This is a genomic window from Ornithinibacillus gellani (assembly GCF_003730295.1).
Taxonomy (GTDB): domain Bacteria; phylum Bacillota; class Bacilli; order Bacillales; family Amphibacillaceae; genus Ornithinibacillus_A; species Ornithinibacillus_A gellani.
The window spans coordinates 57,672-115,342 of record NZ_QTSZ01000049.1 but is presented as its reverse complement, the minus strand read 5'-3'; the positions used below and the strand labels follow the sequence as shown (position 1 = coordinate 115,342).

Below are 57,671 nucleotides of genomic sequence, written 5' to 3'. Positions count from 1 at the left end.
TCACTTTGCTACCTATCATAGCGCTTATCGGCTTATTTGAAAAGCGAATAAAGCGAAAGGGCTGCTGTGCGTGACAGCAGCCCTAGCCATTTATCGTTTGTCCAATTCTTGTGCAAGTAATTTATTAACGAGTGGTGGGTTTGCCTGTCCTTTTGTTGCTTTCATCACTTGTCCTACAAGGAAGCCAAGTGCGCGACCTTTTCCATTTTTAAAATCGATAATGGATTGTTCGTTTTCATCAAGAATCTTCGTTACAATTTCCAATAACTGACCTTCATCCGAAATTTGAACCAATCCTTTTTCCTTAACGATAACTTCTGGATTGCCGCCCTTATCGACTAGTTCCGCAAATACCTTTTTGGCAATTTTGGAGGAAATGGTTCCATCCGCAATCATTTGAATCATTTTAGCAAGTGCTTCCGGCGTGATTGCTAAATCATGCAGCTCTTTCAAATGCTTGTTCATATAGGCAGATAGATCACCCATCATCCAGTTTGATACTTGCTTCTTATCTGCACCTGTTTCAATCGCTGCTTCAAAGAAATCTGCCATTTCTTTCGAGCTTGTCAAAATTTCTGCATCATAAGCAGGCATACCGAGTGCTTCGATGTAGCGTTTTTTGCGGGCATCCGGTAATTCAGGAATCTCCTGACGAATCCGCTCCTTCCACGCATCATCAATGTACAATGGCAAAATATCAGGATCAGAGAAGAAACGATAATCGTCTGCATTTCCTTTGATCCGCATCAGGATGGTTTCCTTCGTTTTTTCATCATAGCGACGGGTTTCCTGTTGGATTTCTCCACCAGAAAGCAATACTTTCTGCTGGCGCTTCTCTTCATAAGCAATCCCTGCCCTTACAAAGGCAAAGGAGTTTAAGTTCTTCAATTCTGTTTTCGTTCCAAATTCCTTCTGGCCATATGGTCGCAAGGAAATGTTTGCATCACAACGTAGGGAGCCTTCCTCCATACGCACATCAGAAACTCCAGTATATTGAATAATACTTTTTAGCTTTTCCAAATAAGCATATGCTTCATCCGGTGAACGCATGTCTGCTTCGGAAACGATTTCGATTAATGGTGCACCTTGACGGTTAAAGTCGACAAGGGAATGGCCGTCAACACCATGGGTCAGCTTACCCGCATCTTCTTCCAGATGCAATCTATGGACGCCAATACGTTTGGAAACACCATTTACTTCAATATCAATCCAGCCATTACGACCGATTGGTTTTTCGTCCTGAGAAATTTGATATGCTTTCGGGTTATCTGGATAAAAATAATGCTTACGGTCAAATAAACTATCTGTAGCTATTTCACAATTCAATGCCATAGCTGCTTTCATGGCGAAGTTTACAGCTTCTTCATTCAATGTCGGCATAACTCCCGGGTATGCCAAATCGATTGGATTAACGTTCGCGTTTGGCTCTGAACCGAATGCATTTAAACTTGGACTAAATACCTTTGTATTTGTTTTTAGCTCAACGTGGACCTCAAGCCCAATAATTGTTTCGAAGTTCATTCGCCAACACCTCCTAATTGAGGATGCTTCTTATGATGATCAGTCGCTTGTTCATAGGCATATGCCGTCTGATACACGGTTTCTTCATCAAAATGCTTACCAATCACCTGCAAACCAATTGGTAATCCTTGCTCAGAGAATCCACATGGAATCGAAATAGCTGGATTTCCTGCTAGGTTTACGGGAATGGTTAACATATCAGCAGCATACATCGTTAATGGATCATTTACCTTTTCACCTAATTTAAATGCAGCTGTTGGTGTTGTAGGGCCAATAATCACATCATATTTTTCTAACAGCTGATCAAAATCCTGTTTAATAAGTGTGCGTACCTTTTGTGCTTTTACAAAATACTCTTCATGGTTTTTACCACTTAGCACATAAGTTCCGAGCATAATTCTTCGTTTTGCTTCCTCACCGAAGCCTTCACTTCTAGACATAAAATACATATCAATCATATTTTTCGCTTGCTTTGAACGCTCGCCATAGCGAACACCATCAAAGCGCCCTAGATTCGCTGATGCCTCTCCAGAGGAAATGATGTAATATGCTGGAATTGCATAGCCTGCATGCGGCATGGAAACTTCTTCCCATGTCGCTCCAAGACTTTCATATACTTCAAGCGCTTTTTGAACGGATGCTTTCACTTCCGGATGAACACCTTCACCAAGGAATTCCTTTGGTACTGCGATTTTCAAGCCTTTAACATCGCCCTGTAGTGCTGCGGTATATGCTGGAACCTCAACAGGTGCACTGGATGCATCATGATGATCCTGACCAGCAATGACTTCCAATACACGCGCGTTATCTTCAACTGTTCGCGTAATCGGTCCAATCTGATCCATGGAGGATGCGAATGCAACTAAACCGAACCGAGATACACGGCCATAGGTTGGCTTCATTCCTACAACACCGCAAAATGCTGCAGGTTGACGAATGGAACCACCCGTATCAGATCCTAAAGAAAATGCTACCTCGCCAGCCGCTACTGCTGCTGCAGATCCACCACTGGAACCTCCTGGTACATGATCTGTATTCCATGGATTACGCACCGGGCTAAAGCTGGAATTTTCGTTGGAAGATCCCATCGCAAATTCATCCATATTCAGTTTACCAATAGAAACTGCCTGTGCTTCAGACAATTTTTGGATAACAGTGGCATCATATAAAGGGTTGTTAAAGTTTTTGAGGAACTGGCTGCCACATGTCGTCCGCACGTCTTTTGTGACAATATTATCTTTTATACCGTAAGGAACGCCAAATAATTTACCGTTTTTATCGGCAGCTTGGTCCAGCTCCCTCGCCTTGTTTTTTGCTTGTTCTTCGTCTATCGTTAAAAAGGCTTGCAGTTGCTCATCCACTTCCCGAATGCGTTCATAGGATGCTTGAACGGTCTGCTCCACGGTTGAAGCGCCTGTATGTACTTGCTCCTGCAAATCTTTGATGGATTTATTCAAAAATGACATGCTTTTCCCTCCTTATTCCAATATAGATGGTACACGAAAATGCCCATCTTGCTGATCCGGTGCATTTTCCAAAACTTCCTGCTGTGTCGTCCATTGCGCTGGCTCGTCCTTACGTAAAACATTCTTCATATCAAGTACATATGATGTCGGTTCTACTTCTGTCGTATCGAGCTCGTCCAATTGGTTTGCAAAGTCGGAAAAAGCTTGTAAATGTTGTTGGAACATATCTGTTTCTTCATCTGTTATACCAATTCTTGCTAAATCAGCAATTCTTTTTACTTCTTCTTTCGTAATCTCTGCCAAGGCGAACACCTCCATTTTATTCAGCAGTCCTATTCCAATAATCATGGTCTATTTTACAAATAATAAACGGTTCTACAACTATTGATAATAGCAGAAAAAGGGCTGTACAGGCAACTATTCAGAGTTTACCCAGGTATTGTTCTGATTGAAATCACTCTAAGAAAACAAAAAAATGCCTGAAATAGTTTCCACACCATTTCAGGCCAATCTATCATATAGTAATAGGGTAAAAAAGTTTTGTTCAGATCCTTATGTAATTACACAAGGTCTGAGTTGCTAACTGAAAGAATGCTTGGCTCCAACTCTCCAAATACAAGTTCAGTCGATTGATTATCCTGAGCAAACAAAAAACCAGCCATTAATACACCACCTAAAGCAAGACTTGCGATAATCTTTTTCATTTATATCCCCCCTTTATAGACTTACTAAATTTTCGTATGTTAAATTTGCGAGTTTATAATATTTAACTGAATCCTTATACCTGCCAAGCTCTTCAAAATGTGCACCTAGCATATTTGCAAATACAACAAGAAATGCATGTTCTTTATTACTTTGCAAATACGGTATGAATTCATCAATCACAATGGATTCAAACTTCTCATGCTCTTTGTTAATTGCATGCCCATACGTTTTTAAAATATAGTGATGCATCTTAAAGGCTTCCTTATTTTCAAAGTCCTTTAACAACTCATAACACTTATCAATGACTTCCCTAGTCTTTTCAAAATCACCTATTGAAAAGTATTCTCTAATTAAAGACGTAAGTGCAGTAATTCTTGCATTCAAATCTACTTCTTCATCATTCGCTACTTCAACGTAATAATGAATAGCGCCTCGAGAATCTCCTTTAGCAGAATGCAAATAGCCTAAGTTAACATTCGCCAATTGAATAATTTGCTTGTTATGATCCAGCTTCCCAAGATGCTTCGCTAGATTATAATTTTTGATCGCCTTTTCAAACATATTCAAACGGCGATAGGATATACCGTGTACAATATGACATTGGGCACATCTAAAAAAATTATACTCTTTACGGAAAATATCAATTGCCATATCTGCGTAATCTATGGATTCTAATGTGTTGCGCACCTTACTATGTGTGACGGCAATTGTATAATATAAATCCGCTTCTTGCTCCTCTGTTAAATCCAATTGATTCAATTTTTCCAGGGCTAATTCGTACATTTTTAAAGCTTGGTTATAATCTCCATTTAGTGAACTGTAATTTCCTTTAAATTTATACCAGTAAAACTGATGCAAATTATCAAAGGAATTGGAGATCTCATTCAAATTATTAATTTGTTCCAATGCACGATCATAATCGCCTAAAATTAAGAAGTATCGAATTCTATGGATTTCAAAAAGAACAAGGCTATTTGAACTGACACTACCAAGTAATTCATTTATTTCATTATAGCTATTAATAACCTCTTGCTTGTCATTTGCTTCAAATAGTAGTCCATACCATCTTTCGCATTTTTCCTTAATGGTAAGATCCATCTCGTTATCGACTTCTACCCCTAGCCTCGTGCATAAGAGACTAATGACCTCAGGGCTTGCTTCTGTACGTTGATTCTCTATCTTTGACAAATAAGACATAGAAACAATACCAGATGCTAATTCTTCTTGGGTCATTCCCTGCTTCACACGTTGGAGTTTAATAAACGATCCAATTTCCATCGATATACCCACCAATCATTGTAGTATGAAAATTGCTTCTATTTTTATTTGTTAATTATAAGATAACACATATTCTGATAAATTCATATTGGGAAAGTTGAGGGGGTAAACTACCATTTAAACACTGAAAAACTTTCCTACTTTCCTAAAATATCATGATGGATAACCATTTAATGGTTTTATTTTATATTTTATTACTTTTATGATAATGATTGGTTTCTAGTTCCTTTTTCTCATACGTCGAAGGACAATCACCTCCAAAATATGCTATTAGGCATTCCGTACTATTATGATAGAGATAGTATCGGTTGCTTATTAACTACTATATGCACAAAATTGAAAAATAGATGTAATTCTTAACTTTCCCAACCTCTCGACATAAAGTGAAACTTCAATCTGTGGGGGTTTTCGCACTTCCCCCACAGATTGTTAGTTGAACCAATCAGGCCTTTACTGGCTGTTGATCCCCCTCTTACCATTCTTGATATCAACATAAACTCTTGTAGTGGGGGGCTTACAGCCAGTTAATCTGTGATAAAGTGAAACTTCAATCTGTGGGGGTTTTTGCACTTTCCCCACTGATTGTTAGTTGAACCAATCAGGCCTTTACTGGCTGTTGATCCCCCTCTTACCATTCTTGATATCAACATAAACTCTTGTAGTGGGGGGCTTACAGCCAGTTAATCTGTGATAAAGTGAAACTTCAATCTGTGGGGGTTTTCGCACTTCCCCCACAGATTGTTAGTTGAACCAATCAGGCCTTTACTGGCTGTTGATCCGTGAAAAAAAATAAACCCCTCTTTGAATAAGAAGGGTTTATTATATGATTAAAACATTTCTGAAGTTGTTTTTCCTTGCATATGCTGGATTAGATAATCTGGTCCGCCTGCTTTGGAATCTGTTCCGGACATGTTGAAGCCGCCAAATGGCTGATATCCAACAATGGCACCCGTGCAACCGCGGTTAAAGTAAAGGTTTCCTACATGGAAGTCCTCACGTGCTTGTTCCAGGTGACTGCGGTTATTTGTAATGACCGCTCCAGTCAATCCATATTCTGTGTTGTTCGCAATCTCAATCGCTTCATCAAAATCTTTCGCTTTGCTTAGTGCAACAACAGGGCCAAAGATTTCTTCCTGCATAATGCGAGCATCTGGCGCAACATTACCAAATACAGTTGGGTTAACGAACCATCCTTTGCTGTCATCGCTATCGCCACCAACGAGAAGTTCGCCTTCATTTTTACCAATTTCAACATAGCTCATGATTTTATCATATGCTGCTTGGTCAATCACTGGACCTGTAAAATGTTCATTTGTTGCAGGATTACCAGCGGAAACTTCTTTTGTTAATTCTATTACACGTTTTTCTACTTGATCATACACATCTGCATGAATTACAGCACGGGAGCAAGCAGAACATTTTTGACCGGAGAAGCCAAATGCTGATTTTACAATGGATTGTGCAGCAAGCTCTAAATCTGCTTCCTTATCTACGACAATCGTATCCTTACCACCCATTTCAATGATGGTGCGCTTCAACCATTTTTGACCTTCGTGCACGACACCTGCACGTTCGAAAATTCGTGTACCAACCTCACGGGAACCTGTGAAGCTGACAAAACGAGTACGTGGATGATCAACCAAGTAATCTCCTACTTCGCTTCCAGGTCCAGGAATGTAGTTAACTACACCAGCAGGCATACCAGCTTCTTCTAGTACTTCCATAAATTTATAAGCAATGACAGGTGTTGCACTTGCCGGTTTCAATAGTACGGTGTTTCCAGTTACCATTGCTGCAACTGTTGTACCTGCCATAATAGCAAATAGGAAGTTCCATGGTGAAATAACAAGACCAACACCGAGTGGAATGTAATGGAATTGGTTAAACTCAATCGGACGGCTTTCAACTTCTACACCATTTTTCAATTTGAGCATTTGACGACCATAATACTCCATAAAGTCAATTGCTTCAGCAGTATCCGCATCTGCCTCATTCCATGGCTTACCGCCTTCTTTGATTAATAGTGCAGAGAATTCATGCTTGCGCTTACGTACAATCGCTGCAGAACGGAATAAAATATCTGCGCGGACAGCAGGATCAGACTTTCTCCAGAAAGATTCAAAGGCTTCCTCTGCTGTTTTCATTGCTTTTTCAGCAAGTTCTTTATTCGCTTTGGATACATATCCAATAATTTCATCTTTATTTGCTGGATTAACAGATACGATTTTATCTTCTGTTGTAATCCGTTCACCGCCAATAATTAGCGGGTATTCCTTGCCAAGATCCGCTTCCACTTTCTTAAGCGCATCCAGCATAGCTTGTTTGTTTTCTTCTACTGTAAAATCCGTAAAAGGTTCATGTTTGTATGCTACTACCATAAAAAAACAACCTCCCAATTTGAATAATACTACCCATTTTCCCTATCAAAAGGAAAAGAGGTGGAATATCTCCACCCCTCATTTTACCGCATCTATACAGAACGTTCAATTAAACGGACCCATTTATTATCCAAGCTCCATTAATGGAAAATATGCACAGTTGGCTCCTTTTGTCCCGCCTCCCGAAAGATAAAGCTTTCCATTTTATCACTGGATACAATATTGATTTCTAAATCATAGTAATCAGGAAACATTTCCTTGACCAGCCCGAAGGCATATTGGGTAAAACCGATAATTTCACCTTTTCCATAAAATTCTATTGGTATTTCCAAGGTGAGTTTTTTAAGCTCTTTATTATAATAAAAGCCTTCCCCAATAACGCCGACATAATTCGGGAAGTATTCAGCGATTTCGTCCCCAAAGCTATTAACGAGCTGGGCATCTTCAAAATATTTATCCTTTGCGTGATCAGATGGGAAAAGAACATATTCTTCGTTGATGCTGTCCCATTTTCCTATTTTTGAGCTACCTTTTTCAACCATGGTCTCCGCAACAAAGTTTCCTGGAACTGGGGAGCCTTGTTCCTCTTCACGATATAATGCAATCATAATTGGAACATTTTCCAACCCTTCTACCTTACGAATTCGTTTTAATATTTCCGCAGCCATTTTTTCGCCTTCTGCCAGCATTTCTTTCTTACTAATTTTTTCATAGTAATACGGGCCACCTGTCTCGGTCTGGAAGCGATAAACAGATTTCATTGCTAGCGCGATAGATACACCAACGAGTTCAACTGAATTATTCTCTTTTTTCCGTAGAAAGTTCTGCTCCAGCACATGTGATAGGTAGCGTGGGTTTTTACGATATACCTTCTCATCCTGGTCTTTTTTGATTTTGGGGTTCAGCTCATCAATGATTTCAAATATCGTGTCCTGTGATAAGTACTGTCCCTCTTCAAAATAGTATTTCTCTGGATCAAAATGTGCACTGGAGAGTCTTCTTAATCCTTCTTCTACCTCATCAATATCCAGCCGATTGGCTATTTGATTAGTGATGGCTCCCCTTGCTTTACTCGGACGGTATGGTAATATCATCCGATAATTATCCTTTGCTAATTTATAGCTTGGTACAATCGATTTATCCTGCTCAGCTTGTTCATCCTGCTTCACCACTTCTTCATCCTTCGAGCTTGGTGCGCAGCTTGTTAGTAAGAGGAGTGTACCGAGCAGTAATATTCCTATTTTTTTCATTGTATTCCACTCCTTTATATGCGGAGATTTCTTCGTCTTCACTGATTTAAAGCTTCCTCCAGCTGTGATTCATTCCATATCTCAATCCCAAGTTCTACTGCTTTATCATATTTCGAACCAGCTGCTTCCCCGGCAATGACCAGGTCTGTTTTTTTACTTACACTGCCTGTCACTATACCACCAAGCGCTTCAATCGCTTCTTTGGCTTGTTTTCGAGAGTAGGTTTCCATTTTACCAGTTAGTACAACCGTCTTCCCAGAAAATATCGATTCTGTGTGCTGTTCGCTCGGTCGAATACCTTTATATTCCATATTAACGCCTAATTCACGTAGCTCATCCATTAAATCAACTACTTTTTCCTGGGCGAAATACTGTACAATGGCATCCGCCATCTTATCACCAATTTCATCCACTGCAAGGAGTTCTTCTTCTGTTGCATGCTGAATGGCTTCCATTGTTCCAAATGTTTGTGCCAAAGTTTTTGCAGCTTTTTCACCAATAAATCGGATCCCTAGTCCAAACAGCAAACGCTCCAAGGAATTCGCTTTGGATGCTTCGATTGCTGTTAACAGATTGGAAACAGATTTCTCTCCCATCCGTTCCAAATTCAATAATTCTTCCCGGTCCAACCGGTACACATCTGCAATGGTATGAATGAGTTTTTCCCGAAAGAGTTGGGCGATGACTTTTTCCCCCAGTCCATCAATATTCATAGCATTACGAGAAACAAAATGAATGAGTCCTTCCTGCAGTTGGGCAGGACAGTCAGGGTTTAAGCATCTTAAAGCGACTTCCCCGTCTAATCGCACCAATTCCTTACCACATGCAGGACATGTCTCAGGCATGAAAAATTCTTCTTCATCACCAGTCCGTTTTTCAACAATTACTTTTACAACTTCCGGAATGATATCGCCTGCTTTGCGGATAACGACTGTATCCCCTATACGGATATCCTTTTCACGAATCAAGTCCTCATTATGCAATGTTGCACGCTGTACAGTAGAGCCTGCTACTTTGACAGGTGTCAGAACAGCGGTTGGGGTTATTACTCCTGTTCTGCCGATGCTTAGCTCAATATCTACCAGTTTTGTTAAGACTTCCTCTGCAGGAAACTTATATGCAATTGCCCAGCGCGGACTCCGGGCGGTGAATCCTAGTTCATCCTGCTGGTCCAAATCATCCACCTTAATCACGATACCATCAATATCATAGGTAAGCTCCTGGCGATGTGCTGTCCAGTATTGAACATATTCCAATACTGCTTCAATGGAATCACATTTCTTCCATTCGCCATTCACCTTTAAACCGAGTTGTTTCATATAATTCAAACGTCCACTATGGGTAGGAATATCTTCAATTTCCCATTCCCCCACACCATAGAGAAAGATGTCCAAATTACGAGAGGCAGCTGTTTTGGGATCAAGCTGGCGCAACGACCCTGCAGCCGCATTTCTAGGATTGGCAAATAACTCCTGCTCGTTTTCTGCACGTGCTTCATTTAGCTTAAGAAAAGAGCGCTGCGGCATGAAGGCCTCTCCGCGAACCTCTATTGTACGCTGATCTGAAATAGATAATGGGATACTGCGGATTGTACGTAAATTACTCGTGATATCCTCTCCTGTACTTCCTTATAGGTAAAACGTTTTTTGTACAACTACCATTGAACCCTTACACCATCTCTGTTTTTGGTGATTTTTTATAATTTATTTAGTTTATACAACCTTATACAATTTATTATGCACTATTTTAATTAAAAAAACGAGGTTTTTGCAAAAAGAAACCAATTAATGAGTTTATCAGTAAAATGAAAATTGTATATTTTAATAGATTAATATGTTATCATTTTCCCAAGAATAGGAATAATTCTGAAAGAGGGAATAACGTGTATCTAATTGTTGAGAGAAATTCCAATGAAGGTATCTATTTTAACAAAACATTTCTGTCTAATGATGGAACTGTACTTTCAAATGAAAACGTACACATTAGAAATGCTAAGGTGAAATATGATGGGGTTGAATATGTATATCTTTATGACATGGATATGAAACCTATTTCCGATGTATTTGACTATATAAACATGGAGATTGGCGATAGTTCTCCAAATTATCGTTACGTTGCTTCTACTGCTCTGAAACTTCTTTATAGCTATTTAAAATTATATAACTTAAAACTTGAATTCCTTTCAAAAAATGACGTAAAAAACCTAATTGCGTTTCTACAAGGTATCTCAAAAAAAGGTACTTTATATGAGTTTGAGTTGTTTACATTGCGTTCTTATTCGACTATCAATACTTATCTCGCAATCTTTAGAAGTTTTGTTTCATACTTGGGTTATAAGGAGTCAGTATTTCTAAAAAAAAGCAATAAATATAAACTTGTTACCAATCATGAAACCGATGTTCCCATCAAAATCACGCAATATGAAATAAGTGCCAAAGATTATAAACCAGAATTAAGCACTCCAAGATATATCAGTATAGAGGATTTCAAAAAAATACTTACTGTAATAAGAAATGATTATACGTTAAGAGAAGAATGTATAGTTAGATTAATGTTTGAAAACGGATTAAGACTGGGCGAGGTTCTCGGACTGACAAATGAAGATATTGTTGAGAACGAAAAAGGAGCTTATTTATATCTTCGTAACCGCTGTACAGACTCATTTGATCAATTGGCTAAGGCCTGTATAAAAGTTAATACAAAAAGACAATACAAAACTAAGGCGTATGCCACAAAAGACTTAGGATATCAGGTTGTTTTTCTTAATGAAACATTATTAGAGAAGATTAATGATTATGTAAATGAGTACCATCTAAGTGAAGGGATTAAATTTCAAGAGAACTACAATCAATTTACAATCGCTGATTCTGCTATAGATTCACAGGATGAGTCTGAAAACTTTTATTTATTTATAAACAGCTTAGGAAAGCCTTTAAGTGCTAATCTATGGGGCAAAACTTTACGAGAAATATTTAAAAAGGCTGGATTAAACGTAGATAAGGGACGCCGAGAAATTAATCTTAGTCATCGTTTTAGACATGGATTCGCTATGTTTATGATTCGTCATAAAAAAGTTGATGCACATGATCTAAAAGTGCTGTTGAGACATCGAAGTATTAATTCTGTTCAACATTATTATCGCCCGACCGATGAAGATGTCGTAGAAATGAGAACTGAATTTGTCAAATCCATATACGATTTAATACCCGAACTAACAATATAAAGGTGATAAAATATGACAGGACATAGTAACCCTATTAATTTCAATGATAAAAAGATAAAGCGAATAGTAAATATCTTTATTGACAAATCAACTCGACAAAATTATCACAATTTTGATTTATCGGATGCCTATAATGTAATAGAACTTTTAGAAGAGAATTTAGACCGTTTTTCTGTTACTTGGGAATTTTTCCAAAAGCTATTTAATAAAAGTCAAGACAAAAAAATCAGAGAAGGTATTTGCAGACTTGTTTTGCTATTCATAAACAATGACTGCTACTATGGGGAATTCAGAGAAATAGTTAAATCCTTTAATTGGTCGAATCATTTAGCCAAAGAGTTATATTGGCTATTCTCTAATTCTATGCTTCCATATAATTTAATTGTAATAAAAAAGGATACTAAGAGTAAAAATCCGAAAATCCAAGAGAACAATTTAACTTGTAAAAATGATTCTTCCACACTCTTTCTTTCAAATTTACTAAGGGACTTTGTAATGAATAATCATACAGGTAGTCGTAACCATCGTTTTTACGCTAATTTTCAGGCAAGCCTTAACGGAAAACCTATTAATAGGGTTACTGATTTTAATGCTGAAACATTTAAACAGCAATACTATTTCTATAAGACTAAAGAAAAGGGTTCGAATTCAATAACGTTATTAAAGAAATTCTACCTGATGTTACTATCCTATTCCGACGGGCGTAACATTTTAAATTGGAAAGACGGATTAGATGGTAATATGCTTCAATTGGTTAGCTTTAATAAGAACTACGAAAAAGGGTTCTTGCCCATTCCATTAAATCCTTTCGATCCTATACCCGAATATGATAAATGGTTAATCATGCCTAACGGTCTGGAAAATACCACTACAAAGATCAATAGTTTTTCATATAGGCCTGTGAATTTTCAGCCCACCAAAGATGAAAAACTTAAATTTGGTCTCAAACATTGGTTTTGGAATTCAAATACATCCCTACCCGCAAGAATTGATTATACACAAATCTGTATAAAATTCATAAACTTTATTTTTGATTTGCGGAACGACTATAGCATCAGAAAGGTAACATCATCTGATGAACGAATAGATAGTTTTATCGTTGAGGAAGTTTTTTCTTATGTTCAATTCATAAAAGGCAATAAAATGAACAATAGTTACATTTCAGTTGTAAGAGGTTTTCTCACTTACCTCCAAGAAAATAACCTTTATAAAATTGAACCAAGTGTCTTTAAATATTTAGTTACTAAAACTGCTCAGGTTAACAACACATCAAAAGATATCTCGGATGAACTTCTAATAAACATCGAAAACAAATTAAAAGAGAACTCGGCGGATAATTATCTAAACACTCTTTACTATATTGTTTTTCATATTGCTATTGCTACAGAATTTAGAATCTCACAAATTCTAAATTTGAAAATCAGTTGTTTAGTAAAGGATGTTAAGAGAGACTATTATTTAGAGTCTCATTCAAAGGTTTCAAATGGGAAAAAGGTAAAAGTTCCAATTACTCCCTACACTAAGCGATACATTGAAACTGCAATAAAGTTTACACAAGATGTAAGAGATGAATGCAAGAATCCCTCTATTAAGGAACAAATCTTTATTCATAATAATTCAGCTTATAACTATAAAGTAATAAGTGTTCGATCATTTTCTGACTACCTAAAACGAATCTGTAATCAATTAGGGATTGAAAGTTTTACTGCACATAATTTAAGAGATACTTATATGACAAAATCAATTGAATATGCCATGAAACAAAACATGTCAGAAATGGAATTAAGAGCTTTAACTAATCACAAACAACTTAACACTACCACCAACCACTACGTTGCTGAAAAAATCAAAGATTATCTTGAAGCAACTCATATGGTTGTTATTGGGAATCCAACAATAAAAGGAAATATCGTTACTGAAACAGACCACTCTAACAAAGACCTTGTGAATGAAAACTGTGGATATTGCCCATATGAATCATGTATTCAAACAAAAGGAAACTTAGATTGTTTAATGTGTTCAGGTTTTATTGCTACTGTCGATAGAATCCCATTTTACGAAGAAAAAATCGCTAAGATTGATAAAGATATTAAATCATCAAAATCCCAAGCAACAAGAGATAAACATGTAGTTGTTAAACGTCTATACCTTGCCTATTTAGAAAAACTGTTAGTGTTGAAGGAGGAAAAAGCATGAATGGCTCTATAAAAGAATTACATAATATTCAATGGCTTTTTCCAGAAGAATTTGATGATGCTATTTTAAACAGCGTAAAGACAAATAGGATTTTTGAGCATATAAAAAGAATTGATAAACTCCCTATCGTATCTGGTGACATATTCTTTTCAAACGATATTTGGGATTTTAACTCTGTAACACTCAAACGTGTTCCTAAGAGAAAGTCTGAATTTAATTTCAAGAACATAAACCTTGCATTTAAAGACCATGTTAAATTTTTTACACTCACTCAGATTTGGGAAGATGTTGATAAAATACAAACAATTTATATAACTGTCAATAACATAAAAGATTTCTTAAAATACCTTACATCTAATGATATCTATTCCCTTGATTATGTGAGTCTTCAAACAGTAAGTAAGTATATTAAATCTAAAGAAGACTTATCAGCAGGAACAATACAAAGATATAAGATGAATTTAATAAAACTTTTCCAATTCTACTCTACTAATTACAAATCTATTGAGTGGGTTGATATACACAGATTCCTTTCCCATACAGATAGTCATGCTCTTAAAGCTCAAAGAAATGCTGGTAAATGGGATACAATTTCTGATGAATACTTTAATAGCTTAATAGCTTGCTTAACTAAGGTAATGGAAGACAAAAATACACCTATTGATGATAGAGGAGCATCGGCTATGCTCATATTGTTATCTCAAACTGGATTAAGAAATGGGGAAATATGCGATTGCACAATAGGCAGTTTAGAAAGTTTAAAAATATTAAATGGCACAAAAACGGCTTATTATTTAAGGTATGAGACTTCTAAGGGTGTAAAAGGTAATGGCAATTTTAAAGAAGTAAATACTATTATGACGGACTTAGCTTGCAAGGCTTACTATACCTTGGAAGAAATATATAACACAAGTCGTATCAAGGCTAATAGTAATTTGCTTTTTGTCCCGTTAAAAGTAAGGACATTACCAGTTACCGAAAATACATTGACCAGAATGGCAACAGCCATAGCTCTTAAATACGGTAAAGAAATTGGGTGTATTAATGTCAAAGAAAAATACCCTACTTTATATCACCAAAATATCGGAGTTTTAATGGAACGGAAAGTTATAGGCAGCGAATATTTCAGCCATTACAAGCCTACTGATATTGTAAGTATTCCCCGACCACATCAATATAGGGTAAAGTTGTGTAATGAACTTATTAATCAGGGTGTGTCTCTATTATATGTTCAAAGGCACATGAATCATTTAGAAAAGGAAATAACTTTGGGTTATCAAAGAATTGAAAAAGATTTAGAAGAAGACAAAGATTTTGCAGAATCTGTAATGAAAATGCTTATTACAGGAGAAACGGAGATTATGGGCCAAGGAAAAGATACCCTTATGCTTCGTATAAATGAGCATATAAAAAATTCAAATTTGAATGTTGCCACTGATTTAGATGAAATTATAAATGATCTAACTAAAAAGGTTCCGATTAGGGCTAAAGAAGGCGGTATATGTATAAAAAGTGGTCCTATAAGAGAATGTGGAAAAAGTGATGCAACCGATGAATTATATTGTGCTTATGGCATGTGCAACAACCTATTTCACTCCTTTTTCTTGATCGATATTAACTACAAAAAATATACAACATTATTAAAGACAATAAAATACAATCAAGAAAAAGGATTTAAGAAAGCCTCCGAGAAAGAAACAAACAAGTTACGTTGGATTGTAGAAAAATACCTAATTCCAGAACTTGAAGAGTTAGAAAAAGAAGTTCAACGTAAAGGTGAAAGTGAAGTTAAGGAAAAATTCCCACAGGTTTCATTCTTCATAGACAACTATGATTCTATCAAGAAGGAGGTAAAGGCATGGTTAAATTAGATGAAAACATAATTCTTACTTTAGAAAAAATGAAGGTCAGTATTGAATTAATTGAGCCGAAAGTAAAAGAATATCTAAATAAAGTGGAAAAAACAATAAGTGAAAAGTTTTCCTTACAAGAAGAAATTATGACTCAAATGAAAAAGAATAGACCATCAATAAATAATATTGCAACCGAATCAAAAATTGCTCGGCAAACAATTTACAACAATGAAGTATTAAAAAACTATATCGAAATTAGAATAGATCAATACAATCAAGACGATCCAGTGAAAAGAAACGAGAAACTTTCAGAAAAAATTTCAGAACTCGAATCAATAATTAAGAAAATGATGGAACGGGATGTTAGTGTAGAACTCATGAGAAGAAAAGTTTCCTTAGTTGAGAATGAATTGAAATTATTAAAAAGGGAAAACGTTGAACTCCACGAACGATATAATAACTTAAAACACAAAAAAGACGTAAATGAAAATATTAAATCAAATGTAGTAAAGCTCTCCCCTAAACATTAAAAGATAAAAACCATTTGGTAAAATAATATATAAAGGCTGTGTAATATATGAATATTTCTCTAATTGTTGCTATGGATAAAAATAGAGTAATAGGCAAAGACAATGACATCCCCTGGAGAATTCCAAATGATTGGGAGTATGTTAAAAATACAACAAAGGGATATCCCATCATTTTAGGCAGAAAGAACTTAGAGTCAATTGGAAGGGCTTTACCCAACAGAAGGAATATTATTTTAACAAGAGATAAGAATTTCAATTTCCATGGTTGTGAAATTGCTCATTCTATCGAAGATGTATTTGAGCTTTGTAAAAATGAAGAAGAGATTTTTATTTTTGGAGGAGAACAGATTTATAATATTTTCTTTCCATATGTTAAGAAAATGTATATTACAAAGATTCATCATGAATTTGAAGGAGATACCTTTTTTCCAGAAGTTAATTTCGATGAATGGAAAGAAGTATCTGTAAAAAAAGGGAGTCGGAATGACAAAAATCCTTATACCTATTATTTTCATGTTTATGAAAAATAGATTTTATTAAGATAGCAATTTAGTAGGAGCAAAATTTTAGAAATTATAGTAAAATTAATAACAAGCCATTATGAAAAAATTGCTATTATTGGCTCAAAAATTAAATCAACATTTGATCAGAGAGGGGTTTAAATTATGGAAAGAATAGACATATTAAATGGTGGTTATGTGATTTTACAAGACCACATGGGTTCCGATTTATCGGTTACAAATTCAGCTCGTGTGTCTTACAACAAGAAAAAAGCCATTCTTGATGATAAAGACAAGGGACTTATAGACTTTCTCGCTCGTGAAGGTCACACAAGTCCATTTAGACATACTTCACTTCAATTTGAGGTATATGTTCCCCTTTACGTTGCAAGACAGCATTGGAAGCATATAATTGGTTCTGGGTTCCAAGATCCATTCGTTGCTTGGAATGAATCTTCTCGTCGCTATATTACAGAGGAACCAGAGTTCTATATTCCTCAAGCTGACGAGTGGAGGTCAAAGCCACAAAATTCAAAACAAGGTTCGGGTGAAGTCTTAAACGAATCATCTGGAAGCATCTTCACAAAGAAACTTGAAAAACACGTTGACGAAGGTGAGCGACTTTATGAAGAAGCAATGGAGGCAGGAATAGCTCCAGAACAAGCTCGTTTATTCCTTCCCGCTTACTCCATGTTTGTGAGATATTATTGGACTGGCTCCCTGCAAGGTGTAGCACACTTCTTAAAATTGAGGCTCCCAGAAGATGCACAATATGAAATCAGAGTTCTTGCTGAGGCAGTTAAGGAATTAGCCCATGAGAAGTTTCCTCTATCTCTTGATGCTCTCCTGAAGTATTCTTAAAAAGTGATTAGCGAGATATACAGAATAAATTGACTTTTACATTTTTATTGGTTAACATTAACAATAATTTCATAATTAATTCAATGACGAGAAAGAGTAATTATGTATATCTTATCTACAGAGAGTTGACGAATTGCTGAAAGTCAACGTTAAGACCATGATGAAAATCCTCTCCGAGAAGCAAAGTTGAAAAGAAATTTAAACTTTGACGGCATTCTACCGATACCCAGGACACGTATGATAGTACGTAGTGTAATTAACTGATTAAAACCACTACTATGGTTTTTTATTTTGTTAATGGAAGATTATATTCTTTTATATAAACTCGATCCCACATTACGTAGGATCGAGTTTTTTTATTAAAATAATAATGAGGTGATAAAGTTGAAAGAGTCAAATGCAGCAATGGAATTAAGAGTACGTGAACAATGGAAAAAGGATGGTACATTCCAACGTTCTATATCTAACCGAGAAGGAAATGAGGCATTTGTTTTTTATGAAGGGCCACCAACGGCAAATGGTTTACCACATGCAGGTCACGCCCTTGGAAGAACCATTAAGGACTTTGTAGCAAGATATAAAACAATGTCGGGTTATCAAGTTTTAAGAAAAGCAGGTTGGGATACTCATGGTTTACCTGTAGAATTAGAAGTGGAAAAACAGTTAAATATTCGTGGGAAAGATCAAATTGAAGAATACGGAATTGAAAATTTCATTCAAAAATGTAAAGAAAGTGTTTTTGAATATGAAAATGAGTGGAAACAATTCACCAATGCTCTTGGCTATTGGGTAGATATGGAAGACCCTTATATTACCTTAAATAACGAATATATTGAGTCAGTTTGGAATATTTTATCTACTATCCATGAAAAAGGCTTATTATATAAAGGACATCGAGTTATACCCTATTGTCCTGATTGTGAGACTTCACTTAGCTCTCATGAAGTTGCACAAGGATATAAGGATGTTTCTGATTTATCAGTTACAGCTAAATTCCGCTTAAAAGGAACTAAAAATGAATACCTTTTAGGATGGACAACAACACCTTGGACATTGCCTGGCAATGTTGCTGTTGCTGTAAATCCTAATATGAACTATGTAAAAGTAAAACAAGGCTTAGAAGTATTTGTCCTTGCAGAGTCATTGGCTCCTATAGTTATCAAGGAGGATTACGAAACCCTGGATGTGATTAAAGGGGAAGACTTAATAGGTCTCTCTTATGAAGCACCCTTTAATTATGTTACCGTATCCAATGGTCATAAAGTTCTCGGTGCGGATTTTGTTACAGATACAAGTGGAACTGGTATTGTGCATATAGCACCCGCCCATGGAGAAGATGATTACATTGCCATCCAAGATAATCAATTTTCTTACGTAAATGTAGTTGATTCTAAAGGTCGCTATAAGGAATATGTAACCCCGCTTGCTGGAAAATTTGTAAAAGATTGCGACGTTGAAATTATAAAAATGCTATCAAAACAAAATCTTTTATTCGATAAGGAAAAATATGAGCATAGCTATCCCCACTGTTGGCGATGTGATAGTCCTCTTCTTTATTATGCTATGGAGGGGTGGTTTATTAAGACTACAGAGGTAAAAGAAAAAATACAAGCCAATAACCAAGAAGTTGAGTGGTTTCCTTCTCATATGAAAGATGGAAGGTTTGGGAACTTTTTGGATAATATGGTTGACTGGAATATAGGTAGGGATAGATATTGGGGAACACCATTAAACGTTTGGGTTTGTCAAGATTGTGGTATTGAAAAAGCCCCAAATTCTGTAAAAGAATTAAGTGAACTTTCAGTAGAAGAAGTACCAAAAAACATAGAGTTGCATAAACCTTACGTAGACAAATTACATTTAGCTTGCCTTTGTGGTGGTACTATGGATAGAACAAGCGAAGTTATTGATGTTTGGTTTGATAGTGGATCAATGCCATTTGCCCAATATCATTATCCATTTGAAAACAAAGATATGTTTAAAAAGCAATTTCCTGCTGATGTAGTTATTGAGGGCGTTGACCAAACAAGGGGATGGTTTTACAGTTTGTTGGCTGTTTCTACTTTGTTTACAGGAGAATCACCGTATAAACGAGTCCTTTCTTTAGGTCATATTTTAGATGAAAATGGACAAAAAATGTCAAAAAGTAAAGGTAATGCCTTGAATCCTGCTGAGCTTATTAATGAGTTTGGTGCTGATTCTCTAAGATGGGCGTTGTTAGCTGATAGTTCACCATGGAATAATAAACGTTTTTCTAAAAAAACTGTCAGTCATGCTAAGTCCAAAGTTATAGATACGCTACTAAACGTTTATTCTTTTTACTCGATGTATGCGGAAATTGATCAATTTAATCCAGATAGTGATTTGGGTGGCACTAAAACAACTCTTGATAAATGGATTCTTTCTCGCCTAAATACTGTTATAGAGGAAGTTACCCATAGTTTAGATGATTATGATATCACAAAAGGAGCAAGATCAATTTCAACATTTATTGATGAACTCAGCAATTGGTATGTAAGGCGTTCCAGACAACGTTTTTGGAATAGTGGTATGACTAATGATAAGAGGGCGGCATTTAGTACCTTGTTTGAGGTATTAAAAAAGCTATCACAGCTCATGGCTCCTTATACACCTTTTGTTACAGAACACATATACTCAAACTTAGTGAAAGATAGTGTGCATGTATCAGATTACCCTAAATCGGATGAAATGCTTATTGATGAACAATTAGAAAAAGATATGGATGAAGTCTTACAAATAATAGAGCTGACAAGATCCCTTAGAAATACAGTAAGAATTAAAACCAAACAACCATTAGCTCAATTGGTAGTTGTCCCGACGGAAGAATCCACTCTATCCCAGTTGGAAAAATATTCGTCTATTATAAAAAATGAAATGAACCTAAAAGAAGTAAAGTTTACGAGGGATTATTCAGATTTGTTACAGCTTGATCTCAAATTAAACTTTTCGGTAGTTGGGCCAAAGTTAGGCAAATTCGTTGGCCAAGTTAAAAATAAAGTTGATAAATTAGACGATAAGGAAAAGGAAAAATTCATGAAAGAAAAAGAAATGCAGTTATCATTCAGTTCAGGTGAAACTGTAACTCTTACAACGGATGACGTACTTATTGAGAAAAAAGGAAGAGACGGTTTTGAATTACTTGAAGGGAGTAAATTCCTGACCTTATTAGATACTAATTTGACGCAAGAATTAATTGAGGAAGGCTTAGTAAGGGAATTCGTTCGGGCTGTTCAGACCTATCGCAAGGAATTAAATCTTCCAGTTGAGTTACGAGTAGATCTTTTTGTTCAGACTGATTCGTGGCTTCAAAATGTATTGATTAAATTTGATGAATTAGTACAAAGAAATCTTATTATTAATTCGGTTCATTTTGAAGGTAAACCAGATATGAAAAGTTTTAAAGTGGAAGAAAATGAGGTTAGATTATACATTAAGTCATAAAGACAGAGATAAAGTAGATCAAACAATATATTGTTTGATCTACTGTTTTTCCATTCACTTTAACATTTCCTTAAATTCGTCTTCACTAATTATTTTTATACCTAAATCCTGAGCCTTCGTTAACTTGCTTCCCGCCTCTTCTCCCGCTAAAACAAATGATGTTTTTGTGGATACACTCCCAGAAACCTTACCACCATACATTTGAATTAATTGGGTAGCTTCATTTCTTTTTAAAGTGGGAAGAGTTCCTGTTATTACAAATCTTTCACCATCAAATCTTTGATCCGAACTTTGGTTTTCAGGTATTTTTGATTTAACATTTACGCCAGCCTGTTTTAATTTTGAAATAAGTTTTTGATTCTTTTCTTGTTTGAAATAGTTTATTACACTATTTACCATTATATCGCCAAAATCAGGTAAATTTATTAACTGTTCGTAAGTTGCTTTTCCAATGGCATCAATATCGGAAAAGTTCATAGCTAATACTCTTGCGGTTTGTCTTCCGACATTTTTTATCCCAAGTCCCGTTAATAAATTTTCCAAATCATTATCCTTTGATTTTTCAATAGCCTGCAAAAGATTATCTGTCGCTTTTTGTCTTCCTACTACACCTTTTTCTATTAAGTCATCACGATATTGATCAAGATAATAAATGTCTGCAACATCCTTTATATAACCTTCTAAGACTAATGATTCAACAGAACTTGGCCCAAGCCCTACAATATCCATTGCACTTTTTGATGCAAAGTAAACTATACCACCAAGTTGCTGGGCAGGACACTCATGATTGATACAACGTGTATCTGCACCATCATCCTCTCTAACAGTAGGTGAATTACATATAGGACAAGTTGTTGGGATAGAATACTTTACCGCATTTGCAGGTCTCTTCTCAGGTATACTTCTTATCACTTCTGGAATGATATCTCCCGCTTTTTGAATAACTACGGTATCCCCAATTTGAATATCTTTTGAATCAATAAAATCTTGATTGTGTAGCGTTGCTTTCGATACATCTGTTCCCGCTATTTTAACAGGTTCTAATATAGCGAGTGGAGTTAATCTTCCAGTACGCCCAACTTGTATCTGAATATCGTTAACAACAGTTTCCTTTTGCTGCGCTGGATATTTATAAGCTATAGCCCATCTTGGAACCTTGCTTGTTTCACCTAAATTTTTTCTATCACTTAAATTATCAACTTTAATAACTGCTCCATCAATATCAAAGGATAGGCTGGATCTCTTTTCTCCAATGTTTGACACATATTCCCATATTTCATCCGCTGTGGTACATACTTTATAATCAGGAACAACAGGAAACCCTTGATCACTCAGCCATTCTAATGTCTCACTATGCGAGGTGAAATTCTTTCCTTCCGAAATTTCGAGATTAAAAACAAAGAAATCAAGATTACGGTCACGAACTATGCTTGGATCTAATTGCCTTAATGTTCCTGCGGCCAAATTCCTGGCAGTTTTATAAGTTTTTCCGCCTAAATCACTTTGTTTTTCTGTTATCTTTTCAAATGTCTCATTCGACATGAAAACTTCTCCACGAACCTCTAAATAACTTAGTTTAGTTGGGATTTCTTTCGGTATGGATTTAATTTCTAATATATTTTCAAAAACCGACTCCCCAATTTCTCCATTGCCTCTTGTAATACCATCAGTTAATTTACCGTTGTGATATCTTAACATTATTGATAAACCATCAATTTTTAATTCAACTACATATTTAGGATTTGATACTTGGGAATTCACTCTCTCTACAAAGCTATATATTTCATCTTTGGTAAATGAATTCTGCAAACTTATCACTGGTACATCATGTGCTACTTTTCTTAATTCACGTTTAACTGTACCTCCAATAATTTGAGTAGGAGAATCTTCCACGATAAGTTCTGGATGTTCCTTTTCTAAATCCTTTAGTTCCTGAGCAAGCCTGTCATATTCAAAATCAATTATCTCTGGCTGATCTTCATCATAGTACTTTTTATTATGGTATTGAATTATGCTTCTTAACTCATCAATTCTCTCTCGCACACTCATGCCACTGCACCTCCCACTTGTCTAATTAAAGAAGGCGTTGACATACTCCCATTACTAATAAGATCTTGTACTTTTCTGGACAGATTGTATTTTACCGATAATGTCCCATCCCCTCTTGTCGATCCGCGGACAAACTTACCATTTTCATACAATAGCGATACTGCTAAGCCGTCAATCTTTAATTCACATACATAGGTCACGGGCTGATCGGTTCCTTCCCGAACCCGGCGGTCAAACTCACGTAAATCCGTTTCATTAAATGCATTGCCCAAGCTAAGCATTGGTACTTCATGTGTCACCTTTTGAAAGGAATCAAGTGGTTTCCCGCCAACTCGCTGCGTCGGTGAATCTGCTGTAATCAAATCTGGAAATGCTGCCTCGAGCTCTTGTAGTTCACGTAATTTTTGATCATATTCAGCGTCTGGAACACTTGGTTCGTCCAGTACATGGTATTCATGATTATAGCGATGGAGTAGCTGATGAAGCGCTGCTATCCGCTCCTGTGCTTCCTGTTTATTCATTCATCCAACACCTCTACTTTTTCGTTATTGGTGCAAATTTAGCTAATAAACGCTTGATTCCAGTTGGTGCTGGGAAGGCAACGTCAAGCTCCATCGCTTCTCCCTCGCCTTGCACCTTCACAACCGTTCCTACGCCCCATTTTTTATGGTCCGCCTTGTCACCCGGCATCCATGCTTCACTCTCCGCTCCAGATGTTTTCTGCAGGCGCTGTGCGCGGCGCTTTAATCCTGGTGCTTCGGATTTTGTAGTTTGTGCACGTCCGCCAAATGGGATTTTCTCCTCTTGATCGATTCCTTCTACTAAATCAGTCGGAATTTCATTTATAAAGCGACTAATTGGGTTCATATTTGTTCGTCCATACAAGGTACGCATCCGAGCATGGGTCAAATACAGTTGCTTCTCTGCACGGGTAATTCCAACATATGCCAAGCGGCGCTCCTCTTCCATTTCATCTTGATCAAACATGGAACGACTATGTGGGAAAACATTCTCCTCCAGCCCAATTAAGAAAACAACAGGGAATTCCAATCCTTTGGCAGCATGTAAGGTCATCAACGTAATTTTATCTTCATTTTCCGGATCTTCCTCATCGACAGAATCAATATCTGCAATTAAGGCCAAATCCGTTAGAAAAGCAACGAGTGTTTTATCCTCTTCACTTTTTTCTTCAAAATTCTGGGTAACCGTCATAAATTCCTCTAAGTTTTCCAAACGACTCTGTGCCTCAAGTGTTTGCTCGTTTTTCAGCATTTGCTCATAGCCTGTCCGCTCCAGCACTGCTTCAACCATATCTGTTGCGGTTAAAAACTCCTGCTGCTGAGATAAAGACGTAATCAAATCTGCAAATCCTGCCAAAGCATTTGCTGCTCTTGCAGAGACACCAATAAAATCGACTTCTCTTACTGCAGCAAAGAAGGAAATACCATGCTCTGTTGCATAGGCACGAAGACGCTCTACTGAGGTTTTACCAATTCCGCGTTTCGGTTCATTCACAACCCGTTCAAAGCTTAAATCATCTTCAGGATTCGTAATTAACCGTAAATAAGCGACCATATCTTTAATTTCTTTACGCTCGTAAAACTTCGTGCCGCCAACCATTTGATAGGATACGCCTGATTTCATCAATGTATCCTCAACCGCACGGGATTGCGCATTGGTTCGATATAAGATGGCAATGTCGTTTGGTGAAATGCCTTCCTCACGACGTAAGGTTTGAATTTTTTCCGTAATAAACAGAGCTTCTTCCTGCTCTGTGGAGCCCTGGAAGTAATGGATTTTCTTGCCGTCCGGGTTTTCTGTCCATAAATTTTTTGGCTTTCGACCGGAATTATTTTCAATGACTTTATTTGCTGCTTGTAAAATGGATTTTGTTGAGCGATAATTCTGCTCGAGAAAGATAGTTCGTGCTGCTGGATAATCCTTTTCAAACGAAAGGATATTCGCAATGTCAGCTCCACGCCAACGATAAATTGACTGATCCGAGTCTCCCACAACACATAAGTTTTGGAAACGGCTTGCCAGTTGCTTCACCAAAAAGTATTGGGCATGGTTCGTATCCTGATACTCATCCACATGAATATATTGAAAACGACGCTGATAGTATTCCAATACCTCCGGAACACGGCGGAATAACGTAATGGTTTCCATAATCAAATCATCAAAATCAAGCGATTGGTTTTTACGCAGCATATTTTGGTAAGCAGAGTACACCTTGCCCACCTGGCGCGTAAAGAAATCGCCAACTTTTTCATTATATGCTTCAGGTGTGATCAGTTCATTTTTTGCAGCACTAATTTGTCCAAGCATTGCCCGTGGGTCAAATTGCTTCGGATCCAGGTTGATGTTTTTCAACACTTGCTTCACGACAGATAACTGATCACCACTGTCCAAAATCGTAAAATTACGATTGATACCAATCCGATCGATATCACGACGTAAAATTCGCACACACATGGAGTGAAAGGTCGATACCCACATGTATTCACCTTCCGCCCCGACGAGACGACGAACACGATCCTTCATTTCTCTTGCTGCTTTATTTGTAAATGTAATCGCCAATATATTTCTAGGTGCCACATCTTTTTCACTCATCAGATATGCAATCCGATGCGTGAGCACGCGTGTCTTACCACTTCCTGCACCCGCCATGACCAATAACGGTCCTTCTGTATGCTTCACTGCCTCGCGCTGTTCCTTATTTAAACCCTTGAGCAGGTCATCTCCAGTTCGATTCATGCTACGCACCACCTTCTTTGTCTTTCACGGCCTTCACTGTTTTTAAGGCCTGCTTTAAATTGGTATAAATACTATTTCCAACAACAATCACATCTGCATGTTCCGCCATTTCTTTTGCCTGATCCACATTCGAAATGCCGCCACCATAAAACAGCCGTGTTTGCTGAAGCTGATCCTTCACTTTCTCCACAAGCTGGGGATCACCGTATTTTCCACTATATTCTAAATAAAAAATTGGTAAATGAAAAATACGATCTGCCATGTACGCATATGCCAATACATCTGCTTCATCTGGAAGATTGCAATTGGTATGTGTAAACGCCTTAGCCTCTTCGTTCAAAATGCAATAGCCCTCCACAAACATTTCATCCCAATTCATAATCTCTTTATATTCTTTTATCGCCTGATGCTGGATATCCATCATCCACTTTTTCTCCGTACTATTCAGTACCATCGGAATAAAATAAAAATCAAACCCAGGCGTAATTGCATCCATATTTGAAATCTCTAACACACATGGAACCGTGTAACGTCTAATCCGCGACAATAAGTCCAGTACCCCGTCCAACGTAACATCATCTGTCCCCCCAACAATTACCGCATCTGTACCGGATTCACATATGAGCTCGAGGGCATCATCATCTATTTCCTTCGCAGGGTCTAACTTAAATACATGCTTCCACTCATTCATCGAATTGTACAACGTTATATCCTCCAATTTCATAATCCATTCCTATATTATAGCAAAAATCCAACGAAATTTGAGGACAGAACTAAAGTTTTCAACCAGACACCCTGCCTAACCCCGCCATAGACAACGTCGGAGAAATCAGCAGGCCGATTTCAATCCTGGCTGGTGCGCGAGTTTTGGGGATTGGTGCTCGAGTTCGGGTGGCTGGCGCGCGATTTTGAGTGGTTGGTGCTCTAGTTCGGGTGATTGGTGCTCGAGTTCGGGTGATTGGTGCGCGACTTTGTGTGGTTGGTGCTCGAGTTCAGCTGGTTGACGCGCGACTTTGAGTAGTTCGTGCTCGAGTTTAGCTGGTTGGCGCGCGACTTTGAGTAGTTCGTGCTCGAGTTTAGCTGGTTGGCGCGCGACCTTGAGTAGTTCGTGCTAGAATTCAGGTGGTTGACGCGCGACTTCGGGTAGCTGACGCTCGACTTTGAATTGTTGGTGCGCGAGTTTGGGCTGAGTTCTTAGGTTTTAGCTTTTTATATAATGTTGAAAGCGGCAGCTGCCGCTTTCTTCACTCTTCATGCATGCGACTTCCGATCAAAGGTATGCGACTTTGGACCAAACCCATGCGAGATTAGTGCTGTGGCATGCGAGTTTGAGCTAAAGGTATGCGAGTTAGGCGCCAAGGCATGCGACTTCTACCCAAACCCATGCGACTTTGCGGCCAAATGAAGTGAACCGACTCTTTTTGATGGAATGGGGTTGGAATCGGCGGACCGATTCCTCCATTATAAATATTCTTTAACTGGGGGATGCGCAACTTCACCCGGTTGACCGCGTGATTAATATGTAGAAGTCAGCTCACCGATTTCATCTTCATTTCTTCAGACGTTGGAATCGGCGAGCCGATTCCTTCTTTTTTCAATCCATCACAAAAACACCCGTGCTCCTTCCAAAAATGTTTGAGCGGGTGCGAGTGTTTTTATAAATGAACTGTTTATTTATCGTTGTCTTGCATGCGGTCCAATACCATGCCGTAGCCATCACTACCGTAGTCGATACAGCGTCTGACTCTAGAAATCGTTGCAGTAGAGGCTTTGGTTTCTTTTTCTATGACACTATACGTAAGTCCTTCTCGCAGCATTTTTGCTACTTGCAGGCGCTGTGATAGCGATTGTATTTCACTCATCGTTGCTATATCGTCAAAAAAACGATAGCATTCTTCGATATCTTGTAAAGATAAAATCGCTTCAAACAGCTGGTCAAGCTGTTTGCCTCTTAATTTATCAATTTGCACAACGATACCCCCTAAGTTTTATTCAAATGTTACCGATTTTGCAATACCTGGATCGCTTGGCACGACATTAATCCAAGTTTTACCTGGTACCAATCCAATTGGTTTTCCATCTTTTACCGGTACAATCAAGCCATCTTCGCTTGCCCATTGTACCTGCTGCAGCTTTCCTTTTTGAAGGAGATAAGCGTTGCCGCCAGAATCCATGTCAACCTTTCTTCTGCCAGCATTATCGATGACCTCATGATAGGTTTCCATAATCAAAATATTATCCAATTCAATTGGTTTATCCGTCTCGTATTCTATTGTTTCTTGGCCATCACTTGAACGATGATAGACACCTTTTTTCTTATCATACGTATAGGAAACGACCAAACTCGGTTTACTCGAATAAACAATTTGGATGTGCTCTGCCGCATCTCCACTTATATCAGCAACGTCTTGTTCACTTAAAAAAGGGAGAGGCTTCGTATTATTTTCAATTGAAAAACCTTTTTCGGATGCCGTTTTATAGATAGCTGGAAATTGTACATATGAATTATGAGGTGCTTTTCGAAATGACGCTCGTTTAAAAAGCTTTCCATCATTATCATAATAAGACCCATTCAAATGATCGATTCCACGGTTGCGGATCATGTCATTAATTTGCGCAGCAGCCCCGTGGTATACATATAGTGCCTGATAGCGTTCTGCCAAATCAAAATAATATTCTCGTGCACTGCGAACTGGTCCAACTACATCTGGCTGTTCACTTTGAAACAAAGCTAAAAATCTAGTAATCATGCCTTCTGCTAAAATTTCAAATACAACATCGGCCTTGGATAGTCCTGTTTGAGGTCTGGCAGCTTTGTGATTATTTACCATGATTCCAACTGCCCGTGATACATCCTCGACACTATGTTCTAAGCCTGTTAATGGATAAACGGTAGTAGCGTCATTCTTTTCCTCCACTAGCTCGGGCTCTTGCTTTTCCTTAGCTATTAAACTCTTTTTTTCCTGACTGTCCTCTGCTTTTAGTAAATCCTCGGAGCATGCGCTTAATACGATTATCAGCAACATTGCGCCTAGTATGCAGAAGGTTTTTTTCATTCCGTACCCACAACCTTTGTCATCATTTTTTATTCTTTAATCGTATTATACGCTACCTCATCGTTGCCGGAAAGAGGACTTCTTTTTTTAGGACATCTATGACGCCTTTTTGTGCAATACGAATATATGGCAAATGCGTGGATGATAAGAAAAAGATAGAGTAAATTGGGTCGCCGTATGTGTATCCATATTGGGATAAAATCTGTCTAAGCTCTTTTTCCAGTTCAATCAAATCGGATAATTTCCCATCATACATCACGCCACCTAGCTTTAATGGAATTTCTAGTAATACCTCTCCTTGATTGACAATAACAATGCCGCCGCCCATTTTTTTCAATCGGTCCCAAGCAAGCAGCATATCGCTTTTTCGCTTGCCGATAAAAATAAAATCACCTGTTGTCGAATAAGTGCTCGCAATCGTACCCAATTGATTGGTGAAGCCTTTTAATGTGCTGTTCACACGCCACTTTCCATGTCGATCGATTAACAGTAAAAAGGCGTCCTCCTTTTCCTCCGGGATTTCTTCCGGGGTAATATCCGTTTCAATAGGATATGGCTTGATAATCACATCATTCACCATTTCTAAACCAATTGGTGTAGAGAATTGTAAATCCTCCATTGTCAAATCCCAATCCGGTACCAACGGCTCTATATCATAATGAGACCAATCAAGCTGCATTGGCATGGGCTGTTCCTTACCCGCTTTTACAATCCACTTTCCCTTTGCCAAAACACTGATTGGATGAGGATTTTCCTTTTTCTCCAGGAAATTGATATTTGCAATTCTACCAGGTGCGATACTTCCTAGCTTTTCATCCAAAAGCAAATGTGCTGCTGCGTTATAAGAAGCCATGCGATAGGCATCCTCTAGTGGCACCCCTTTCTCCAAAGCAATTTCAATACATTGATTCATCATACCCGCCTCATAGAAAGCTGGGGTCGCGCCATCTGTTGTCATCATTAATTGATCAAACACTCGAAAATCCGTAGCGAGCAGTTCTTCCAATATTTTTGGTAAATCCGGTCGAATTGAAGAATAGCGTAAGCCTACCTGATAACCGAGTTCCAGCCGCTTCATTACCTCTTTTCCTGTCATCGCTTCATGATCGGAGTTGATGCCAAACAGCTTCATCTTCGTCAATGTTCGTTCAGACGCACCTGGAAAATGCCCCTCAATTGGCTTACCAAGACGCTTCGCCCGCTGAATCCAATAGAGCAAAATGTCGTCCCCTTCCAGCAGTCGTGGCCACGAAGTTAATTCGCCACCTTGAACAACGGAAGGATGATCGAGCCAATCAAAAACATCCTCTGTATTAAACAGCATTTGTTCGTCCTTCAGTGCCGTTTGCGAATCAAAGCGGGACCACCAATACATAGACACAGGGAAATGGTTGAATTCATCCAGTAAAGAAAACGCTTTCTTTTTATTTAAATAAAAAACCCATAATAAATTATCATTAACCAAAGTGGTTGTACCGAACTTTGCTGCATGCCAAGCAAGCTCCAGCGGATTATATAATTGAAATGGATGTGCGTGAGGTTCCATATATCCTGGAACTAAATATTGATTCTGACAATCCACTACTTCATAGCCTTGTTGCATCGGCATATCTTCCCCGACATACACAATTCGATCCTCATATATCCAAATATTTGCCTGTAACCATTGCTTTGTATGTACATTTAAATATGTTGCCTGTTTTAATACGAGTGTAGGAGCTACTTGTCCATCCAGTACGGCAACATGTTTTCTCATTTGTCGGTTTCTCCAGTAACCATTCTCCATAAAACAACTCTCCAGTATAACCATTTTTATCTAGTTTACCATACTTTTACTTTCATACGGTAAAGTTTTTCGTAACTAAAGTGAAGAAATTTTAACAATTGATTGATTTTACAAAAATAATTCGATTTAGATCAACATAATTACCCTGACACACCTATGAAATTGCTAATCCATATGAATCGAGTGCAATTATAAGGCCCGTCCCTCCTATTTTTTAACTCAAACTGATAGCGAGGGCAATAATCAGACTCTTCCCTCCTATTTTTTGACTCAAACTTCTAGTGAGTGCAATAATCAGACTCTTCCTTCCAATTTTTTGACTCAAACTTCTAGTGAGTGCAATAATCAGGCTCGCCCTTCCTATTTTTTAACTCAAACTTCTAGTGAGTGAAATAATCAGGTCTTTCCTTCCAATTTTTTGACTCAAACTGTCGGCGAGAGCAATAATCAGACTCTTCCTTCCAATTTTTTGACTCAAACTGCTGGCGAGGGCAATAATCAGGCTCGCCCTTTCTATTTTTCAACTCAAACTGTCGGCGAGGGCAATAATCAGGCCTTTCCTTCCAATTTTTTGACTCAAACTGCTGGCGAGGGCTGACGAGTAAAAAAACATGACTCCACCCATTTTTCACTCTCCTGCATGTCACTATAAAGCACTATGAAAAAACCACGGACCATATTTGGCATACGGATCCGCGGCAGTTTGAATAGGTGTAATCTTTATTTCCCAATATCTTTACGATAGAAAAATCCGTCTTCTGCTGACAGGCAGCCTAATGATTGATAAGCTTTTTCTGTCGCAGCATCTAGGGTTTTGGCTGTTGCACCAGCGAGCAGTACCCGTCCACCATCAGATACAAGTCCTTCTGCTGTTTGTTTTGCACCAGCATAGATGAGGAAGGAATCATCCGCCAACGTAAAATTCGGGATTGGTAAAGCTTTTGCATAAGTGCCAGGATATCCATTAGCAGCTACAACGACACCTGCACAGCATGCATCCTCCCAAGTTAGCTCAGGATCCTTGCCTGCTAGTACATCTTCAAACACTTGCAATAGATCATTTTTCAATAATGGCAGCACAACCTGTGTTTCGGGATCTCCAAACCGGGTATTAAATTCGATTACCTTTAGCCCTTCTGTCGTCATGATAAGGCCAGCATATAATATCCCTGTAAATGGTCTGTCTTCCGCGACCAGTCCATCCGCTGCCCGTTGAAGGATTTCTTGAATGGCAAATTGAAGATCTTTTTCGGATACATCCGCGACAGGAGCAAAAGCGCCCATGCCACCTGTATTCGGACCTTGATCCTGATCAAAGGCACGCTTATGATCTCTTGCAGTTACCATTGGATACACCTGATTTTCATGAACAAATGCCATCAAAGAGAATTCTTTTCCTGCCAAAAATTCCTCCACGACAATGGTTGTTCCTGCTTCTGCAAATACTTGATCAACGAGCATGGCGTCTACCGCAGCAATCGCATCCTGAACCGTTTCAGCTACGACGACACCTTTACCAGCAGCTAAACCATCTGCTTTAATGACAATTGGTGCCCCTTTTTCTTCAATATACGCTTTGGCTGCTGCAGCATCTGTAAAGGTTTCGTATGCAGCAGTTGGAATGCCATGTCGCATCATGAATGCCTTGGCAAAATCCTTGCTTCCTTCCAGCATTGCCGCTTCCTTTGTCGGTGCAAAGATGGCCAGTCCTTCTGCTTGAAAACGGTTTGTAATACCAGCTAAAAGTGGTACTTCTGGCCCAACAATTGTAAGGTCAACATGATGTTCACGTGCCGCAGCAATAAGTTGATCGATATCTATTTCATCTATATCTAAGCAAACCGCTTCGTCTGCCATACCACCATTTCCAGGTGCAACAAATAGCTTATTTATTCGATCGCTTGCTAAAAGTTTCTTTATCATACTATGCTCACGGCCACCGCGGCCAATTACCAAAACGTTCATTCAGAAGTCCTCCCCATTATTCGTTTTGCTTTTCTTTTAATGTTTAAAATGTCGTTGACCAGTGAAGACCATCGCAATGCCGTGTGCATCACATGCATCGATGGAGTCTTGATCTCGCTTGGAGCCACCAGGCTGTATAATTGCTGTAATGCCTGCAGCTGCAGCTGTTTCAACCGTATCTGGCATTGGAAAAAACGCATCTGAACCCATGACTGCTCCCTTTGCCTGTTCTCCGGCTTGTTCGATAGCTATTTTGGCAGCGCCAACACGATTCATCTGACCAGCACCAATTCCGACTGTTTGTTTTCCTTTTGCAAGTGCGATCGCATTTGATTTTACATGCTTCACTGCCTTCCAAACAAATTGTAAATCAGCCAGTTCTTCAGCTGTCGGCTTACGTTTGGTTGGAACTTCCAACGCATCCACGTCCAATGTTGCTGTATCATTTGTCTGAATGAGTACGCCACCTTTTACGGTTGTGAGACGATGATACGTATCTACTGAAGCGGGCATTGCAAGCTCTAATAAGCGAATGTTTTTCTTTTGCTGTAACACGTCCAGTGCTTCCACAGTAAAGCTTGGTGCAATTACAATCTCTAAAAAGATTTTGCTTAGTTTTTCAGCGGTAGCTAAATCAATTTCCCGATTGGCTGCCACAATGCCACCAAAAATGGATACCGGGTCAGCTGCATACGCGCGATCAAACGCTTCTTCAACTGTATCTCCCATCCCAATCCCACAAGGGTTCATATGCTTGACCGCAACAACGGCTGGTTCATCATAGGCTGCCACCATTTCCAACGCTGCGTTTGCATCTTGAATATTATTATAGGATAGCTCTTTCCCATGCAATTGTTTAGCAGCTGCTAAACTAAGCTCCTCATCCTGTGGCAAGCGATAAAAAGCTGCCTGTTGATGCGGATTTTCTCCATAACGAAGGGTTTGAACCTTTTCGTAAGTAACGGTATAGTTTTCAGGAAAATCAATTTCCGCTTTTTCCGTAAAATAGCCAGCAATCATCGCATCATAATGTGCGGTATGACGGAACACCTTACCAGCAAGCTCCCGACGTTTTTCAAGTGAAACGTCACCTTGCTCTAACGCTGCTAATACGTCTGCATAGTCAGCTGGATCCACAATCACTGTTGTGGATTCAAAGTTTTTCGCTGCTGCCCGAAGCATAGCTGGTCCACCGATATCGATATTTTCAATGATGTCTTCATCTGTTGCATCTGCCTTCGCTAACGTTTCTTTAAAAGGATATAAATTGACGATAACGAGATCGATTGGTTGAATATTGTTTTCCTCTAGTTGCTTCATATGGTCCGGGTCATTTTTCTTTGCTAGTAATCCACCATGCACGAATGGATGTAATGTTTTTACCCGCCCATCAAGAATTTCTGGAAAACCAGTTACTGAATCAACAGCCTTTGCCGGCACACCAGCATCCTGTAATTTCTTGAGCGTACCACCAGTGGATATAATCTCATAATCCAGCTTAACTAGCCCGCTAATAAAGTCAGTTAAATTTTCTTTGTTGGATACACTTACAAGTGCTCTTTTCTGCATTTCCATACTCCTCACATATTTAGAATGCTGTTCATCATCTTGTTGTGGTTTCATTTCACGGATTAACTGGCTGTAAGACCCCACTTCAAGAACTTTTGTTGATAACAAAATTGTGAGGAGGTTCAACAGCCAGTAAAGGCCTGATTCGTTCAACTAACAATCAGGGTGGAGGTGCGAAAACACCCACTGATTGACGTTTCACTTTCACTTTATCAACTTTCGAATGACCTGTGGGTACAACATATGTTCCACTTGATGAATCCTTGTTTCCAAAGTTTCCATCGTATCATTTGGATATATATCAACACTTTCTTGCGCAATAATCGGTCCGGTATCCATTCCTTCATCAATATAATGCACAGTTACCCCTGTTTCCCGCTCACCAGCCCGAAATGCTTGGCCTATTGCGTCCAAACCAGGAAACTTCGGTAACAATGAAGGGTGGATATTGATCATTCGATTCGCATAAGCGCCCAGCAATACGGGGCCAACAAGCCGCATGTAGCCTGCAAGAAAAATCCATTCCACCTTCCGCTCCTGCAATTGCTCAACAATCGCTTGTTCATAAGCTTCCTTGGAAGGGAAGGCCTGTGGTGAAAATTCCCATACCGGTACATCCTTTTTCTTTGCCCGCTCTACTACTTTTGCACCTGGCTTATCACAGACTAGCAGTTCGATACGGCAAGGTAATGCTGCATCTAACATCGCTTGAAAATTACTTCCTGAACCAGATGCAAATACAGCCACTTTCAATTCACTCATGACGTGAATTGCACTCCTTCACCAGGAACGACCTTACCAATCACAACGGCCTGCTCTCCTTGATCCTTCAAGCTTTCAAGAATAGCATCTGTATCTGCGGGCGCAACGGCTATCGCCATGCCAATCCCCATATTAAAGACTCCATACATATCTTTATCTGCTATTTGCCCTTTTTCTTGCAGGAACGGGAATATGTCAGGAACTTCCCAGCTATTGGAATCCAATTCAACGCCAAGCCCAGCAGGAAGCATCCGCGGAAAATTTTCGTAAAAGCCCCCACCCGTAATATGGGAAATTCCTTTAATGGTATGGTTTTCCATCACAGCTGCAATCGATTTTGCATAGATCTTGGTTGGTGTCAAAAGCACCTCTCCAAGCGGTTTCGAAAGGCCTTCATATGTTTGGTTCAAATCCAAGTCTGCAACAATTTGACGAACAAGCGAGTATCCATTGGAATGTATACCGCTTGATGGTAGACCAATGAGGACATCTCCTGCCTGTACAGACTCACCTGTAATTAAATTTGCCTTTTCAGCAATTCCAACCGTAAATCCAGCCAAATCATATTCTTCTTCTGCATACATACCTGGCATTTCTGCTGTTTCACCGCCAATTAAAGCTGCGCCTGATTGAACACAGCCTTCGGAAACCCCTGCTACAATTTGCTCAATGACAGCAGGATCATTTTTTCCGCAGCCGATATAATCTAGAAAAAACAGCGGCTTCGCACCTTGGGCGACCACATCATTCACACACATGGCTACCAAATCAATCCCAATCGTATCGTGCTTGTCCAAATCGAAAGCAAGCTTGAGCTTGGTACCAACGCCATCTGTTCCGGAAACCAATACCGGTTCCTTGTATGCCAATGAAGTAAGCTCAAATAGACCACCAAATGATCCGACTCCGCCAAGTACTTCTGGACGAGTAGTTTTTGCAATATGCTTTTTCATTCGTTCAACTGCTTCATACCCTTTTTCAACATCAACACCGGCACGCTTATATGCATCTGACATATGTGCACTTCCCCTCACTATTTTAAAGGCTGCTAATGATACATTTCTGCAGCATGAGCAGCCCCCATGATAGAGTTTATTCAACAGTTCAAGTGTAATTTCTGTTGCAATCACTCTGATATGTTAAAATCCGGAATAAGAAATATCTGGTTTTCCATCAAGCTGGACGGGATAATCCCCTGTCATACAGGCATTACATATTCCTTGGTGAATCGTTTCATCCTTAATAATGGCCTTTTCCAAGCCTGCTGCTGATAAATAAGCAACACTATCGGCCCCAATTACATCTCGAATTTCATCCAGCGTTCGACCAGCAGCAATTAATTCCTTTTTAGTTGACATATCAATCCCATAATAACAAGGATTGGTAATCGCTGGAGAAGCAATTCGAACATGAACTTCTTTCGCACCTGCTTGTTTAAGCATACGGACGATTCGAATACTTGTCGTTCCCCGTACAATGGAATCATCAATCATGACAACCCGTTTTCCTTCAACAATTCCGCGAACCGGCGATAATTTCATCTTAACCCCTTGCTCACGCATTTCTTGTGAAGGCTGAATAAACGTTCGTCCAACATAACGATTTTTTATTAAACCCATTTCATACGGCAAGCCAAGCTGCTCCGCATAACCGATTGCAGCAGAGATGCTGGAATCCGGTACTCCAGTCACTACATCTGCTTCTGCAGGAGCTTCCTTGGCTAACTCAATCCCCATACGTTTACGTGAAGCATGCACGTTCACATGGTTTAAATCGCTATCCGGACGTGAAAAGTATACATATTCCATCGCGCATAAACGGCGCTGTTCACGTAATGAAAAGCGGGTGGATTTAATACCTTCATCACTAATAGTCAATAATTCACCAGGCAATACTTCCCTTTCAAAGGTTGCACCAATGATATCAAAAGCACAGGTTTCCGATGAAACAACATAGCTTTCGCCAAGCCTTCCCAAAGAAAGCGGACGAATACCATGCGGATCCAACGCGACGTACATTTTATCTTCTGTTAATAGTAGAAAAGCATAGGCACCAACCATCCGCTGCAATGCGCCCGCAATCACTTCTTCTACAGTTGATTTGCCATTACGTCTAATTAAGTGGGCAAGTAACTCGGTTGCAGTTGGCGTTTGAAAAATACTACCTTCGTCTTCCAGCTCTCCGCGAAGCTTGTAAGCATTCATAATATTTCCAGTATGCGCCAAAGCCATGCTCCCCGTTTGGGAACGAAACACATGTGGTTGTACATTTTCAAAGCCCGTATCATTATTTGTGACATAATGGTCATGACCGATTGCTGCATGCCCAACTAGTTTTTCCAAATGGGAGCGATCAAACACATCATTTAATAAACCGACTCCCTTATGAAGCTGCAGGTCCTCACCATTGCTAACGACAATTCCTGCACCTTCTTGTCCTCTATGCTGCAATGCGTGCAGTCCATAATAAGTGATTTCTGCAGCTTTTGGATGACCCCAAATCCCAAACATAATTTATGCCTCACTTAATTCTTATTTCAGCAATTCCGGTAAAGCCTGCTTCCAAAGGTTGCTGAGTACTTGCACATCTTCTTGAATAACTTGTTTTCCATTTATGTGAATGGACACGCTGCCACGATCCGTTACCTTACCAATTTGTTTCGCATCCGACATCATTGCCTCGAAGCGCTCTTTATTTTCCGGTTTCACAGACACGAGAAAACGAGACTGTGATTCACTAAATAATACTGCCGTTTCATCGCCTTCCAGCTCCACTTCTAGACCAAGCTGCTCTGGTTGGAACACACTCTCAGCTAAAGCGACAGCAAGACCACCTTCAGATAAATCATGAGCAGATGCGACAATTCCAGCTTGAATTGCTTCTAAAAGCTGCGCCTGGCGCTTTGCCTCTACAGTTAAATCAATGGCTGGCGCCTTTCCGGTGTAATTGCCTGCCAATACATTTTGTAATTCACTTCCACCAAATTCTGCCGTCGTTTCACCAATCAGGTAAATCAAATCATCTGCGGTTTGGAAATGACTTGGTGTCACCTGTTTCGTTGAGGCCAACAGACCTACCATACCAATAATCGGTGTTGGGAAGATTGCTTCTCCCTTTGACGTGTTATACAAAGAAACATTTCCGCTAATGACTGGAATCTCAAGTGCCTCACAGCTCGCACTAATTCCAGCAGCACTTTCCTCTAATTGCCAGAACACTTCCGGATCAGTCGGATTTCCATAGTTTAAACCGTCCGTTAAAGCTAACGGCTTGGCACCAGAGCAAACAATATTTCGTGCTGCTTCTGCGACAGCAATTTTACCACCTGTTTGTGGATCCAAATAAATGTAGCGGGAATTACAGTCAGTTGTCATAGCAATCGCCTTATCCGTTCCTTCAATTTGTACGATTGCAGCATCTGATCCCGGACCGACAAGTGTGTTGCCTTTTGCTGTATGATCATATTTTTCATATACAGCAGCTTTGCTGGCAATGGTTGGCTGCTGCAACAATTGTTTTAACATTTGTCCGTAATCCGCTACTTTTGGTTGAAACGGTTCCTGCTCTTGAAAAGCTTTAAAATAACGCGCTTCATGAGCTGGTAATTGATATACCGGTGCACCATCAGCCAAAGCATCCACAGGAATGTCAGCCATGACCTTACCTTGATGTACAATACGGAACATTTTCTCTTCAATTACTTCACCAATCGCTACTGCTTCAATGTCATGCTTGGTGAATATATCGATAATTTCCTGTTCACGACCTTTTTTCACGACTAGCAGCATCCGCTCCTGTGATTCAGACAGCATCATCTCATACGCATTCATATTTTCTTCACGCTGTGGAACATGGTCTAAATTCATTTCAATTCCTGTTCCTGACGCACTTGCCATCTCACTCGCAGAAGAAGTTAATCCAGCTGCCCCCATATCCTGCATACCAATCAGTGCATCAGAATGGATAACCTCCAAGCAAGCATCGATTAACCGTTTTTCAATATGCGGATCACCAATAGCAACTGCTGATGTATTTTCCTCCGCTTCCCCTTCGACTACATCAGAAGAAAAGGTTGCGCCATGGATTCCATCTCGTCCAGTATCCCGACCAGCATACAATACAATGTTGCCAACGCCCTCAGCAATTCCTTTTTGAATATCATCATGGTTAATTAGCCCGACACACATCGCATTAACGAGCGGATTTTCCTCATAGCAAGCATCGAACTGAACTTCCCCGCCAACTGTTGGGATTTCCAAGTTATTGCCGTAATGCGCAATTCCTCTGGCCACTTCTTTCACAAGATATTTGGTACGATCCTGATCCAAGTTACCGAAACGCAGGGAATTCATCATCGCAATCGGTTTTGCCCCCATTGAGAAAACATCACGAACAATCCCACCGACACCTGTAGCAGCTCCTTCGAATGGCTCCACTGCTGATGGGCTGTTATGACTTTCAATTTTAAACGCTACAGCTTGGTTATCCCCGATATCAACTACACCAGCGCCTTCTCCTGGACCCTGAATAACTTGTGGACCCTTCGTCGGAAATTTCTTCAATACCGGCTTGGATGACTTATAGCTGCAGTGCTCGGACCACATTACAGAAAAAATCCCTGTTTCTGTGTAATTTGGCTGACGCTTTAGAATACGTTTTGCTAGGTTATACTCCTCTTCGCTCAGTCCCATTTCCTTATACAGTTGCTCTTTTTCAATTTGCTCTGCACTAACTTGCATTGGCTCTGTCATGTGGTTCCCTCCAGGATTTTAATTAATCTAGATTAAGTTTCCTAATGCTTCCTTTGATTTTGCTTCTGCTGCTTCAAGTGTATTTGCAATAAATGTAATATGTCCCATTTTCCGTTTTGTTTTCACTTCTGCTTTCCCATACAAGTGGACAAAACCATTTGCATGCTTCGCCAGTGTTTGCTCTGCTGCTTCCATATGCTCACCAAGAACATTGATCATTACAGCAGGCTGAAGCAGCTGAATATCTGTTAACGGCAAACCACAGATTGCGCGGATATGTTGTGAAAACTGAGAAACATTACAAGCTTCAATTGTATAATGACCTGAATTATGTGGGCGCGGCGCCATTTCATTTACGTAAATATCATCGCCCCGTACAAACATTTCAATCGTAAATGTACCGACTACCTGTATTTTTTCTGCTAATTTTTCCGCTGCAGAAATAGCTGCTGCTTTTACTTCTTCACTCACGCGTGCTGGTGCAGATGTTTGATGCAAAATATGATCCTTATGCACATTTTCTGCTATTGGAAAAACGGTCATAGCACCCGTTTGGGAACGAGAAAATACAACTGAAATTTCTTTATCAAATGAAATCCATTGCTCAATAATGCAGTGTTGATTCTTTTCTGCGAATGCGACGGCTGCTGGTATATCAGCTGCTGAATTTATCTTTAGCTGCCCTTTGCCGTCATATCCACCACTACATGTTTTAATAACAGCCGGTAACGTAAATGTTTCCAAGGCTTGTTCACATTGTTTGCCATGATGGACAATCGCAAATGGTGGTACAGACAAACCTGCAGCAGTCATTAATTGTTTTTCTTTTTCACGATTTTGTGTAATTTCCAGGGCATAAGCACCCTGTGGCAGTTTCCCTTGTTCTTCGATATAAGCTGCCGCTGCTAAATCAACATTTTCAAATTCGTATGTGATGACATCACTTATTTCCGTTAGCTCACGAATGGCTTCCATATCATCATAGGCTGCAATAATATGCTGATCCGCAATTTGTGCGGTCGGACAATTTGGTGTTGGATCCAGTACAGCTATCTGATAGCCCATATAACGAGCAGCAATCGCCATCATCCGTCCCAGCTGTCCACCACCGATGATGCCAATTGTTTGCGGCGGTAATATGACTTGGTTATTTGTCTGCAAGATCTTCCCTCATTTCCGCTACTTTTTTAAGCATTTCTTCACGTTGGTTAGTGAGTTTTTTCGCTGTTTGCTCATCAAAGCTACCAATGATTTGCGCAGCTAATATTGCCGCATTAACAGCACCTGCCTTACCAATTGCAACTGTTGCAGTTGGTACGCCACCAGGCATTTGTACAATAGAAAGCAATGAATCCAATCCATTTAATGCCTTGCTTTGAATCGGAACGCCAATGACTGGAAGTGTTGTTTGTGAAGCAACCATTCCTGGTAAATGTGCTGCACCGCCTGCACCAGCAATAATGACCTTCAGACCGCGTTCACGAGCTGTTTTGGCATATTGAAACATTTCATCTGGTGTACGATGTGCAGAAATAACATCCTTTTCATAAGAAATACCTAGCTCTTCCAGCATGTTACATGCATGATCCATCGTTGCCCAGTCTGAAATACTTCCCATAATTACACCGACTGTCGCCATTTTATACCCTCTTTCTATTTGTCATTCTAATCCATATGTATAACGGTTTTATCCAATAAAAAAGTCTATTCGTCCCCTCCACTCATATGGGAGAAGATGAATAGACTGAATCCTCAGCAAACAAATAAGATAAAAATATTCCTATCTTACGTTCACGCTATTTGTAGCCCCATCTTCCCTCATAGTCCAGCATTTTCGGTGCCGGGTAGAAACTTTCGTGCCTTATTCTCGAAAATATATGAGGAGCCTTATTTTTTTGTCGATTTAAGCATAACAAAACCGATGGAAAGCTGTCAATATTAACATCGAACAATCTAATGCTTTATATGTTAATCGTTCGGATTTTAATGATTTTTAAAGCCTATTTTCATGAAAAAAATGAAAAACAACAGGAAAAACAATGATAAAGTGATACTTCAATCAGTGGGGGTTATCGCACTTCTCCCACTGATTGTTAGTTGAACCAATCAGGCCTTCACTGGCTGTTGATCCCACACTTACTATTCTTGTTATCAACAAAAACGCTTGATGTGGGGGGCTTACAGACAGTTAATCTGTGATAAAGTGAAACTTCAATCAGTGAGGGTTATCGCACTTCTCCCACTGATTGTTAGTTGAACCAATCAGGCCTTTACTGGCTGTTGATCCCCCACTTACAATGCTTGTTATCAATAAAAATGCTTGATGTGGGGGGCTTACAGACAGTTAATCTGTGAAAAATGTATCCTGTAGTTCAGGATGATGATCTTATTTCGGGCACCCAAATTTGTCGAAAGATACGCGCATGGAAATACCGATTTCCATCATTCATTCGATTGATCTGGGGCTTTTTTCTTCTGTCCGACCTGCCTCGGATTTAACAGGCGACCCTTTCTCACTTGTTTTACCCAGAATCCGCCATGAATTTGCTTGGGCTCATAAGCAATAATGAATGCTTTTGGGTCCAGCTGCTTGATTGATTCATACAGTCGCAATTCATATTTTCTCGGCGTTAAAATTTGCATGGATAACCGATCTCCTTCCATACCATAGGCAAGCCAGCTCGTTACGCCGTATCCTTTCTCCCTAAGCTTACGGGTAAATTCAATATCCGGGTTGGACGAAATAACATTGACAGTTATATAGCCAAGTGCCATCTTCTCCTCAATAATGGAGCCGACCACAACCCCGATACCATATCCAAGCGCATAAGCAATCACGTTTTGAATTTCATTTAAATTGTCCAAGACGAGTCCAAGACCTACAATATATACGACAACCTCCACGGTACTGACGAGCGCAGCGATATATCTTCTTCCTTTAAGTGTCAAAATCATACGGATTGTAAAAAACGATACATACACAATATTAATGATTAAAATAATCGCTACCATGATATAGGCATTTTCAAGCATGCTTTCCCCTCCAAATCCACTTTCTAACCCATTCACACTTCTACTGTACGCCATTGCCTGCGTAGATATCACAAAACGTTTCAACGACGATTTTCCCGTCGTCAATTAACCAAATTATTCCCTTAATTTGCTTATGCCAAACTGAGTAAACCAATCATTACATAAACCATTCGTCATTGTTCCAAGCCAAATGATTGCATCCTGAAAGGAATGGATAAGAGGCTAAAACGCTAGCCCAAAGCGCATGGACTAGCGTTTATACATATTCCATTTATTCTTTATTTGGGCCAAGCACGCGTTTTTCTATATTGGACTCTTGTCCACGCAATCGCTTCTTTAAGGTTCGTTTCCAATTCACAGCCAATAAATCAACCGAAGCTAGCTCATCTGCCAAACGCAGATTATCTTTTTCAACATGCATCACTTCATTACAGGCAGCAATCGACCATTCCGGATATGGCCTTTCCATGAGTTCCAGATCAATTCCAGACAGAACATGCCCTTCCTGTAGTACGCGAAAATACCAGCCGGTTCTTCCCGTATTTTGAATCCGTAGCGCTAGATCCCTGACTCGGTATCTACGAGCAGGTTTCCAGCACGGCTGCCTTGGCTGCGATACTTGGATAATCGCATCTCCAAACTTATACGTATCACCAATACAGACGGAAAACTCATCCATTTCCAATACAGCAAGGTTTTCTCCCATCCCCCCTACCCGGAAGGAAGGATCCTGTAGGCTCTCTCGCCAATACGTATAATGCTTAACCGGATAGGCAAACAAGGCTTTTTCCGGACCACCATGATTTTTCGTATCAGCTACTTCATCACCGATTAAACCTATTTCACCTAACCAAACCTGTTCTTCTCTTTCCGATTTAAACATCCCCGTTTTCCAGGGGCGATCCATTGGGTCTGGCGCACCAGGGGCACCCACTTCTTTTACCTTTCCAATATATAACTTATGTACAAATGGTTCATTCATGAGGACACCTGCTTTATAATGATATATGATAGAGTATATCTTGTTCGTATCGTATCATGAATAACGAAAAAAAAGAATGATAAAGTGAAACTTCAATCAGTGGGAGTCTTCGCACTCCCCCCACTGATTGTTAGTTGAACCAATCAGGCCTTTACTGGCTGTTGATCCACCACTCACAATGCTTGTTATCAATAAAAACGCTTGATGTGGGGGGCTTACGCCAGTTAATCTGAGATAAAGAAAAGAGTTGAAAAAATGGAACAATTAAAAAAAGCAACCTTTGCAGGTGGCTGTTTCTGGTGTATGGTAAAGCCGTTCGACCAATGGGACGGGGTGCATGCCGTGATATCCGGCTATACTGGCGGTCATTTGGAAAACCCTACATATGAAGCTGTCAAAGCAGGCGAAACCGGACATTATGAAGCAGTAGAAATCACCTATGATCCCGAATTACTGGCGTATGAAGACATGCTCACCATTTTTTGGCAGCAAATTGATCCAACTGATGATGGTGGCCAGTTCCAGGATCGAGGCGATTCTTATCGTGCAGCTATTTTCTACCATGATGATAAACAATACCAAGCTGCACTAGCATCCAAACAAGCACTTGTTGACAGTAAGAAATTTGCAAAACCAATCGTTACCGAAATTCTGCCTGCACAAACCTTCTATCCTGCAGAAGACTACCATCAAGATTTTTACCGAAAAAACAAACAGGAATATAAGGAAGATCGGGCAAAGTCAGGTCGAGATGAGTTCATCACCACGCATTGGAAAAAATAACGTAGCAATGTGGAGTCAGGATATGGCTCCACATTGTCCCTCAAAACCAGCCCATCCCAATCCAAAAAAAGCAGTCTAAATCATGTTCCTTTTGAAGCATCCCATGTATAATAGTATTTCTGTACATATTATAGTTAGGAGCAATCATGTTGACACAAAAACAATCACTCATACCGCTAAAGATGCTTCTTTTCTGCTTTCATGCATCCAATACCATTATCTTAAGCTTTCTGCCATTATACTTAAAATATCGTGGATTAAACGGTACTGAAATTGGCTGGGTCATGGCAGTCGGACCGTTTGCGACTATTATTTCACAGCCATTTTGGGGATATATTAGCGACAAATATAAAACCGTAAAGCGCTCGCTGCTCATTTGTATTGTCGGTCTGTTAATCAGCAGTGTCTTATTCTTTCAAATGAACCAATTACTCGCCATTATATTAATGGGATCTGTTTTTTACTTCTTTACAACGCCGATTGGTGCACTTGGGGACAGTCTCGCACAACGTCGTGCTTATGACCTAAAAGTTTCATTCGGAACTATTCGTATGTGGGGTTCCATTGGCTTTGCAACGTCAGCACTCATTATTGGCGAACTGCTAGCAAAAGTTGGCGTACAATATATGATTTATCCATATTTATTTTTTGGTACACTGGCACTTTTAGTCACCTTTAAATTAAAGGATGTACCGGTTGAATCAGACCCTATCAGCTTCAGGGACCTTAGCAAATTACTGACCAATAAACCATATCTCATTTTCTTGGGACTTATGATGTTTTTAACCATCTCTCACCGAGCAAATGATAGCTTTATTGGTTTATACATTGCGGAATTAGGTGGTAACGAAGGATTGGTTGGCGTTGCTTGGTTTGTTGGGGTAATCAGTGAAGCAGCAATATTTGCCTTTGCAGGCTACTGGTTCCGAAAATATCACCCGCTCGTGTTTATCATTGCAGCCGGTGTATTATATAGTATTCGTTGGTTCTTTTATGCATCTTTCAATAGCCCGTATCAGGTTATTGCTTTACAGGTCCTGCACGGCGTAACTTTTGGGGTATTTTATCTAGCTGCCTTTGACTATATTTCTCGACTGATTCCGAAGCTATTACAGTCTACAGGACATCTTGTGTTCTTTGCAACATTTTTCGGTGTATCTGGCATCATTGGCTCCTTAGTCGGTGGGGTACTCATCGACAACTATGGCGGGAGTACATTATATACAGCCATAGGAATCTTATCACTACTGGGTGCCATCAGCATGACGATATATCATGTTTTACCATTTGGAAAAAAATAAGATGATAAATGAGTCAGCACATATCACACAGAGCTTAACCAATACAAAAAGGGATTTGCCTCATTCAGAGCAAATCCCTTTTCTATATCCTTTACGTTAAGAAAATAAAGTATAAAACAAATATCACGAATAGCCCGTACATCACTGGATGAATTTCTTTTGCTCTTCCTTTTGCAATCATCGTGATTGGATAAAAGATAAATCCAATCGCAATACCAGTTGCAATACTATAGCTGAGTGGCATCATAATGATAATTAAAAAGGATGGCACTGCAATTTCGAATCGTTCCCATTCAATATTCTTCAAGGAGCTTGCCATCATTACACCAACAATAATCAGTGCAGGCGCAGTCACTTCTGAAGTAATCATGCTCAGCAATGGCGAAAAGAACAATGCCAATAAGAAAAATCCGGCCGTTACAATCGAAGCAAATCCTGTCCGACCACCAGCACCAACACCTGCAGTGGATTCCACATAGGAGGTTGTTGTCGATGTACCGAAAATCGCTCCCGTAACCGTTGCAGCCGAATCGGCAAACAAGGCTCTTCCTGCACGTGGCAGTTTATTATCCTTCATCAATCCTGCCTGTGTCGCTACGGCAACAAGCGTTCCAGCCGTATCAAAAAAGTCAACAAACAAGAAGGTTAAAATAACAACGAGCATTTGAAGTGTAAATATATCACCAAAATTAACGAAAGCTTGTCCAAAGGTTGGTGCAATACTTGGCACTTCCCCAACAATGTCCCCCATACCAGTTGGGGCTGAAATTAAACCAGTAACCATCCCCGCAATCGCGGTCAAAATCATGCCGTAAAAAATACCACCCTTGATATTAAAGGTTAATAAAATAACGGAAACAACAATTCCGAAGATAGCTAGTAAAACAGTTGGTGAAGTTAAATCACCTAATCCAACAAGTGTCGCATCATTTGCTACAATAATTCCCGAGCTTTGAAAGCCAAGAAAAGCAATAAATAAACCAATCCCAGCACCAACAGCCATTTTTAAATTGGCCGGTATCGCATTAATAATTTTTTCACGTAAACCGGACAAGGTTAAAATGATAAAGATAATTCCGGAAGCCAACACACCTGATAAAGCTGTTTCCCAGGGAATACCATACCCAAGCACGACAGTATAAGCGAAAAACGCATTCAATCCCATACCAGGAGCTAATGCAATCGGATATTTCGCAATGATTCCCATAAATAAAGAACCGACCGCTGCTGCCACAGCTGTTGCAACAAATACTGCACCTGGATCCATACCTGTAACACCATCAGGCAGATCCACACCATCCAACGACAATGTTGCCGGGTTGACAAATAAAATATATGCCATTGCTAGAAACGTTGTCATACCAGCCATAAACTCTGTCCGGTAATTTGTATTCAGTTCCTCAAACTTAAAATACTTCTTCAACACTTTTTCCTCCTTGATGGTTCAAAATAAAAACACTTCCGGAATGAACCAAAAGTGCTACCATTTCTATGCAGGAAAAAGTAATAAAAAAACGAAAGCACCATCTGCACCGGCAAATGGGCTGTTCAGCAATTACTATATTCCGCGTAGTCAGACCATTTACGGTGGTCTGGTAGAAACTTTGGGCCATATTCCACAAATTATACGCATTGCGTTATGATTTCAAAGGCTTATGAACATATACTACTACTCGAAAAAAACAATGTCAATACTTTTCCGAACGATTCATAGGAATTATCGTTTCATGTTCGTATTTTGGCTTTATTTGGATATTTTAAGGAAGGCGATGAAACGAAATAATCGGACATCTCGTATATAAATGAAGGAATGGACCGTTTTTTGATACAATCAAATGGATAGCTATCACTTAAATGGAGTTGTACGTATGATCTTTGAATCCAAGCTTACGACATTTTTACCACAAATCAAATCATTGCAGGCCAAACATCCTTTAGAAAAAAGCACGCTTCTAAATGACCTGTTCTTGTTAAAGCATGAACAACAGCTGCGTATGTACTATGCACCACATAATGAATTCATTCATACAGAGGCAAAAGTAATAATCGTTGGCATTACACCCGGATGGCAGCAGACAAAAGTTGCCTATGCGCGTGTTCTCCAAGGATTATCCCAAAATGAAACCAAATATGAACTCCTGCAGCATGCAAAAATAGCAGCAGGCTTTTCCGGACAAATGAGACGGAATCTTTGTAACATGCTTGACCAAATTGGGCTAGCAGATATATTTGATTTACCCAGCACTACAAGTATGTTCGAATCTAAGCGTCCTATTCTACACACTACTTCGGTCATTCGATATCCTGTTTTTTGGAATGGCAAAAATTATACCGGCCACTCACCAAACATTGGACAGTCCAAGCTATTAAAAGAATCTGCTTATGATGTGTTTCCCAGGGAATTAAGTCACATCCATCATCCTGCACTCATCATCCCATTGGGTAAAGCGGTGGAAGCAGTCATTCGGCAATTACGGACAACGGAAAGGCATCTCCAAAAGCATACTATTTTGTTCGGCTTTCCACATCCCTCCGGTGCCAATGGTCATCGCCTAAAACAATTGCAACAGCATCAACGAGTATTACAACAAATGGTCCATGAATTTGCCCAAAAAAATAATCTCCCTTTTCAATCATAAAAGGGAGACATCTTGAAATATCAAGCATTATATTAGCGGAAACATATTATTTTCCTGGATTTGGCAGTTCAAAAATCGTTTCTTCATCAGACATGATTTCATATTTAAACCAGTATGCCTCTTCTCCATCAAAATCATGCGTATAGACAATTTTACTATTTATTTCATCCCCTGGTGCCAGTTCTTCGTCTAATTCCGGGGAAAATTCTGGTTCTGATGTATAACCTGCTCCTTCATCCACATTGGAAAAGTTGGCAGAAAACATTTCGCTCGGTACATAAGCCTCATCACTAATATTTTTAATCGTAACATCGACAACCGCAAAACGCGTTGGATCTTCTTCCTCTAATCCTAGAACATAATCATAAATACTTGTTCCGTCCACTTCATCCACAGCCTGGAAATCATTTACTGTTACTTCATAGTCAAAATCATAAAGATCACTTGTAATGGTTGCTGTTTCCCCAATTCCGTATATTTTATCTTCCTTTTCATCCGCTTGTTCTTCCGTATCTACTTGCCCACCTGTTTGGGTAGTATTTTCTTCGTTTCCATTTTCATTTTTTGTTTCATCTTTATCACTACAAGCAGCCAATAAAAATACTGTTAAAATTAAAATTAAATACTTTTTCATCTACAAACCCCTCCGTCTACGATGTTCATAACAACTGCATCCAAATCATCAAACCAACCATCAAACAAGAATCTTCCATACACGATTCATCTGCCAATTTCTTTCTTCTTTTGCTGCTTTCCGCGAATTTTACAAAAAATATAAACTTAGTATAGCTAAAAACAAACTTAAACAGCAACAATTGTCCATCAAAATGTAGCATTACAGGAGAAAAGAACTGTATTCATCATATGGTTGGACAGGAAAATAGTTACTTTTCCCTATTTATCCGAAGAAAAAATGATGGGCAATATGAATCAAGCGTCATCGCGAAATCAAACCGAAGAGATGGAGTAAACAGACTTAATAGAACGGTATTGGAAATTAGAAGGGATAGAAAAAGCTTTAATCTTGGTAAGTGATAAAAATAAGAACTCTCTGATATAAAGAATGATGAGTAGCATACGAGAATCAGAGAGTCCATGGAATACAACATCTTTGAAACTTACGAGGATCCACTTCCCAACCAGTTATAGCGTACAACATTTGCTTACAAACGAAACATCTGATTAAGTATTATGAAATAAAACTTGTTGCTCGGTTTTTTTCCGAGATGTATTTTTTCATATACTTTTTAACCAATGTAGCAGACCTTACCTTCAAAGGTAAATCATCCGCAATATGAATATGATAATCATTGGAAAAAATACATGCTTTTAGTTCAGCTACTGTACGACAATCAAACGAAAGCTCATTCATGATACTGCCATATTGAAGAAATTGATGCGTATCACTTCCGCCAACGATGGGAAGTCCAACTTTTTCTGCAAAGCTAATCAGTTGTTCCTGATAACTTGCCTGTTCATAAGAATAAAGGTCTTTACCATTCAAGTCGAATGCATCCAAACGACGTAATTGTTCGATAGGAAGCTGGTGCAAAGGTGTGCTTTCACGAAATGGATGAGCACCTATTTTCAATACCTCATACGTTTCTCCGATATCAAGAAGCTTGGAAAAAGGAATAAAGTGTTCTTTCTCTGTGTGATAATCTAACAACTGGCGAATCGAAATTATATCCTCACGTGCACCAATGAAAAGAATATGCCCCACTTCTTTTACATCTATTTCTATGCCAGGAAAAACCTTCAATCCATTCGCTTCATAATAACCATGCTCATATGAACAATGCGCATCTAGATAATCATAAACATCCATAAAACAATTTGTATTAAAATGCTCCGTTAAAGCGATAGCGTCCAAGCCCGATGCCCGTGCTTCTGTCATCATCTCTTCAAAATACTCCGGGTTAAAAGAAGACCTTTTGGAAATCTTTACATGTGTATGAAAGTCTATATTCACGTTATTTTCCTCCAATTATAGAAATATGAATAAACAAACAAGATAGAAAGCTGTAAACCCCAAAAATAAATAATCATGCTTTTGCATTTTCATATTTGCTAGTTTAAGCTTTTTTACTTCAGGATGGTTGAAACCATAAAAACTGCCTTTGGTTTCCAATGCCTCAACTGTTGTACGTGCTCGCTTCGATGTACTAAGGAGCAACGGATAAAAAGAAAGAACCGCAACTTTACAAAAATAAACGATTGCTCGCCAATATAAAAAACCTTTTTTTTCAGGGGCCTTTCCCCGTAAACGAAAGGATAGAAATATATGATGGTATTCTTCCAATAGACTCGGAAGCATCCGATAACCATACGCGATGCTGAAAGAAACCTGCCCCGGAAAACCAATTTTCAGTAATCCGTTACTTAATTTATCTGGATCCATGGAGCAAAACACACTAATACTTGCTAAAGAAATAACAGATAATTTTAATGTTAGAACAAGTAATGGCAGTATGGTAGCAAGGTTCCCGCCAAAAAATAATGATGCAACCAATAAATATCCACCTTGGCTGAGTAACCCCAAACAAAGAATGAGTATGATTAACGGACTGACCTTGGCAATGAATGTAGTAATCACTACAAATACGAACATGCCAAGCAGTATCGTTTCCTGATGAATAAACCATGGAACAATCCCGAAGAAAATATACCAAATAAATAAAGTGATCGGGTCTAAACGGGCCAAAAACGTATGACCATTCCCATATGCCGTGTTTAAAAGCTCTATTTTTACTTGTTCAACGGAAAATTTTTCCGACCATTTACGCGTGTACTCCATGATGCCTCTCCTTCCCTTGCCATGCCTGAATAAACTCAGCAACGGTATAAGCTGGTACTTCCATATTCAGCGACTGGCTCAGCTGTAAAATTTGTGGTGGTGTTAGACCAGCTCGATGCAACAGCCCTGGGTGTGTAAAGACGGTAGAACGATCCCCGTCATGAATGACCTCGCCATCATGCAACACAATCATACGATTTGTTAGTTCAGCAGCCAGTTGCATGTCATGTGTTGCAATAATAATTGCACCAACTTTGTCCTTCATGGATGCAATTAGGCGGGTAATATGTTTTCGTGTCGCAATATCCAAATTTGCTGTAGGTTCATCCAGCAAGATTATGGAAGGGTCCATTGCAATTCCAATGGCTAATGAGGCACGCCGTTGTTGGCCGCCACTCATCAAGCGCCCATCACGATTTTGCAAATCCTGTAATTCAAATTGTTCTAATACTGCTTCTATTTTTTTCTCGTAATCTGGAATGTTTCTTGATTTAAGGAAAAATGCAATATCCTTCCGAACAGAATCATCGATAAACATTTCCTCTGGATTTTGATAAATGTACGTAATCTCATTCGCTAATTGTTCCGGTGTACACGCACGTGTGTTTTTACCTTGTACAATGACATCTCCTATATCAGGCTTTACCAGACCTGTCATAAGACGCATGAGTGATGATTTTCCGGCTCCGTTATTTCCGACTAATGCAATTACATCCCCTTTATACACATCAAGGTTCAACTGCTTGAGCACATGTTTTCTATTACGTTTAATCGTCTGATAAGAAAAACGAACATTCTTGATTCGAACAAGTACTTCTCGACGAAGCTGAATTTCTGCTGCCTGTTGAACCGCCGAACCTGTAGTTAAACGATGCTTTAATTGCTGCCTGGCCTCCTCCAAGGTAACAGGGAGATGTTCTTGTTTATTTCTATCCAACAAATATGCCGCCTGGGTTACCTGTGGAGGATAAATTTGTCTTCCCATTAGTTCCTCCACTAATTGCAAAGCTTCTTTCGTTTCCTTTTTCCATAGGATTTCCCCGGCTTCCATTAACACCATTTTCTGACAATAATTCGCAATAAATTCCGTATGATGTTCTATGACGATAATGGTCTTTCCATACGTTTCATTTAATTCTTTCAAAATATCATATAAGCTTTCGGCATGAGCAGGATCTAACTGAGCAATTGGTTCATCAATAATTAAAATATCCGGATTCATTGCCAGCGCACCAGCCAATGCTAGTAAATGTTTTTGTCCTCCGCTCAGCTGCCAAATAAACTCTTCATCATAGCCAAGCAGCCCAACCATTTCCAATGCTTCTTTGCCTTTTCGTTTATAATCGGGATCTCCATAATTGAGCGGGGCAAAACTCGCATCATCTAGTACACGAGGCGCGACAATTTGATTATCAAAATCCTGATAAACATACCCAATTTGTTTGGAAAGGTCTGCCACCTTATATGCGGTTGTATCCTTTCCATTGACGATAACACGACCAGCAAAATCACCAACATAATAATGGGGAATAAGACCGTTCAGCAGCTTGCATAAGGTTGATTTTCCACTGCCATTTCCACCAACAATTGCCATAAAATCACCTTGTTCAATCGTTAAAGATACATTCTTTAGAACAGGCGCTACACCCCCAGGGTACTGAAAAGAAACATTTTCAATGGAAACTTGTGCACTCATGATGATATTCTCCGATCCTCTGTTTTGTCATGGATTGTTTTTTTCTTCTTTTTAAGTGTATAGACAATTATCAGACAAGTAATGAAGAAGGCGACCAGTAAACTAATCCATATAAATGCTGGACCCAAGTCCAACTCCCATTCAATTAAATTCAGACCGGAATTGGACAGAAATTCAAACAAAAAGGCTGCTCCTGCTAGCAACACACCGACAACTACCAACCGTGGTCCGATAATTTCTTTTAAGGAATATTTATTCGTAGTATCTCTAGGCTTCATGCCAAGTAACGGTTCGATCTTCCCGTATAGCCGTGGAACCAAATATACGGTTGGAATAAGCGCAAATAATATTCCAGAAAATAGCACATCATTTAAGAAGGAAAAACCTTCAATCACCACGACAGATTCTACTAAGCCTGGTACTGCTTCTAATTCATCTACCCCAACCCATACTTTCAAAATGTCAACAATGGAGCTTATTGCCTGATGAATGATAACACCAATCATTGCGGCAGTCCCGACTTGCCGTTTATTCCGTGGATCTGTTACCATTGTTCCGGCAATATACATTGCAAGGGAAAAGGAAATAAATTTCTCGAGTTCACCTAAACCACCGAATTGTCCAAGCATAATTTCCCCAAATATTACTTCTCCAAGTGCAGCTCCAATTGCCGCATAAAGTGGATGAAATAAAATACATAAAGTTAACGGAATAAAAGCAAAATACTCTACAGAAAATTCAATAGGACCAAGATATACCGATGGCAATAACTCCGTAATCATATTGGATAGTCCATACAATGACATAGATAAAATAAACACCATCATTTTTTGTGATTGTGTTAAAGTATATCTATCTTGAGCGAAATTCATATACTACGCCTCCTAAAGGATGATAACCACATTATAGGAGACCAAAGTAAAGCCATTGTATGAAAATTGTAAATATCTTGTAAAGTAATACAACTATTTTCTTCCACAGAAAAGGGGCTGAGACAAAACTAACCTAAAATAAGAGAAAAAACATGGGACCACTGGTTTTTGGTGGTTCCATGTTTTTTTGCTCTTGCCTTTTGTGTAATCTGGGTTCCAGCTGCTGTTCATGGCAGTGTATTTCCTTAAATTCACTGCCACGAATGTGAAGCCAATTTCATTTTTCACCTTCGCGTTTCCCCTTACGGAGAAACGGGTGAACGACAAATTAGCCTTCAAGAATCCGAAGACTGGCTCTACGTCAATCTTTCGCTTGCCGTAGATCTCGCCTGTTTTCTCTTCTGAAAGCTTCTCACGAATATATACTTTTTGGGATTCCCATGTTTCGTTTACATACAGTTTACGGTTGTTCCCATCCTTTGCCTTTGTACACAGGGAGCGTAATGGGCAACCGGAGCAGTCTTCGCATTCGTATGCCTTGAAGGTGCGGGTGAATCTATATTTGTCCATCCTATTGAAAAAGTTGCTGAACCAGAGCCTTTGGCCATTCGGACAGGTGAAGGCATCTGCTTGTTCATCGTATGCCCAGTTGGCTGTATTGAAAGGATCATCCCTGAATTTCTTCTTCTTTTCCTTACGATATTGGTTGTAGGTAATGAGTGGAATACGTCCCCTGTTTTCCAAAACATCCCCATAGTTCTGTTCACTGCCATAACCGGCATCCGCCACGATATGATTAGGCAGTTCAAAGAAATCTTTCTCGATTGTATCCAGAAAAGGAATGAAAGTCCGGGTGTCAGTGGGGTTCGGGAAAATGTTATAAGCAAGCGTATACTGACCTTCTGTCGCAACCTGGACGTCATAGCCGGCTTTAAGCTGCCCGTTTTTCATATGATCATCCTTCATGCGCATGAATGTGGCGTCATGGTCTGTCTTGGAATAGCTGTTGAAATTACCAAAAATTTCCATGTCCGTGCGGTATTTTTCTTTTCTCCTTAGGTAGTCTCGGAACAGTTTTCGGTACTGTTTTGGCTCCTTGCGCTGTGTGCGCAGTTCTTTCCGTACGGCTGTATCATCGCTTGCTTCAATCTTTTCATCATATGCCTGTACCGTCTCGTCCAGACTTTCGATGATGCTAGACAGTTTACCCGCAGAAAGTTTGTCCGAACTTTCCCGTTCAATCTCCGGAATAATCTCTATTTCCAGAAGTTCTTCGTACATCTGGTTTGATCGCTCAACCAGGCCCGCACTGTATCTTTCTACAGATTTGCGCCAGACAAAAGTATACTTGTTTGCATTTGCTTCAATCTTGGTTCCGTCTATGAAAATGGCCTCTTCCTCAATCTGCTTTTCTTCGACAAGTTGGCAGCGAAACTGCACAAAGCATTGGCGCAACAATTCCTTCACTTCAGGATGCGCACGAAAACGGTTGATCGTGCGATAGCTCGGCTCATAGCCTTGTGCCAGCTACATCATGCGTATGCTGTCCTTCAAAAGGCCTTCAATTTTTCTACCAGAAAAGACAGATTGCGAGTATGCACAAAGGATAATCTTCAGCATCATGCGCGGATGGTAGGCAGGACAGCCTGTTTCACGCAAAAAACCTGCGAAGACCTCTTCGGGAATTGATTCCGTCAGCCCATTCACAGCGTAGGCAATATCATTTTTCTGCAATTTCATTTCCATATCGAGCGGCAAAACAACCCCTGATTCATGTTATAATTTTTAAACATAGGAATACCTCCGTTATTAGGCTGTGGTGACTTAATTTTAACAAAAGGTGTCCCTATTTTCTTTTCTAAAATACCAAAAGAACGGATCCGGAGGATACTTTTTCCGAATGCCGTTCTTTTTAGTTTACTGAGGTTTTGTCCCAGCCTCATAACAATAATACTTTTCACGAAAGAACAGGTTATGCACCCGTGCGTTTTAATTGCTTGCTTTCCCCAAACTTTTCAATTTCCTCCAACGTATAACCGCGTGTTTCTGGAACACGTACACGAATAAACAGTACACCTAGTAAACAAATAACGCCAAAGATGGCAAACACTGCCTCCTGGGACATTGAAGCGGTCATAATTGGAAACAACAACCCAACCAAGAAAGAACCAAGCCAGTTAAAGGATGAAGCCAATCCTGATGCGCGTCCTCGAATCATTAATGGGAATATTTCCCCAACAATAACCCATGTTAATGGTGCCCAAGTAAAGGAATAAAAGGCAACATAGATACTTAGGAACACAACAATCATCATGGGATTCGCATTTGGAATCAAAATGTTTAAAATTGCTGGCAGAATAAATGACAATCCCATTACAGTTCCGCCTAATGTCAACAACGTTCGACGCTTAAATTTATCTGCAATAGCAATAAACAACAAGGAACCCAATACAAGAATTACCCCTTGTATAATTGGCCATAATAATGCAGAACTAGCTGCATTCCCTGTAGCTTTTTCCACAATTAAAGGAATGTAATAAAAAATGGCATTTGCCCCTTGGAATTGCTGAAATGCTGCAACACCAACACCAGCAATTACTAAGTAACGATATTTCCCAGTAAACAAGGAACCCCAGGAAGTTTGTTGGTTGGCAATCTTTTCACGTTCGGCCATTTCCTGAATTTGTTTAATTTCAGATTCAATCTTTTCCGCTGGACGTATATAACTTAATACTTTTTGAGCCTCATCTAATTTATTATTTTTAATGAGAAAACGTGGTGATTCAGGTAATTTCAAAACACCAATAAACAGGATAATTGCTGGTACCGCTGCCATCGTTAACATAGACCGCCAAGCCATCGTTGTCGAAAAGCCGCTCAATAAGTAGTCAACAATATAAGAAAGCAACATACCCGAAACAATCATGGTTTGGTTAATACCGGATAGGCGTCCACGTAAATGTGCTGGAGCCATTTCTGACATATATGCTGGTACAAGCGCTGATGCCGCACCAACTGCCATACCTAAAAAAATACGAACAACAATCAAAAAGATATGTCCATTAGGCGGGGCAATCCCCGATAATACTGATCCAATAACAAATACAACCGCTGAAATTAAAATCATTTTTTTCCTTCCCAAGCGGTCAGAAAGTTGTCCAGATAGTGCACCACCAAAAATAGCACCTAACATAATAGCAGATGTTACCCAACCAATAACTGCAGCACTTTCAAGATTCCAATCCTGTTGCAAGAAAGGTAACGCACCTGTCATAACCCCTATATCATAACCGAATAATATTCCACCAAAGGCTCCAAAGAAATATATAAACCGGCTGGAGACTTTCTTTTCCTTCATTATAAGTTCCTCCCTCACTATAGTACAACAATGGATTCATGTCATCATTTTTTTAAACGCTTTCATAATTCACAAAATAGTAATGCTTCATTGTGATTTAAAATAGTGTATCCTCTGGGAAAGTAGATACTTCCCCAGGGAATAAATCGATTACTTAATCACGACATAATCTAAATCGACTAATTTTGCATAGGCGATTATTTGATCCGTTGATAGGTTTAGGGAAACAACCGTATGATGCCCACCGCCATTTTCAATCCAAGCTTTTACCCCGTCATGGAAGTTAGGCAAT

The 57,671-nt window shown here is 39.3% G+C and carries 41 protein-coding genes, 3 pseudogenes, 2 riboswitches and 1 other annotated feature (1 of these 47 only partly in view); of the genes and pseudogenes, 10 read left to right on the top strand and 34 right to left on the bottom strand.

All coding sequences use genetic code 11. The features are described from left to right. Nucleotides 1–90: 90 nt before the first annotated feature. The 8 genes and pseudogenes from gatB to ligA (DX933_RS15290) all read right to left on the bottom strand — a co-directional run. The gene (gene gatB / locus DX933_RS15320; protein ID WP_123317318.1) at nt 91–1,521 is read right to left on the bottom strand and encodes an Asp-tRNA(Asn)/Glu-tRNA(Gln) amidotransferase subunit GatB; all 1,431 of its coding nucleotides are present in this window, start codon (nt 1,519–1,521) and stop codon (nt 91–93) included. After that, a complete protein-coding gene (gatA, locus tag DX933_RS15315) occupies nt 1,518–2,987 on the bottom strand; it encodes an Asp-tRNA(Asn)/Glu-tRNA(Gln) amidotransferase subunit GatA (protein WP_123317317.1) in 1,470 nt (489 codons plus the stop codon). The genes gatB and gatA overlap by 4 nt, the downstream gene beginning before the upstream one ends. A gap of 12 nt (nt 2,988–2,999) precedes the next feature. After that, the gene (gene gatC, locus DX933_RS15310; protein WP_123317316.1) at nt 3,000–3,290 is read right to left on the bottom strand and encodes an Asp-tRNA(Asn)/Glu-tRNA(Gln) amidotransferase subunit GatC; all 291 of its coding nucleotides are present in this window, start codon (nt 3,288–3,290) and stop codon (nt 3,000–3,002) included. 257 nt (nt 3,291–3,547) lie between these two features. Next, the gene (locus DX933_RS18505; protein WP_190279550.1) at nt 3,548–3,691 is read right to left on the bottom strand and encodes a hypothetical protein; all 144 of its coding nucleotides are present in this window, start codon (nt 3,689–3,691) and stop codon (nt 3,548–3,550) included. Between the two features lie 13 nt (nt 3,692–3,704). Continuing rightward, nucleotides 3,705–4,970: a helix-turn-helix domain-containing protein gene (locus DX933_RS15305; protein ID WP_123317315.1), complete on the bottom strand. Its 1,266-nt coding sequence runs from the start codon at nt 4,968–4,970 to the stop codon at nt 3,705–3,707. 827 nt (nt 4,971–5,797) lie between these two features. After that, nucleotides 5,798–7,348: an L-glutamate gamma-semialdehyde dehydrogenase gene (gene pruA, locus DX933_RS15300; RefSeq protein WP_123317314.1), complete on the bottom strand. Its 1,551-nt coding sequence runs from the start codon at nt 7,346–7,348 to the stop codon at nt 5,798–5,800. Nucleotides 7,349–7,488: 140 nt separating this feature from the next. Then, a complete protein-coding gene (locus DX933_RS15295) occupies nt 7,489–8,598 on the bottom strand; it encodes a CamS family sex pheromone protein (RefSeq protein ID WP_123317313.1) in 1,110 nt (369 codons plus the stop codon). Between the two features lie 38 nt (nt 8,599–8,636). Further along, a pseudogene (gene ligA, locus DX933_RS15290) lies at nt 8,637–10,226 on the bottom strand (NAD-dependent DNA ligase LigA); the annotation flags it as partial. A gap of 254 nt (nt 10,227–10,480) precedes the next feature. Here ligA (DX933_RS15290) and DX933_RS15285 point away from each other — a divergent pair. The 7 genes from DX933_RS15285 to ileS all read left to right on the top strand — a co-directional run bounded on the left by DX933_RS15285 (nt 10,481) and on the right by ileS (nt 21,223). Next, entirely contained in the window at nt 10,481–11,821 is a 1,341-nt protein-coding gene (locus tag DX933_RS15285; RefSeq protein ID WP_190279549.1) for a tyrosine-type recombinase/integrase, read from the top strand. Between the two features lie 12 nt (nt 11,822–11,833). Next, nucleotides 11,834–14,017 (top strand): site-specific integrase, encoded by a 2,184-nt coding sequence (locus DX933_RS15280; protein ID WP_123317310.1) that lies wholly within the window; start codon nt 11,834–11,836, stop codon nt 14,015–14,017. Further along, the gene (locus tag DX933_RS15275; RefSeq protein WP_123317309.1) at nt 14,014–15,888 is read left to right on the top strand and encodes a hypothetical protein; all 1,875 of its coding nucleotides are present in this window, start codon (nt 14,014–14,016) and stop codon (nt 15,886–15,888) included. The genes DX933_RS15280 and DX933_RS15275 overlap by 4 nt, the downstream gene beginning before the upstream one ends. Further along, nucleotides 15,876–16,400 (top strand): hypothetical protein, encoded by a 525-nt coding sequence (locus DX933_RS15270; RefSeq protein WP_123317308.1) that lies wholly within the window; start codon nt 15,876–15,878, stop codon nt 16,398–16,400. Before DX933_RS15275 ends, DX933_RS15270 begins: the two co-directional genes overlap by 13 nt. Nucleotides 16,401–16,447: 47 nt before the next feature. After that, the gene (dfr, locus tag DX933_RS15265; RefSeq protein ID WP_123317307.1) at nt 16,448–16,930 is read left to right on the top strand and encodes a DfrD/DfrG/DfrK family trimethoprim-resistant dihydrofolate reductase; all 483 of its coding nucleotides are present in this window, start codon (nt 16,448–16,450) and stop codon (nt 16,928–16,930) included. 135 nt (nt 16,931–17,065) lie between these two features. After that, on the top strand, nt 17,066–17,761 hold the full coding sequence (thyX, locus tag DX933_RS15260) for an FAD-dependent thymidylate synthase (RefSeq protein ID WP_123317306.1): 696 nt from the start codon (nt 17,066–17,068) through the stop codon (nt 17,759–17,761). A 74-nt stretch (nt 17,762–17,835) separates the two neighbouring features. Continuing rightward, nucleotides 17,836–18,047 (top strand) — a binding site (T-box leader). Nucleotides 18,048–18,166: 119 nt separating this feature from the next. Beyond that, entirely contained in the window at nt 18,167–21,223 is a 3,057-nt protein-coding gene (ileS, locus tag DX933_RS15255) for an isoleucine--tRNA ligase (RefSeq protein ID WP_123317383.1), read from the top strand. Nucleotides 21,224–21,277: 54 nt separating this feature from the next. Here the strand turns inward: ileS and ligA (DX933_RS15250) are convergent, their stop codons facing one another. The 17 genes and pseudogenes from ligA (DX933_RS15250) to DX933_RS15170 all read right to left on the bottom strand — a co-directional run bounded on the left by ligA (DX933_RS15250) (nt 21,278) and on the right by DX933_RS15170 (nt 43,933). Further along, the gene (gene ligA, locus DX933_RS15250; protein ID WP_123317305.1) at nt 21,278–23,272 is read right to left on the bottom strand and encodes an NAD-dependent DNA ligase LigA; all 1,995 of its coding nucleotides are present in this window, start codon (nt 23,270–23,272) and stop codon (nt 21,278–21,280) included. Between the two features lie 98 nt (nt 23,273–23,370). After that, nucleotides 23,371–23,793, bottom strand: a pseudogene (gene ligA, locus DX933_RS15245) (NAD-dependent DNA ligase LigA); the annotation flags it as partial. 13 nt (nt 23,794–23,806) lie between these two features. Beyond that, nucleotides 23,807–26,029 carry a DNA helicase PcrA gene (gene pcrA, locus DX933_RS15240; protein WP_123317303.1) on the bottom strand — a complete coding sequence of 741 codons (2,223 nt, stop codon included), beginning with the start codon at nt 26,027–26,029 and terminating at the stop codon, nt 23,807–23,809. Between the two features lies 1 nt (nt 26,030). Next, complete coding sequence (locus DX933_RS15235; RefSeq protein WP_123317382.1) at nt 26,031–26,720, bottom strand: heptaprenylglyceryl phosphate synthase; 690 nt, start codon at nt 26,718–26,720, stop codon at nt 26,031–26,033. A 979-nt stretch (nt 26,721–27,699) separates the two neighbouring features. Then, on the bottom strand, nt 27,700–27,999 hold the full coding sequence (locus DX933_RS15230; RefSeq protein ID WP_123317302.1) for a YerC/YecD family TrpR-related protein: 300 nt from the start codon (nt 27,997–27,999) through the stop codon (nt 27,700–27,702). An 18-nt stretch (nt 28,000–28,017) separates the two neighbouring features. After that, nucleotides 28,018–29,085: a DUF3048 domain-containing protein gene (locus tag DX933_RS15225; RefSeq protein WP_123317301.1), complete on the bottom strand. Its 1,068-nt coding sequence runs from the start codon at nt 29,083–29,085 to the stop codon at nt 28,018–28,020. 52 nt (nt 29,086–29,137) lie between these two features. Then, complete coding sequence (locus DX933_RS15220) at nt 29,138–30,841, bottom strand: adenine deaminase C-terminal domain-containing protein (protein WP_397316687.1); 1,704 nt, start codon at nt 30,839–30,841, stop codon at nt 29,138–29,140. A 750-nt stretch (nt 30,842–31,591) separates the two neighbouring features. Beyond that, entirely contained in the window at nt 31,592–32,836 is a 1,245-nt protein-coding gene (gene purD, locus DX933_RS15215; RefSeq protein WP_123317299.1) for a phosphoribosylamine--glycine ligase, read from the bottom strand. A 36-nt stretch (nt 32,837–32,872) separates the two neighbouring features. Continuing rightward, the gene (gene purH, locus DX933_RS15210) at nt 32,873–34,405 is read right to left on the bottom strand and encodes a bifunctional phosphoribosylaminoimidazolecarboxamide formyltransferase/IMP cyclohydrolase (RefSeq protein ID WP_123317298.1); all 1,533 of its coding nucleotides are present in this window, start codon (nt 34,403–34,405) and stop codon (nt 32,873–32,875) included. 204 nt (nt 34,406–34,609) lie between these two features. Then, on the bottom strand, nt 34,610–35,167 hold the full coding sequence (gene purN / locus DX933_RS15205) for a phosphoribosylglycinamide formyltransferase (RefSeq protein WP_123317297.1): 558 nt from the start codon (nt 35,165–35,167) through the stop codon (nt 34,610–34,612). Further along, nucleotides 35,164–36,183 carry a phosphoribosylformylglycinamidine cyclo-ligase gene (gene purM, locus DX933_RS15200; RefSeq protein WP_123317296.1) on the bottom strand — a complete coding sequence of 340 codons (1,020 nt, stop codon included), beginning with the start codon at nt 36,181–36,183 and terminating at the stop codon, nt 35,164–35,166. Before purM ends, purN begins: the two co-directional genes overlap by 4 nt. A gap of 123 nt (nt 36,184–36,306) precedes the next feature. Further along, entirely contained in the window at nt 36,307–37,677 is a 1,371-nt protein-coding gene (gene purF, locus DX933_RS15195) for an amidophosphoribosyltransferase (protein ID WP_123317295.1), read from the bottom strand. Nucleotides 37,678–37,698: 21 nt separating this feature from the next. Next, nucleotides 37,699–39,918 carry a phosphoribosylformylglycinamidine synthase subunit PurL gene (gene purL / locus DX933_RS15190; RefSeq protein WP_123317294.1) on the bottom strand — a complete coding sequence of 740 codons (2,220 nt, stop codon included), beginning with the start codon at nt 39,916–39,918 and terminating at the stop codon, nt 37,699–37,701. Between the two features lie 27 nt (nt 39,919–39,945). Next, nucleotides 39,946–41,079: a 5-(carboxyamino)imidazole ribonucleotide synthase gene (gene purK / locus DX933_RS15185; protein ID WP_123317293.1), complete on the bottom strand. Its 1,134-nt coding sequence runs from the start codon at nt 41,077–41,079 to the stop codon at nt 39,946–39,948. After that, nucleotides 41,066–41,557 carry a 5-(carboxyamino)imidazole ribonucleotide mutase gene (gene purE, locus DX933_RS15180; RefSeq protein ID WP_123317292.1) on the bottom strand — a complete coding sequence of 164 codons (492 nt, stop codon included), beginning with the start codon at nt 41,555–41,557 and terminating at the stop codon, nt 41,066–41,068. Before purE ends, purK begins: the two co-directional genes overlap by 14 nt. Nucleotides 41,558–41,719: 162 nt before the next feature. Continuing rightward, nucleotides 41,720–41,819, bottom strand: a riboswitch (purine riboswitch). Nucleotides 41,820–42,360: 541 nt separating this feature from the next. Next, the gene (locus DX933_RS15175; RefSeq protein ID WP_123317291.1) at nt 42,361–42,951 is read right to left on the bottom strand and encodes a DUF2179 domain-containing protein; all 591 of its coding nucleotides are present in this window, start codon (nt 42,949–42,951) and stop codon (nt 42,361–42,363) included. 271 nt (nt 42,952–43,222) lie between these two features. Then, nucleotides 43,223–43,933: an MOSC domain-containing protein gene (locus DX933_RS15170; RefSeq protein ID WP_123317290.1), complete on the bottom strand. Its 711-nt coding sequence runs from the start codon at nt 43,931–43,933 to the stop codon at nt 43,223–43,225. A 255-nt stretch (nt 43,934–44,188) separates the two neighbouring features. Here DX933_RS15170 and msrA point away from each other — a divergent pair, with 255 nt between their 5' ends. Then, the gene (msrA, locus tag DX933_RS15165) at nt 44,189–44,716 is read left to right on the top strand and encodes a peptide-methionine (S)-S-oxide reductase MsrA (protein WP_123317289.1); all 528 of its coding nucleotides are present in this window, start codon (nt 44,189–44,191) and stop codon (nt 44,714–44,716) included. A gap of 146 nt (nt 44,717–44,862) precedes the next feature. Then, on the top strand, nt 44,863–46,017 hold the full coding sequence (locus DX933_RS15160) for an MFS transporter (RefSeq protein WP_317843098.1): 1,155 nt from the start codon (nt 44,863–44,865) through the stop codon (nt 46,015–46,017). A 91-nt stretch (nt 46,018–46,108) separates the two neighbouring features. Here DX933_RS15160 and DX933_RS15155 read toward each other — a convergent pair whose 3' ends face one another. Continuing rightward, a complete protein-coding gene (locus DX933_RS15155; protein WP_123317287.1) occupies nt 46,109–47,440 on the bottom strand; it encodes an NCS2 family permease in 1,332 nt (443 codons plus the stop codon). 127 nt (nt 47,441–47,567) lie between these two features. Beyond that, nucleotides 47,568–47,668, bottom strand: a riboswitch (purine riboswitch). Between the two features lie 217 nt (nt 47,669–47,885). Here DX933_RS15155 and DX933_RS15150 point away from each other — a divergent pair. Beyond that, on the top strand, nt 47,886–48,656 hold the full coding sequence (locus DX933_RS15150) for a uracil-DNA glycosylase family protein (protein WP_190279547.1): 771 nt from the start codon (nt 47,886–47,888) through the stop codon (nt 48,654–48,656). 46 nt (nt 48,657–48,702) lie between these two features. On the opposite strand, the gene DX933_RS15145 is transcribed toward DX933_RS15150, so the two are convergent. The 8 genes and pseudogenes from DX933_RS15145 to araA all read right to left on the bottom strand — a co-directional run. Beyond that, nucleotides 48,703–49,290, bottom strand: coding sequence for a DUF4352 domain-containing protein (locus DX933_RS15145; protein WP_123317285.1), 588 nt, complete (start codon nt 49,288–49,290; stop codon nt 48,703–48,705). Between the two features lie 555 nt (nt 49,291–49,845). Then, nucleotides 49,846–50,628: a PHP domain-containing protein gene (locus tag DX933_RS15140; protein WP_123317284.1), complete on the bottom strand. Its 783-nt coding sequence runs from the start codon at nt 50,626–50,628 to the stop codon at nt 49,846–49,848. A gap of 15 nt (nt 50,629–50,643) precedes the next feature. Continuing rightward, complete coding sequence (locus tag DX933_RS15135) at nt 50,644–51,453, bottom strand: energy-coupling factor transporter transmembrane component T family protein (RefSeq protein WP_123317283.1); 810 nt, start codon at nt 51,451–51,453, stop codon at nt 50,644–50,646. Next, a complete protein-coding gene (locus DX933_RS15130) occupies nt 51,437–53,149 on the bottom strand; it encodes an ABC transporter ATP-binding protein (protein ID WP_123317282.1) in 1,713 nt (570 codons plus the stop codon). The genes DX933_RS15135 and DX933_RS15130 overlap by 17 nt, the downstream gene beginning before the upstream one ends. Further along, the gene (locus DX933_RS15125; RefSeq protein ID WP_123317281.1) at nt 53,146–54,021 is read right to left on the bottom strand and encodes a cell division protein FtsQ; all 876 of its coding nucleotides are present in this window, start codon (nt 54,019–54,021) and stop codon (nt 53,146–53,148) included. Before DX933_RS15125 ends, DX933_RS15130 begins: the two co-directional genes overlap by 4 nt. A gap of 93 nt (nt 54,022–54,114) precedes the next feature. After that, nucleotides 54,115–55,814: pseudogene (locus DX933_RS15120) on the bottom strand (IS1182 family transposase). 179 nt (nt 55,815–55,993) lie between these two features. Next, complete coding sequence (locus tag DX933_RS15115; RefSeq protein WP_123317381.1) at nt 55,994–57,382, bottom strand: sugar porter family MFS transporter; 1,389 nt, start codon at nt 57,380–57,382, stop codon at nt 55,994–55,996. Nucleotides 57,383–57,529: 147 nt separating this feature from the next. Continuing rightward, nucleotides 57,530–57,671: the end of an L-arabinose isomerase gene (araA, locus tag DX933_RS15110; RefSeq protein WP_123317280.1), read on the bottom strand. 1,283 nt of this gene lie beyond the right edge of the window; the window shows 142 of its 1,425 coding nt (coding positions 1,284–1,425); its start codon lies off the right edge, out of view; it ends in the stop codon at nt 57,530–57,532.

Coding starts and splice junctions, on each gene's coding strand:
- DX933_RS15170 (WP_123317290.1), bottom strand. CDS start 43,933: ATGAATGAACCATTTGTACATAAGTTATATATTGGAAAGGTAAAAGAA.
- purF (WP_123317295.1), bottom strand. CDS start 37,677: ATGTTTGGGATTTGGGGTCATCCAAAAGCTGCAGAAATCACTTATTAT.
- DX933_RS15175 (WP_123317291.1), bottom strand. CDS start 42,951: ATGCTTGAAAATGCCTATATCATGGTAGCGATTATTTTAATCATTAAT.
- msrA (WP_123317289.1), top strand. CDS start 44,189: ATGGAACAATTAAAAAAAGCAACCTTTGCAGGTGGCTGTTTCTGGTGT.
- dfr (WP_123317307.1), top strand. CDS start 16,448: ATGAATATTTCTCTAATTGTTGCTATGGATAAAAATAGAGTAATAGGC.
- DX933_RS15280 (WP_123317310.1), top strand. CDS start 11,834: ATGACAGGACATAGTAACCCTATTAATTTCAATGATAAAAAGATAAAG.
- DX933_RS15225 (WP_123317301.1), bottom strand. CDS start 29,085: ATGAAAAAAACCTTCTGCATACTAGGCGCAATGTTGCTGATAATCGTA.
- thyX (WP_123317306.1), top strand. CDS start 17,066: ATGGAAAGAATAGACATATTAAATGGTGGTTATGTGATTTTACAAGAC.
- pcrA (WP_123317303.1), bottom strand. CDS start 26,029: ATGAATCGAACTGGAGATGACCTGCTCAAGGGTTTAAATAAGGAACAG.
- ileS (WP_123317383.1), top strand. CDS start 18,167: ATGGAATTAAGAGTACGTGAACAATGGAAAAAGGATGGTACATTCCAA.
- purE (WP_123317292.1), bottom strand. CDS start 41,557: ATGGCGACAGTCGGTGTAATTATGGGAAGTATTTCAGACTGGGCAACG.
- ligA (WP_123317305.1), bottom strand. CDS start 23,272: ATGAGTGTGCGAGAGAGAATTGATGAGTTAAGAAGCATAATTCAATAC.
- DX933_RS15295 (WP_123317313.1), bottom strand. CDS start 8,598: ATGAAAAAAATAGGAATATTACTGCTCGGTACACTCCTCTTACTAACA.
- DX933_RS15145 (WP_123317285.1), bottom strand. CDS start 49,290: ATGAAAAAGTATTTAATTTTAATTTTAACAGTATTTTTATTGGCTGCT.
- DX933_RS15305 (WP_123317315.1), bottom strand. CDS start 4,970: ATGGAAATTGGATCGTTTATTAAACTCCAACGTGTGAAGCAGGGAATG.
- gatB (WP_123317318.1), bottom strand. CDS start 1,521: ATGAACTTCGAAACAATTATTGGGCTTGAGGTCCACGTTGAGCTAAAA.
- pruA (WP_123317314.1), bottom strand. CDS start 7,348: ATGGTAGTAGCATACAAACATGAACCTTTTACGGATTTTACAGTAGAA.
- purM (WP_123317296.1), bottom strand. CDS start 36,183: ATGTCAGATGCATATAAGCGTGCCGGTGTTGATGTTGAAAAAGGGTAT.
- DX933_RS15150 (WP_190279547.1), top strand. CDS start 47,886: ATGATCTTTGAATCCAAGCTTACGACATTTTTACCACAAATCAAATCA.
- DX933_RS15130 (WP_123317282.1), bottom strand. CDS start 53,149: ATGAGTGCACAAGTTTCCATTGAAAATGTTTCTTTTCAGTACCCTGGG.
- DX933_RS15220 (WP_397316687.1), bottom strand. CDS start 30,841: ATGAGAAAACATGTTGCCGTACTGGATGGACAAGTAGCTCCTACACTC.
- DX933_RS15270 (WP_123317308.1), top strand. CDS start 15,876: ATGGTTAAATTAGATGAAAACATAATTCTTACTTTAGAAAAAATGAAG.
- DX933_RS15275 (WP_123317309.1), top strand. CDS start 14,014: ATGAATGGCTCTATAAAAGAATTACATAATATTCAATGGCTTTTTCCA.
- gatA (WP_123317317.1), bottom strand. CDS start 2,987: ATGTCATTTTTGAATAAATCCATCAAAGATTTGCAGGAGCAAGTACAT.
- purN (WP_123317297.1), bottom strand. CDS start 35,167: ATGAGTGAATTGAAAGTGGCTGTATTTGCATCTGGTTCAGGAAGTAAT.
- DX933_RS15135 (WP_123317283.1), bottom strand. CDS start 51,453: ATGGAGTACACGCGTAAATGGTCGGAAAAATTTTCCGTTGAACAAGTA.
- DX933_RS15125 (WP_123317281.1), bottom strand. CDS start 54,021: ATGAATTTCGCTCAAGATAGATATACTTTAACACAATCACAAAAAATG.
- purL (WP_123317294.1), bottom strand. CDS start 39,918: ATGACAGAGCCAATGCAAGTTAGTGCAGAGCAAATTGAAAAAGAGCAA.
- purD (WP_123317299.1), bottom strand. CDS start 32,836: ATGAACGTTTTGGTAATTGGCCGCGGTGGCCGTGAGCATAGTATGATA.
- purH (WP_123317298.1), bottom strand. CDS start 34,405: ATGCAGAAAAGAGCACTTGTAAGTGTATCCAACAAAGAAAATTTAACT.
- DX933_RS18505 (WP_190279550.1), bottom strand. CDS start 3,691: ATGAAAAAGATTATCGCAAGTCTTGCTTTAGGTGGTGTATTAATGGCT.
- DX933_RS15160 (WP_317843098.1), top strand. CDS start 44,863: ATGTTGACACAAAAACAATCACTCATACCGCTAAAGATGCTTCTTTTC.
- DX933_RS15235 (WP_123317382.1), bottom strand. CDS start 26,720: ATGAATGAGTGGAAGCATGTATTTAAGTTAGACCCTGCGAAGGAAATA.